Source organism: Paenibacillus intestini, assembly GCF_030803945.1.
GTDB classification, from domain to species: Bacteria; Bacillota; Bacilli; order Paenibacillales; family Paenibacillaceae; genus Paenibacillus; species Paenibacillus polysaccharolyticus.
Genome location: NZ_JAURUN010000002.1, coordinates 230,687 through 288,357, shown reverse-complemented (window position 1 = coordinate 288,357; position 57,671 = coordinate 230,687). Strand labels below are relative to the sequence as shown.

Annotated in this window: 57 protein-coding genes and 1 other annotated feature (1 of these 58 cut by a window edge); of the genes, 48 read left to right on the top strand and 9 right to left on the bottom strand. The window is 47.3% G+C overall.

The window, feature by feature from the left end; translation table 11 throughout:
* Window positions 1-66: 66 nt before the first annotated feature.
* The 14 genes from rny to J2T16_RS06425 all read left to right on the top strand — a co-directional run bounded on the left by rny (window position 67) and on the right by J2T16_RS06425 (window position 13,779).
* Window positions 67-1,608 carry a ribonuclease Y gene (gene rny, locus J2T16_RS06490; protein WP_090923808.1) on the top strand — a complete coding sequence of 514 codons (1,542 nt, stop codon included), beginning with the start codon at window positions 67-69 and terminating at the stop codon, window positions 1,606-1,608.
* A gap of 80 nt (window positions 1,609-1,688) precedes the next feature.
* Complete coding sequence (locus J2T16_RS06485) at window positions 1,689-2,483, top strand: TIGR00282 family metallophosphoesterase (RefSeq protein ID WP_499017986.1); 795 nt, start codon at window positions 1,689-1,691, stop codon at window positions 2,481-2,483.
* A gap of 117 nt (window positions 2,484-2,600) precedes the next feature.
* Window positions 2,601-2,861: a stage V sporulation protein S gene (locus tag J2T16_RS06480; protein ID WP_007430104.1), complete on the top strand. Its 261-nt coding sequence runs from the start codon at window positions 2,601-2,603 to the stop codon at window positions 2,859-2,861.
* A gap of 119 nt (window positions 2,862-2,980) precedes the next feature.
* Window positions 2,981-3,985: a dipeptidase gene (locus J2T16_RS06475; RefSeq protein ID WP_336122388.1), complete on the top strand. Its 1,005-nt coding sequence runs from the start codon at window positions 2,981-2,983 to the stop codon at window positions 3,983-3,985.
* Between the two features lie 176 nt (window positions 3,986-4,161).
* Entirely contained in the window at window positions 4,162-4,734 is a 573-nt protein-coding gene (pduL, locus tag J2T16_RS06470; RefSeq protein ID WP_499017985.1) for a phosphate propanoyltransferase, read from the top strand.
* A gap of 307 nt (window positions 4,735-5,041) precedes the next feature.
* Entirely contained in the window at window positions 5,042-6,598 is a 1,557-nt protein-coding gene (miaB, locus tag J2T16_RS06465) for a tRNA (N6-isopentenyl adenosine(37)-C2)-methylthiotransferase MiaB (RefSeq protein ID WP_499017984.1), read from the top strand.
* Between the two features lie 463 nt (window positions 6,599-7,061).
* On the top strand, window positions 7,062-7,475 hold the full coding sequence (locus tag J2T16_RS06460; RefSeq protein WP_090921137.1) for a YlbF/YmcA family competence regulator: 414 nt from the start codon (window positions 7,062-7,064) through the stop codon (window positions 7,473-7,475).
* A 131-nt stretch (window positions 7,476-7,606) separates the two neighbouring features.
* A complete protein-coding gene (locus J2T16_RS06455) occupies window positions 7,607-8,011 on the top strand; it encodes a PaaI family thioesterase (protein ID WP_090921104.1) in 405 nt (134 codons plus the stop codon).
* Between the two features lie 84 nt (window positions 8,012-8,095).
* A complete protein-coding gene (locus tag J2T16_RS06450; RefSeq protein ID WP_090921102.1) occupies window positions 8,096-8,905 on the top strand; it encodes an NUDIX hydrolase in 810 nt (269 codons plus the stop codon).
* Between the two features lie 48 nt (window positions 8,906-8,953).
* Window positions 8,954-9,511 (top strand): cysteine hydrolase family protein, encoded by a 558-nt coding sequence (locus J2T16_RS06445; RefSeq protein ID WP_336122390.1) that lies wholly within the window; start codon window positions 8,954-8,956, stop codon window positions 9,509-9,511.
* Window positions 9,512-9,603: 92 nt separating this feature from the next.
* Window positions 9,604-11,058: a nicotinate phosphoribosyltransferase gene (locus J2T16_RS06440; RefSeq protein ID WP_090921098.1), complete on the top strand. Its 1,455-nt coding sequence runs from the start codon at window positions 9,604-9,606 to the stop codon at window positions 11,056-11,058.
* 399 nt (window positions 11,059-11,457) lie between these two features.
* The gene (locus J2T16_RS06435) at window positions 11,458-12,102 is read left to right on the top strand and encodes a hypothetical protein (RefSeq protein WP_336122391.1); all 645 of its coding nucleotides are present in this window, start codon (window positions 11,458-11,460) and stop codon (window positions 12,100-12,102) included.
* Between the two features lie 13 nt (window positions 12,103-12,115).
* A complete protein-coding gene (locus J2T16_RS06430; RefSeq protein WP_336122392.1) occupies window positions 12,116-13,123 on the top strand; it encodes an oxidoreductase in 1,008 nt (335 codons plus the stop codon).
* Between the two features lie 95 nt (window positions 13,124-13,218).
* Window positions 13,219-13,779, top strand: coding sequence for a hypothetical protein (locus tag J2T16_RS06425; protein ID WP_336122393.1), 561 nt, complete (start codon window positions 13,219-13,221; stop codon window positions 13,777-13,779).
* 46 nt (window positions 13,780-13,825) lie between these two features.
* Here the strand turns inward: J2T16_RS06425 and J2T16_RS06420 are convergent, their stop codons facing one another.
* Entirely contained in the window at window positions 13,826-14,344 is a 519-nt protein-coding gene (locus J2T16_RS06420; protein WP_418792741.1) for a MogA/MoaB family molybdenum cofactor biosynthesis protein, read from the bottom strand.
* 169 nt (window positions 14,345-14,513) lie between these two features.
* On the opposite strand from J2T16_RS06420, the gene J2T16_RS06415 reads away from it, so the two are divergent.
* The 5 genes from J2T16_RS06415 (at window position 14,514) to J2T16_RS06395 (ending at window position 19,489) form a co-directional block, all read left to right on the top strand.
* Window positions 14,514-15,611 (top strand): CobW family GTP-binding protein, encoded by a 1,098-nt coding sequence (locus J2T16_RS06415; protein WP_499017983.1) that lies wholly within the window; start codon window positions 14,514-14,516, stop codon window positions 15,609-15,611.
* Window positions 15,612-15,683: 72 nt separating this feature from the next.
* Window positions 15,684-16,019: a four-helix bundle copper-binding protein gene (locus J2T16_RS06410; protein WP_336122395.1), complete on the top strand. Its 336-nt coding sequence runs from the start codon at window positions 15,684-15,686 to the stop codon at window positions 16,017-16,019.
* 81 nt (window positions 16,020-16,100) lie between these two features.
* Window positions 16,101-16,392: a binding site (T-box leader), on the top strand.
* Between the two features lie 67 nt (window positions 16,393-16,459).
* Window positions 16,460-18,172, top strand: coding sequence for an arginine--tRNA ligase (gene argS / locus J2T16_RS06405; RefSeq protein ID WP_221791110.1), 1,713 nt, complete (start codon window positions 16,460-16,462; stop codon window positions 18,170-18,172).
* Between the two features lie 141 nt (window positions 18,173-18,313).
* Window positions 18,314-18,859, top strand: a complete 546-nt coding sequence (locus tag J2T16_RS06400) for a hypothetical protein (protein WP_154958924.1) — start codon at window positions 18,314-18,316, stop codon at window positions 18,857-18,859.
* Between the two features lie 57 nt (window positions 18,860-18,916).
* A complete protein-coding gene (locus tag J2T16_RS06395) occupies window positions 18,917-19,489 on the top strand; it encodes a YdcF family protein (protein ID WP_221791108.1) in 573 nt (190 codons plus the stop codon).
* A gap of 194 nt (window positions 19,490-19,683) precedes the next feature.
* Here J2T16_RS06395 and J2T16_RS06390 read toward each other — a convergent pair whose 3' ends face one another.
* Together J2T16_RS06390 and J2T16_RS06385 are read right to left on the bottom strand one after the other, a co-directional pair.
* Window positions 19,684-21,777, bottom strand: a complete 2,094-nt coding sequence (locus J2T16_RS06390) for an ABC transporter ATP-binding protein (RefSeq protein WP_336122396.1) — start codon at window positions 21,775-21,777, stop codon at window positions 19,684-19,686.
* A 12-nt stretch (window positions 21,778-21,789) separates the two neighbouring features.
* Complete coding sequence (locus J2T16_RS06385; protein ID WP_090921082.1) at window positions 21,790-23,535, bottom strand: ABC transporter ATP-binding protein; 1,746 nt, start codon at window positions 23,533-23,535, stop codon at window positions 21,790-21,792.
* A 527-nt stretch (window positions 23,536-24,062) separates the two neighbouring features.
* Here J2T16_RS06385 and J2T16_RS06380 point away from each other — a divergent pair.
* Both J2T16_RS06380 and J2T16_RS06375 read left to right on the top strand, forming a co-directional pair.
* Window positions 24,063-24,359, top strand: coding sequence for a HesB/YadR/YfhF family protein (locus J2T16_RS06380; protein ID WP_154886324.1), 297 nt, complete (start codon window positions 24,063-24,065; stop codon window positions 24,357-24,359).
* A 62-nt stretch (window positions 24,360-24,421) separates the two neighbouring features.
* On the top strand, window positions 24,422-24,871 hold the full coding sequence (locus J2T16_RS06375; protein ID WP_221791105.1) for an NUDIX domain-containing protein: 450 nt from the start codon (window positions 24,422-24,424) through the stop codon (window positions 24,869-24,871).
* Window positions 24,872-24,972: 101 nt separating this feature from the next.
* Here J2T16_RS06375 and J2T16_RS06370 read toward each other — a convergent pair whose 3' ends face one another.
* The 3 genes from J2T16_RS06370 to J2T16_RS06360 form a co-directional block, all read right to left on the bottom strand.
* Window positions 24,973-25,485, bottom strand: a complete 513-nt coding sequence (locus J2T16_RS06370; RefSeq protein WP_090921076.1) for an ADP-heptose synthase — start codon at window positions 25,483-25,485, stop codon at window positions 24,973-24,975.
* 189 nt (window positions 25,486-25,674) lie between these two features.
* Complete coding sequence (locus J2T16_RS06365; protein ID WP_090921075.1) at window positions 25,675-26,118, bottom strand: DUF441 domain-containing protein; 444 nt, start codon at window positions 26,116-26,118, stop codon at window positions 25,675-25,677.
* Between the two features lie 5 nt (window positions 26,119-26,123).
* Entirely contained in the window at window positions 26,124-27,164 is a 1,041-nt protein-coding gene (locus tag J2T16_RS06360) for a YpdA family putative bacillithiol disulfide reductase (protein ID WP_499017982.1), read from the bottom strand.
* A 179-nt stretch (window positions 27,165-27,343) separates the two neighbouring features.
* On the opposite strand from J2T16_RS06360, the gene J2T16_RS06355 reads away from it, so the two are divergent.
* From J2T16_RS06355 to J2T16_RS06330, 6 genes are all read left to right on the top strand, one after another.
* The gene (locus tag J2T16_RS06355; RefSeq protein ID WP_154958921.1) at window positions 27,344-27,937 is read left to right on the top strand and encodes a DUF2087 domain-containing protein; all 594 of its coding nucleotides are present in this window, start codon (window positions 27,344-27,346) and stop codon (window positions 27,935-27,937) included.
* A 504-nt stretch (window positions 27,938-28,441) separates the two neighbouring features.
* Complete coding sequence (gene rsgA, locus J2T16_RS06350; RefSeq protein ID WP_499017981.1) at window positions 28,442-29,536, top strand: ribosome small subunit-dependent GTPase A; 1,095 nt, start codon at window positions 28,442-28,444, stop codon at window positions 29,534-29,536.
* 57 nt (window positions 29,537-29,593) lie between these two features.
* On the top strand, window positions 29,594-29,932 hold the full coding sequence (locus J2T16_RS06345; RefSeq protein WP_090921069.1) for a L,D-transpeptidase: 339 nt from the start codon (window positions 29,594-29,596) through the stop codon (window positions 29,930-29,932).
* 37 nt (window positions 29,933-29,969) lie between these two features.
* Window positions 29,970-30,491: a GNAT family N-acetyltransferase gene (locus J2T16_RS06340; protein WP_499017980.1), complete on the top strand. Its 522-nt coding sequence runs from the start codon at window positions 29,970-29,972 to the stop codon at window positions 30,489-30,491.
* 145 nt (window positions 30,492-30,636) lie between these two features.
* Window positions 30,637-32,118, top strand: coding sequence for an aldehyde dehydrogenase family protein (locus tag J2T16_RS06335; protein WP_499017979.1), 1,482 nt, complete (start codon window positions 30,637-30,639; stop codon window positions 32,116-32,118).
* Between the two features lie 246 nt (window positions 32,119-32,364).
* Window positions 32,365-32,517 carry a hypothetical protein gene (locus J2T16_RS06330; protein ID WP_167375738.1) on the top strand — a complete coding sequence of 51 codons (153 nt, stop codon included), beginning with the start codon at window positions 32,365-32,367 and terminating at the stop codon, window positions 32,515-32,517.
* Window positions 32,518-32,622: 105 nt separating this feature from the next.
* On the opposite strand, the gene J2T16_RS06325 is transcribed toward J2T16_RS06330, so the two are convergent.
* A complete protein-coding gene (locus J2T16_RS06325; protein ID WP_090921063.1) occupies window positions 32,623-32,862 on the bottom strand; it encodes a hypothetical protein in 240 nt (79 codons plus the stop codon).
* Between the two features lie 419 nt (window positions 32,863-33,281).
* Here J2T16_RS06325 and J2T16_RS06320 point away from each other — a divergent pair, with 419 nt between their 5' ends.
* The 11 genes from J2T16_RS06320 (at window position 33,282) to J2T16_RS06270 (ending at window position 48,103) form a co-directional block, all read left to right on the top strand.
* Window positions 33,282-33,602, top strand: coding sequence for a hypothetical protein (locus tag J2T16_RS06320; protein ID WP_090921061.1), 321 nt, complete (start codon window positions 33,282-33,284; stop codon window positions 33,600-33,602).
* A gap of 54 nt (window positions 33,603-33,656) precedes the next feature.
* Window positions 33,657-37,661, top strand: a complete 4,005-nt coding sequence (gene essC, locus J2T16_RS06315; RefSeq protein WP_499017978.1) for a type VII secretion protein EssC — start codon at window positions 33,657-33,659, stop codon at window positions 37,659-37,661.
* Window positions 37,662-37,677: 16 nt separating this feature from the next.
* Window positions 37,678-38,508 (top strand): hypothetical protein, encoded by an 831-nt coding sequence (locus J2T16_RS06310; RefSeq protein ID WP_090921057.1) that lies wholly within the window; start codon window positions 37,678-37,680, stop codon window positions 38,506-38,508.
* A gap of 6 nt (window positions 38,509-38,514) precedes the next feature.
* Window positions 38,515-39,063: a WXG100 family type VII secretion target gene (locus J2T16_RS06305; protein WP_154983861.1), complete on the top strand. Its 549-nt coding sequence runs from the start codon at window positions 38,515-38,517 to the stop codon at window positions 39,061-39,063.
* Window positions 39,064-39,245: 182 nt separating this feature from the next.
* Window positions 39,246-39,521: a WXG100 family type VII secretion target gene (locus J2T16_RS06300; RefSeq protein ID WP_090921054.1), complete on the top strand. Its 276-nt coding sequence runs from the start codon at window positions 39,246-39,248 to the stop codon at window positions 39,519-39,521.
* Between the two features lie 156 nt (window positions 39,522-39,677).
* Window positions 39,678-41,732 carry a protein kinase family protein gene (locus tag J2T16_RS06295; RefSeq protein WP_221791094.1) on the top strand — a complete coding sequence of 685 codons (2,055 nt, stop codon included), beginning with the start codon at window positions 39,678-39,680 and terminating at the stop codon, window positions 41,730-41,732.
* A 34-nt stretch (window positions 41,733-41,766) separates the two neighbouring features.
* Complete coding sequence (locus J2T16_RS06290) at window positions 41,767-42,519, top strand: vWA domain-containing protein (RefSeq protein WP_090921050.1); 753 nt, start codon at window positions 41,767-41,769, stop codon at window positions 42,517-42,519.
* Window positions 42,520-42,529: 10 nt separating this feature from the next.
* Window positions 42,530-43,372 (top strand): protein phosphatase 2C domain-containing protein, encoded by an 843-nt coding sequence (locus J2T16_RS06285; protein WP_090921048.1) that lies wholly within the window; start codon window positions 42,530-42,532, stop codon window positions 43,370-43,372.
* A 206-nt stretch (window positions 43,373-43,578) separates the two neighbouring features.
* Window positions 43,579-44,385, top strand: a complete 807-nt coding sequence (locus J2T16_RS06280) for an SDR family oxidoreductase (RefSeq protein ID WP_090921046.1) — start codon at window positions 43,579-43,581, stop codon at window positions 44,383-44,385.
* A gap of 229 nt (window positions 44,386-44,614) precedes the next feature.
* Entirely contained in the window at window positions 44,615-47,143 is a 2,529-nt protein-coding gene (hrpB, locus tag J2T16_RS06275; RefSeq protein WP_499017977.1) for an ATP-dependent helicase HrpB, read from the top strand.
* A 351-nt stretch (window positions 47,144-47,494) separates the two neighbouring features.
* Window positions 47,495-48,103 carry a general stress protein gene (locus J2T16_RS06270; protein WP_090921042.1) on the top strand — a complete coding sequence of 203 codons (609 nt, stop codon included), beginning with the start codon at window positions 47,495-47,497 and terminating at the stop codon, window positions 48,101-48,103.
* Window positions 48,104-48,244: 141 nt separating this feature from the next.
* Here the strand turns inward: J2T16_RS06270 and J2T16_RS06265 are convergent, their stop codons facing one another.
* A complete protein-coding gene (locus tag J2T16_RS06265; protein ID WP_090921040.1) occupies window positions 48,245-48,622 on the bottom strand; it encodes a YidH family protein in 378 nt (125 codons plus the stop codon).
* Between the two features lie 78 nt (window positions 48,623-48,700).
* On the opposite strand from J2T16_RS06265, the gene J2T16_RS06260 reads away from it, so the two are divergent.
* From J2T16_RS06260 to J2T16_RS06240, 5 genes are all read left to right on the top strand, one after another.
* Entirely contained in the window at window positions 48,701-49,846 is a 1,146-nt protein-coding gene (locus tag J2T16_RS06260) for an acyltransferase (protein ID WP_221791090.1), read from the top strand.
* A gap of 220 nt (window positions 49,847-50,066) precedes the next feature.
* Window positions 50,067-50,441 (top strand): replication termination protein, encoded by a 375-nt coding sequence (locus J2T16_RS06255; RefSeq protein ID WP_090921036.1) that lies wholly within the window; start codon window positions 50,067-50,069, stop codon window positions 50,439-50,441.
* Between the two features lie 2 nt (window positions 50,442-50,443).
* A complete protein-coding gene (locus tag J2T16_RS06250) occupies window positions 50,444-51,460 on the top strand; it encodes a Gfo/Idh/MocA family protein (protein ID WP_154983855.1) in 1,017 nt (338 codons plus the stop codon).
* A gap of 298 nt (window positions 51,461-51,758) precedes the next feature.
* Window positions 51,759-53,015 (top strand): MFS transporter, encoded by a 1,257-nt coding sequence (locus J2T16_RS06245; protein WP_186812276.1) that lies wholly within the window; start codon window positions 51,759-51,761, stop codon window positions 53,013-53,015.
* Between the two features lie 89 nt (window positions 53,016-53,104).
* Window positions 53,105-53,884, top strand: a complete 780-nt coding sequence (locus J2T16_RS06240; protein ID WP_260511137.1) for an ArsR/SmtB family transcription factor — start codon at window positions 53,105-53,107, stop codon at window positions 53,882-53,884.
* Between the two features lie 203 nt (window positions 53,885-54,087).
* Here the strand turns inward: J2T16_RS06240 and J2T16_RS06235 are convergent, their stop codons facing one another.
* Window positions 54,088-54,654 carry a TraR/DksA C4-type zinc finger protein gene (locus J2T16_RS06235; RefSeq protein ID WP_154983853.1) on the bottom strand — a complete coding sequence of 189 codons (567 nt, stop codon included), beginning with the start codon at window positions 54,652-54,654 and terminating at the stop codon, window positions 54,088-54,090.
* 201 nt (window positions 54,655-54,855) lie between these two features.
* On the opposite strand from J2T16_RS06235, the gene J2T16_RS06230 reads away from it, so the two are divergent.
* From J2T16_RS06230 to J2T16_RS06210, 5 genes are all read left to right on the top strand, one after another.
* Window positions 54,856-55,233 carry a DivIVA domain-containing protein gene (locus J2T16_RS06230; RefSeq protein ID WP_154886309.1) on the top strand — a complete coding sequence of 126 codons (378 nt, stop codon included), beginning with the start codon at window positions 54,856-54,858 and terminating at the stop codon, window positions 55,231-55,233.
* Window positions 55,234-55,274: 41 nt separating this feature from the next.
* Window positions 55,275-55,724 (top strand): Rrf2 family transcriptional regulator, encoded by a 450-nt coding sequence (locus tag J2T16_RS06225; RefSeq protein WP_154983852.1) that lies wholly within the window; start codon window positions 55,275-55,277, stop codon window positions 55,722-55,724.
* 17 nt (window positions 55,725-55,741) lie between these two features.
* On the top strand, window positions 55,742-56,239 hold the full coding sequence (locus tag J2T16_RS06220) for a metallophosphoesterase family protein (RefSeq protein ID WP_154983851.1): 498 nt from the start codon (window positions 55,742-55,744) through the stop codon (window positions 56,237-56,239).
* A gap of 276 nt (window positions 56,240-56,515) precedes the next feature.
* Window positions 56,516-57,436 carry a sugar phosphate isomerase/epimerase family protein gene (locus J2T16_RS06215; RefSeq protein ID WP_154983850.1) on the top strand — a complete coding sequence of 307 codons (921 nt, stop codon included), beginning with the start codon at window positions 56,516-56,518 and terminating at the stop codon, window positions 57,434-57,436.
* Window positions 57,433-57,671 carry the start of a Gfo/Idh/MocA family protein gene (locus J2T16_RS06210; RefSeq protein ID WP_221791083.1) on the top strand. 934 nt of this gene lie beyond the right edge of the window, so the window shows 239 of its 1,173 coding nt (coding positions 1-239); it begins with the start codon at window positions 57,433-57,435; the stop codon falls past the right edge of the window. Before J2T16_RS06215 ends, J2T16_RS06210 begins: the two co-directional genes overlap by 4 nt.

Here is a 57,671-nt window from a genome sequence, read left to right as displayed (position 1 = left end):
AAGGCATGAAAACAGAAAAGTTGACCCAAGGAGTGCCTTGGAGGAACCAACGAGGAGGTGAACAGTATGGATATTGCTATCACGATCATTCTCGTTGTGGCCGCGCTCGTTATTGGGTTCGGAGTCGGATATTTTATTCGCAAATCTCTTGCAGAGGCTAAAATCTCTAGTGCGGAACAAGCTGCCGTACAAATCGTGGAGAACGCGAAAAAAGAGGCAGAGGCACTGAAGAAAGAAACGGTGCTGGAAGCGAAGGATGAGATTCATCGCATTCGCGCCGAAGCTGAAAAGGACACTCGTGAACGTCGGAACGAAATTCAACGACAAGAGAGACGATTGTTGCAAAAAGAAGAGTCGCTGGATAAAAAATTGGAATCACTCGAACGTAAAGAAGAGCAAGTGGCTAACAAAGAGAAACGTATCGATGAAACACAGCAACAGATCGAAATGATCTACAAAAACCAGGTGACGGAGCTTGAACGAATCTCCAATCTCACGATGGAAGACGCACGCAGTATCATACTGTCCAACGTAGAACAGGAAGTTCGTCATGAGACGGCTCAAATGATCAAGGACATTGAACAGCAAGCGAAGGAAGAAGCGGACAAAAAGTCCCGCGAGATCATTACACTCGCCATCCAACGTTGTGCGGCTGACCATGTAGCGGAGACAACGGTATCCGTTGTAACGCTGCCTAATGAAGAAATGAAAGGCCGGATTATCGGTCGTGAAGGACGTAACATCCGTGCGCTTGAAACCCTTACCGGGATTGACCTCATTATCGATGATACGCCAGAAGCTGTTATTCTGTCGGGCTTTGACCCGATTCGCCGTGAGATTGCCCGGACGGCACTGGAAAAACTGGTGGCGGATGGACGGATTCACCCGGCACGTATTGAAGAAATGGTGGAGAAATCACGTAAAGAAGTGGATGAGCGTATCCGTGAATACGGTGAACAAGCTACCTTTGAAGTGGGCGTGCATGGTCTGCACCCAGATCTCATCAAAATTCTGGGCCGCCTGAAGTTCCGCACAAGTTACGGTCAGAACGTCCTGAAACATTCGATGGAAGTTGCTTATTTGGCAGGACTAATGGCTGGAGAACTTGGAGAAGACGTAACTTTGGCAAGACGTGCAGGTTTGTTGCATGACATCGGTAAAGCGCTGGATCACGAAGTGGAAGGATCACACGTTGAAATTGGCGTGGAGCTGGCGAAGAAATACAAGGAACACCCAGTGGTTATCAACAGTATCGCTTCCCATCACGGGGACTGCGAAGCAACTTCAGTTATTGCGATGCTGGTGGGTGCAGCTGATGCGCTGTCCGCAGCTCGTCCAGGTGCACGCCGCGAAACATTGGAGACATACATCAAACGACTAGAGAAGCTGGAAGAAATCTCGGAATCTTTCGAAGGTGTCGAGAAATCGTACGCCATCCAGGCTGGACGCGAAGTTCGCGTCATGGTGCAGCCTGAGAAGATCGATGATGCTGAAGCTTTCCGCCTCGCTCGTGACATCACGAAGATGATCGAGAATGAACTTGATTATCCAGGTCATATCAAAGTCACCGTGATCCGGGAAACCCGGGCGGTTGAATACGCTAAATAGAGTATTTTGGAAAAGTGGCCGCTTCAGTGGGCCACTTTTCCTGTTGATAAGCCATGCAGGAATTGAGGAGGCAATAAATCATGAAAGTTTTGTTTATTGGGGACATTGTAGGAAACGTAGGGCGTAAAGCGCTTAAGGAGAACTTACCATACCTGAAATCGAAATATAAACCCCATGTGATCATTGTCAATGGTGAGAATGCTGCAGCAGGACGCGGCATTACAGGTCCAATTGCCAATGAATTTTTTAACTGGGGCGTGCATGGCATTACGCTTGGCAACCATACTTGGGACAATAAGGATATTTTTGATTTTATAGATGATGAACCACGTATGATCAGACCAGCCAACTTTCCACCAGGTACACCTGGACGTGGGTATACCGTAGTTAAGGGGGAAGGGAAAGAACTTGCGATCGTGAACCTGCAAGGCAGAACCTTCTTGCCTGCGATTGATTGCCCGTTTCGCGCAGCGGATGAGATTGTGGACGAGCTACGGAGAGACTATAAATGTATTCTTGTGGATATGCACGCGGAAGCAACGTCGGAGAAGATTGCGATGGGCTGGCATCTCGATGGACGCGCATCCTTCGTTGTAGGTACGCATACCCATGTGCAAAGCAACGACGAACGTATTTTGCCTGGAGGTACGGCATATTTGACAGATGCGGGTATGGTAGGACCGCGTGACGGCATTCTGGGCATGGAGCGTGATGCGGTGCTACGTAAATTTTACACCCAGCTTCCAGTGAGATTTGTCGTAGATGACGGCAAATGGCATTTTCATGGCGTAATCGTGGATATTGACGAAGAAACTGGTGCGGCTACGCGGATTGAGAAAATACGTTTAATGGAAGATGAGTGGCGCATGGAATAAGGGTATTGTCCCATTTTGCCCGGAAACCCTGCTAAAAAGAAGGAATTTTTTTTCCTCCCGCGAATAACATCTAGTAAGTGGAAACAAACTTTCAACATTCCCAGGGAGGTACTTACCATGGATGTATTAAAAGTTTCAGCAAAGTCCAATCCTAACTCTGTAGCCGGCGCTCTTGCAGGAGTTCTTCGTGAACGTGGAAATGCTGAACTGCAGGCAATTGGAGCAGGAGCACTGAACCAAGCCATTAAAGCGGTAGCGATTGCCCGGGGATTTGTAGCACCAAGCGGAGTTGACCTGATTTGTATTCCAGCTTTTACAGACATTGTGATTGACGGTGAGGACCGAACGGCCATTAAGCTGATTGTGGAGCCCAGATAATACATGAGTTGAACGTACGCATGAGCCTGTTTACGAATAAAGTAGACAGGTTTTTTTGCGTTATTTTACAAAAGAATCGAGCGAAAATGGGTAATTATACTTTATGGGGAGGGTGGGCTATGTCGAGAACAGGCCAGCGTATCGCTGATTTTCATTGTGATGCATTGAGTAAACTGCTGATGAAACCTGAACTTTCTTTTGAGAAGGCTTCCGAACTGGATGTCAATCTGGAACGCATGCAAGAAGGTGGTGTTCAGCTGCAGGCATTAGCGATTTATTTACCCGAAGTGCTGGGCAGAGGCAAGTTTGAACATGTGATGGGACAGCTGGAGTTGTACCGCAAAAAGGTAGAGCATAGCGCACAGCGCTCTGGAGGGGTCAAGACACTGCTTTGGCGTGAACAGGTAGCAAACTTGCGAACGAAAGTGGAAACCGCTCCATGGGGCCTAATCACATTGGAGGGTGTCGATGGGCTGGAAGGAAACTTGTTTTATCTGGAATTGTGTTTTCAGATGGGGGTACGCGTCGTTGGTCTTACATGGAATCATGCGAATTGGGCTGCGGACGGCATTATGGAAAAGCGGGGGGCGGGTCTGACAGAGAAAGGCAAGGAACTGGTGCGTCTCTGTAATCAGATGGGGATGCTCTTGGATGTGTCTCATTTATCGGAAAAGGGGTTCTGGGAACTGGCCGATCTGAGCGAACGTCCTTTCATAGCCTCGCATTCTAACAGCTATAACGTATGTCCGCATATACGTAACTTGAAGGATGACCAGATTCAGGCCATAGTTGCGAGAGATGGACGTGTTGGCCTGACGTTTGTACCCTGGTTTGTCAAAGAAGCGGATGAAGTGCGAATAGAGGACTTGCTACCACACATCGAACAGATCTGTTCGCTAGGCGGGGCTCATCATCTGATGATGGGATCAGATTTTGACGGGATCTCAACCAAAATTCAGGATTTGGAGCATGCTGGATGTTATCCAAAGCTGACAGAAATACTGTTGAAGCATTATGACGAAGCACTAGTGCATGGTTGGTTATGGGGGAATGCAATACGTTATCTCGGGGAACACTTGCCAGAGGGTGGACTAGTGCATGCAAGTGAAAGAAAGAGGATGTAATAAATCTCACTTTTTTCAAAATAAGTGTCCCAAAATGGAAATGAATTAGCGAAAATAAGTGTATTTCATGAATTTTCATCAGTTTGTTTTCATTTCACAGTAAAAAGGAGTATAATACCACTTGGATTGTTAAGAGCCTGTCTACAGGCCATAGATAAACAAGGAGTGAATTTACGATGAGTAAAACAGTACCTGTGGGCGTATCCGCCCGTCACATTCATGTATCCCAAGAGCACGTTGACATTTTGTTCGGCAAAGGTTATGAACTGACTGAATTTAAACCTCTGTCCCAGCCCGGACAATACGCTGCCAATGAAACCGTAGCGGTCATTGGTTCCAAAGGACAGTTTGATAAAGTGCGTATCCTCGGACCTGTTCGTCCAGAAACACAATTGGAAATCTCCATGACGGATTCTTTTGCGATCGGTGTAAAAGCACCTGTGCGTGAATCTGGTAGCATCGAAGGTACACCTGGAATCACAATCAAAGGTCCAGCTGGCGAAGTAACGATTGACAAAGGTGTTATCGTTGCGGCTCGTCACATCCACTTCCATACGTCCGATGCAGCAAAATGGGGCATTGAGGACAAACAAATGTTGAAAGTTCGCTTGGGTGGGGGTCGTGGTCTGGTACTTGAAAATGTACTGGCTCGTGTATCCGATTCCTTTGCACTGGATATGCACATCGATACAGATGAAGCAAATGCAGCAGGCGCTCGCAATGGCGACACTGCTGAAATCATTGACTAATGATTACACACGGTCTATAGCGTTGAAGTACAACGTAGAGGCCGGATATAAGTAAAAATGACCTGAGTACACTGGCAGAGGCGGTTCATCTTGAACTGTGCGTCAATGTGCTCAGGTTTTTTTGTGCAAGGCAGATCAGGACGGTAGAATGGAGTGAGCAGGACCGTGTTTGCTTGTGGAACTACAGCCCAATTCATGTTATAATTTGCTGTAATGCTCTTTTGAAGCATGAGGAACCAAATGGTTGAATTTTGTGATGAAAAGAACGCTTTTTATGAATAGAGGCTGTAAGGAGTGACCGAAGGAAATGGCTAAAGACTCAAAAAAGGATTACTCCCAATATTTTGATTTCTCCGATGCCAAAGTAATTTCGCAAGATGAATTCAGCAAAAAGATTAGAATTCGCGGACGCGAGATTAATATCAAAGCGGAACCGAACCATCGCCAGGAGAAACAAAGGGGTAAGGAAGACATTCAGGTATTGTATGAGACGGCTGTTCCCGAAGAGTTGAAAACGATCGGAAAGGGCAAGCATTATATCGTATACACCTATGGATGTCAGATGAATGAACACGACTCCGAGACGATCAAAGGTTTGCTGGAGACGATGGGGTATCAAGCTACGGAAGATCGCAAAGCAGCGGATATTATTTTGCTTAACACGTGTGCGATTCGTGAAAATGCTGAAGACAAAGTATTTGGTGAACTGGGCCATCTGAAAACACTGAAGCTGGAAAACCCAGGTTTATTGCTTGGGGTATGCGGGTGTATGTCTCAAGAAGAAGGTGTTGTTAACCGGATCATGCAGAAGCATGGTTTTGTCGACATGATCTTTGGTACCCACAATGTACACCGTCTGCCGCACCTGATTCAGGAAGCGCTCTTTAGCAAAGAGATGGTTGTGGAAGTGTGGTCCAAGGAAGGCGACATCATTGAGAACCTGCCGAAGAAAAGGGAAGGCATGCGCGGCTGGGTAAACATTATGTATGGTTGCGACAAGTTCTGTACATATTGCATCGTGCCGTTTACCCGGGGGAAAGAACGTAGTCGTCGTCCAGAGGACGTTATTGCAGAAGTACGAGAACTGGCTAGACAGGGATTCAAGGAAATTACATTGCTAGGTCAGAATGTGAATGCATACGGTAAGGATTTTACGGATCTGAAATACACCTTTGGTGACTTGATGGACGATATTCGTAAAATAGATATTCCACGTGTGCGTTTTACAACGAGCCATCCGCGTGACTTTGATGATCACTTGATCGAGGTGCTTGCCAAAGGTGGTAATCTGGTGGAGCACATCCACTTACCGGTGCAATCAGGCAGCACGGAAGTGCTCAAACGGATGAGTCGTAAATATACGCGGGAACACTATTTGAATCTGGCGGCGAAGATCAAAACGGCCATTCCAGACGTCGTTCTGACAACGGATTTCATTGTTGGATTCCCTGGTGAAACGGACGAGCAGTTTGAGGATACACTTTCTCTGGTTCGTGAAGTTGGTTATGATTTTGCCTATACGTACATCTACTCTCCACGCGAAGGTACACCTGCAGCAGTGATGGAAGATAATGTGCCGATGGAAGTGAAAAAAGAACGTCTGAAACGCCTGAACGAAACGGTAAATGAGTACAGCCAGCGTAGCAACGAGCAGCAACGTGGCAAGATTGTTGAGGTGCTTGTCGAAGGCGAGAGTAAACGTAATTCAACTGTTCTGGCTGGACGAACACGCAGTAACAAGCTGGTGCATTTTGAAGGCTCTAAGGAGCTGATTGGTACCTTTGTACAAGTGGAAATTACCGATCCGATGACGTTTTATATTCGCGGCAACTTGCTTACGGAGCCGATAGCTGCGAATCAGTAGCGGAGGGGTAGGAATCGATTCTGAAGAAGCGAAGCGTTCGCCTTTATCGCCGGATTTTTCCCTTGGAGAAGGGGATCGAAAAAATCCGGAGATAACAGCGATCGAAAGAACGATCCGAACCCGAAGCGGCCACCCAAGCCTTACTTTTACAAAAACTCACCTAACAAGATGAGATTTTCAGGTTCAATATAAGATTTGGACATTGGCTTGAGGTAGCGGAGGGGTAGGAATCGATTCTGAAGAAACGAAGTGTTCGCCTTTATCTCCGGATTTTTCCCTTGGAGAAGGGGATCGAAAAAATCCGGAGATAACAGCGATCGAAAGAACGATCCGAACCCGAAGCGGCCACCCAAGCCTTAGTACAAACACTGATGTTTAACCACAGTCTCATCTTATATCATCTCATACGAATGGAGCGATCACAGTGGCGCAGGAAGAAGAAGTGCAGTACAACCATTACGGAATGCCAACCTACGATACGCGCAATCTGATCATACGCGACGACATTATGGGAAAGGCCAAAGAACTGGCAGATATGCTCGGAACGAGCGAAGAAGTAAGACAGTTTCAACAGGCAGAAGCCAAAATCCGAGATCATGAGCGCATTCAGCAATTGATCGCAACGATTAAGAAAAAACAAAAAGAAATCGTTGCTTTCGAAAGCTTCAACAACAGTGCCATGGTCAGCAAAATTGAACAGGAAATTGATGACTTGCAAAACGAACTGGACAGCATTCCGCTAGTAACCGAATTCCAGCAGAGTCAAAGTGACATCAATTATCTGCTTCAACTAGTCATCTCGGTGATTCGGGATACAGTATCCGAGAAAGTCAATGTCGAAGCTGGAACGGATTCACCTCCGACCAGCTGCGGTTAAATGAACGGAAGGGTGCGGACGCAGTCCGCGCCTTTTTTGACATCATAGAGAGCAATGAACTCCGAATGAAGCAACAAAAAAGACATCTAGAGTGAGTTAAACAACGTATGGAATAGAAGGAGAAATGAAACATGAGTATTTTGGACAAAATGGTGGAAGACGGCGATGGCCGATTCTGGGGATTTCTCGGGTGCCGGTACATCAAGGGCAACAAACAAGAAGTCCAAATTGCGCTGACCGCAGGAGAGAATCATACCAACTCGATGGGCATAATTCATGGTGGTGTGTTGACCTCATTGATGGATCAGGCGATGGGTATGGTCGCGACAGCTGCCATGGAGGTGGATAGTTGTGTCACGACTAACCTTAATGTACATTTTCTGGCGCCGATGAGTCAGGGCGAATTAATTGTAACGTCAACCGTGTTGCATCAAGCTGGGCGTAGCATCACGACCCAATCTGAGGTTCGCGATTCCTCAGGAACGCTGGGATGTATGGCTACAGCGACGTTCCGTGTGGCGAAATCGAGAGCCTGATAACGGAAACTGGAATCCACAGTTGACAAAAATTATTATTATGTCATAATGAGATTATCAAAATGAATATAGTCGGTGGTGCCCATGAGCGAAAACAACAAACACGTTAACACTGAATCAGCAAACGATGAACTGGAAGCACGTAATTATAGTTCCAAAAAATATCGTACCCCCGACGGGGTTCCTGCAGATATCGTCATGTTCACCTTGACGAAGCGGGAGCGCAAAACGGTAACGAAAACCCTCCCGATTCGGGAGTTGAAGGTTATGTTAATTAAACGCAAGGGCTGGCCTTTTGCCGGAAGATGGGCATTGCCTGGTGGATTTTGCCAAGAAAATGAGTCCATTTACGGTGCGGCGAAGCGCGAACTGATGGAGGAGACCGGTGTAGACGGCGGACATCTCGAATATCTAAACGTCTATAGTCAGCCCGGACGTGATCCCAGAGGTTGGATTATCTCTCATGCCTTCTTTGCACTTGTAGAGGAATGGATGCTTGAACACAGGCAGGCAGCAGATGATGCGGAAGATGTAGGGTTGTTTACGATCCAGGAGGCACTGGAAGAACTGGAACTTGCCTTTGATCACAGAACGATCATCGAAGATGCATACAGACGAATTCAGCAACAGATGCTGGAGACAACGATTGCGAGACAGTTTCTGCCGCGTGATTTTACGTTAAGTGAATTATATCAGGTCATCCAGAGTGTTGTACCCGATTTCGAAGAGCCTAATTTTATTCGTAAAATAACATCTACACGCAGCCGTAAAGGGATTGTCGAGGAAGTGCGTGACGATGAGGGCAATCTGGTCAGCTCCAATCAGTACTCCCAGCGTCCGGCACAGCTGTATCGATTCACTGAACTAGTGCCGCGTTTATCGATCTATACGTAAAAAGCTTGTGATGCATTCAACCATATTCAAACCAAGGGAGTGTGGACGATGAAAGCATTGATTGTTATTGATTTTACACAAGATTTTGTTACGGGAGCATTGCCTGTGGGGCAGCCGGCCGTAGAGATTCAGGAAACGGTAGCGGCGATTACCAAGGCGTATCTCGATAATAAAGATGAAGTGATTATGGCAGTAGATTTACATGAAAAAAATGACCCTTATCATCCGGAAACCGTACTTTTCCCGCCTCATAACATCCGTGATACTGAGGGAAGAAAGCTATATGGTCGTCTTGCCGAAGTAATGGAGAAGCATGCGAATGAAATTCGGTGGATGGATAAAACGAGATATAGCGCGTTCTGCGGAACAGACCTGGAGCTGAAGCTGCGCGAACGAGGCATAACGGATATTGCGTTAATCGGGGTATGTACAGATATATGTGTATTACATACCGCTGTGGATGCCTATAACAAAGGATTCCATATTACGATCTATGAGGACGCTGTAGCCAGTTTTAACCCTGCAGGGCATGAATGGGCACTTGGGCACTTTCGTTCCAGTATGGGGGCACAGGTGGTTAAGGCAAGTGAAACGATTTTGGACTGATTCGCCACCGAACATTGCGGTGTAATCAGCTTTAAGCTCGTATTTTCAGGAATGATCTGAGAAACGAGCGGAAGTCAGAGAGGATGAGACAAATGCAGACAACAAGCCTGGCTTTACATACGGATAAATATCAGATCAACATGATGTATGCGCACTGGGTGAATGGTACACACAAACGGAAGGCGGTATTTGAAGCCTACTTCCGTAAGCTTCCTTTTGGCAACGGTTATGCCGTATTTGCCGGATTGGAGCGCATTGTGAATTATATTAGCCAGCTACGTTTCACCATGGAAGATATCAAGTTTTTATCCAAACAACCAGAGAATTATGATCCGGTCTTTTTGGAGGAATTGCTTCAGTTCTCTTTCCAGGGAACGATTCATTCCATGAAGGAGGGTGCAATTGTTTTTCCTGACGAACCGCTCATTCGGGTTGAAGGCTGTATTCTGGAAACGCAGTTGGTGGAAACGGCCATACTTAACTTCATGAATTATCAGACACTGATTGCAACGAAAGCATCTCGTATTAAGCAGGTGGCACAGCAAGATACATTGCTTGAGTTCGGAACACGCCGTGCACAAGAAGCAGATGCCGCAATTTGGGGGGCTCGTGCTTCATATGTAGCCGGTTTCCATGCGACATCCAATATGCTGGCTGGTGAACAGTTTGGCATTCCGACAGCAGGCACACACGCACATTCCTGGGTGCAGAGCTTTATGACGGAACAGGAGGCATTTGATGCGTATGCAAGAGTGCTACCGGATCAGGTGACGCTTCTCGTGGATACGTTTGATACGCTGAATAGCGGCGTGCCTCATGCGATCAAAACAGCCAAGTGGCTGGAGAGTCAAGGCAAAAAGATGAATGCTATTCGTCTGGATAGCGGCGACCTTGCCTATCTTTCGATTCAGGCCCGTCAGATGTTGGATGAAGCCGGACTGGACTATGTGAAAATCGTAGCTTCGAATGATCTCGATGAAAATACGATCTTTAACTTGAAAGCTCAAGGTGCACGGATCGACACATGGGGTGTCGGCACACAGTTGATTACAGCATCAGATCAGCCTTCTTTGGGTGGAGTCTACAAGCTGGTAGAGCGTGAGGTTAACGGCGAAATGTTGCCAACGCTTAAAATATCGGCCAATCCCGAGAAGGTGTCTACACCGGGTAAAAAAGAAGTCTTCCGCATCATTGATCCGAAGCATGGCAAAGCTATTGCGGATTATATCTGCTATCCAGATGAGGAGCAGCCGCTTCAGGGAGGACCGCTCAAGCTGTTCAACCCGCTACATCCTTATCTGAAAAAAACGGTGACCCGTTATGAAGCAGTTAACATGCTGGAGCCGATTTTTGTGAATGGACGTAAAGTGTATGACCTGCCTACGCTCGATGAAATACGCGCGTATCATAAGGAGCAGTTGAACCTTTTCTGGCCGGAGTACCAACGGAAGCTGAACCCGGAGATTTACCGCGTGAACATCAGCCCGGCCGCATGGAATATGAAGCAAAAGTTGATTGCTGAGCATGTGAAATCAACGGAAGAGTAATGTTTCATAGCTGTATGTGAGAATCAGGAAGGCATAACCGGTAGGTATTACTGGCTTATGCCTTTTTGATATGATGAAACGATGGTAATTTTAATTAACAGGTGTGAAGTTTCATAGAAGAATGCCGGAGGAAGATATACACTCTCTGAATAAGCAATAATTGTGAAGCGACTTTGGTATAGCCATCTCATGCATTGCATCACCTATTCCAAGGTTTATCCCAAGTAAGATCATATCATTATTTCTCGGGAAAGCGCAGGAAACGCCAAATGCCGCCACATTTCGAAAGTTACTTCGTCAGGAGGGGGATGCCTTAGGAGAACAGTTGACCAGGAATGAAAACCAAGACTGTTTCAAACCGATGTCAGCAGGGGATGAAAGGTAGAGGAGGGCTGGCTGATGAGATATATGTTTGGACTACTATGGGTTGCATTTATAGCTTATGCACTGTTTATGGCGCCGGGGAACTCCCCCGCGAATGATCCGATATTCAAAGAATTACTCACATTGCAGAGCAGGGAGCCATGGCTACTGACGGTGTTCTCATGGTTGGGCATTTTTCCGGCTGTGTATGCATGTATTCTACTTCGAAAATCAATGACAGCATCGAAGAGGCAGCGGATGCCAGCATGGCCGTTTGTCTTGTTTTCTTTTGGGCTTGGAGCATTTGCATTATTGCCCTATTTTGCGTTGATTTCACCTTTCCCAACAGACGTACATGATCCGGAGTCATCTGTTAAACAGTCGAAACGAGGTGTCTCGCGAGTGGCCTCGCATAAGCTGACCCATCTGATTCTGTTGTTGCTTACACTAGGGTCGGCACTTTATGCGTTGATCGAAGGCAATTCCGAACGCTTCGTGGACGCATTTTATCAATCCTCGTTTGTACATATCATGACGATTGATTTCATAGTACTGACGTTACTGTCTACGTATGCTATCTGTCGCGATGCCAGAGTGAACGGACGAACAACAAACTGGGCGTGGGCAGGATTACTGCCGCTTGCAGGACCATTATTATATCTGCTCTTGGAACGAAAATAAGGAGATGAGACCGATGAAAGAACAATTTCAGGCTTATGTGATACGTAAGGATGATCAGAAAGGGGTTACAGCCAAACTTGAGCAGTTGAAAAAAGAAGACCTTCCTAACGGGGATGTGACCGTACAGGTACACTATTCCAGTGTGAATTATAAGGACGGATTAGCATCTCTTGAAAAAGGAGGTGTCATACGGAATTATCCCATGGTACCTGGAATCGATATGGCCGGGACGGTAGATGAATCTGTGAGTGGACGTTTTGCACCTGGGGATCGGGTCATTAGTACGGGATTTGAACCCGGGGTCTCCCATTACGGGGGATATAGTGAATATGCTCGTCTTCGTAGTGAGTGGTTAGTGCCTCTCCCGCAAGGGCTGAGTGAAAAAGAAGCGATGGCTATTGGAACGGCAGGGTTTACTGCTGGACTCTCGGTAGACGCCTTGTTACAAGCGGGGGTAACGCCGGAAATAGGGAAAATACTAGTTACCGGCGCTACGGGGGGCGTTGGCAGTATGGCGATAGCTATCCTTGCGAAGCTTGGTTTTGAAGTGACGGCAAGCACAGGTAAAAAGCAGCAAGAAGAGGAACTGCTTCGCAATTTGGGGGCTTCCGAAGTCATTTCACGTGAAGAAGCGGATGCCCCAATCAAGGGAGCCATGGGCAAACAGCAATGGGCGGGCATCGTTGATCCAACTGCGGGGCCAGCACTGGCGGAGCGATTGAAACAGGTACAGTATGGTGGAGCTGTTGCTGTATCCGGGTTGACTGGGGGCAACGGATTTGAATCAACTGTTTTTCCATTTATTTTGCGTGGCATCCAGTTGATTGGTATTGATTCAGTGTATTGTCCCATGGAACGTCGAGAACGTATCTGGAACAAGCTGGGCGGTGAATGGAAGCCAGACCGTGCACTTGCGCTTGGGGTTCAGGAGATTACGCTAGATCAGTTGCCGCATACATTAGAGAACATATTACTGGGCGGTGCAGTTGGGCGTACCGTTGTACGTGTCTCCTCTGAATAATGTGCTTACTTGGAATAAAATGTGTATCTCCTAGACATGCTAATCCTACCTGAGAGAGTCACAGGTACCGTGACTCATGGAAAGGAAGGATAGACATGCTGTTAAAGGAGAAAAATCCGAACCTGATGGGGCGGAATGTAAAACGATTTTTGATGTTAAGTGGCTTGGTAATCCTTAGCCTAATATCTCTCGCAGCTTGCACATCTTCATCTATTGAGCAGGAACGGAAGCTCTATACAGGGGAAGCAACAACGGAAGGGAATTTCAGAGCCAAGCAACAAGGTCACGGCTTAAACGGTACGTTAGCAAGAGAAATGACAACCGGTTTTGCTGCCAAACATATTAAGCTGATGAACAATATGTTCGAGGATGATGCTGATGGTGGCATGTCATATATGTATTTATTGAATGGTAGCGCAAGACATATCGTGAAAGTACACATTTATCGTGATGCGAAAATCCGTGCAGCAAGAATGGAAGAAATGTATGGGGAACCTAAAGAAAATGCCGTTCTGGAGAATGTAATGGGCAGAACAATGATTCGTAGCAAAGGGCATGTATCGTTGGTTTATACGGCTTCCGGCGGAGAGAAGGATGTGTATGCACAGGACGTCCTACAAGTATTTGAAGATGTGCTGCAACAAATAAAAGAGTAGTGACTTACAAACTGTCCAAGTGGAAAAAACAAACCCGTCTGATGATTCAGACGGGTTTATATATTTCGCGCATGACATGGCGCAGTTCAGGCAAAATAATGCGTTCCATGGCAAGTTTGACGGCCCCGCGAGAGCCTGGCATTGAAAATACAGCTGTACGTCCGATAGTTCCGGCAACAGCCCGACTGAGAATAGCTGCTGAACCAATATCTTCGGTATAACTTAAGTAACGGAAGATTTCACCAAAACCGGGCAGTTCTTTGTCCAGAAGAGAAGATACAGCCTCGTATGTAGTATCCCTTGGAGCAATACCGGTACCTCCGCTTAACAGTACGGCTTCGATATCATCCCGTACAACAGCGTCTTGCAGAATCGTCTGAATCCGTTCTGTCTCGTCAGGTGTAATGATATACTCCACAACCTGATAGCCAGCTTGGTGCAACAACTCATGCATAAGTTGACCGCTCGCATCGGTTTCTTTGGTACGTGTGTCCGAAACGGTAACAACCATACAGGCCACCGTTTGTGGAGCTTCCTGACGGTGCTGTTCAACTGAATTGGTCATTGAAATCCTCCTCAAATAAACATGTCCTCATAGCATAGACTATTCATGTTAATCAGGCAATGAAGTTTTCTTCAACAGAACAGGCGTATTGCACAACAATTGGAGGATAGTGTACACTCGCTTAATAGAGTCAGACTAAGGATAGAGATGGGCAGAGAGGTGTGTAATGATGAGTATCATCAATGAAAAAAAACCAAGTATTCCTGTATATATTTTGTCCGGTTTTTTGGGCAGTGGTAAAACGACATTGCTTGTAAAGCTCATAGAACACTGGAAACAGCAACAACTGCGCCCAGCCGTGGTGATGAATGAACTGGGTGAAGTGAATCTGGATGGTCAGATCGTAGATGAGGAAGTGCCCATGACGGAAATGTTGGGCGGATGCATCTGCTGTACTGTACGAGGAGATCTCGGGCTGCAGCTGGCGGACCTCGTTCAAGAAGAGTCACCCGATGTTATCGTAATCGAGGCAACGGGTGCAGCGAATCCGATGGAAATTTTGGATGCGGTGACGGAAACATCTCTTTATATGCGTTTGGAGCTGAAAAGTTTGATCACCGTAGTGGATGCAGCTCATCTGTCAGGCCTGTATCAGGAGCAAAAGGGAAAAACCTTCAAATTAATGCAAGAACAAATTCGTTGTGCTTCGGTGTTACTTTTGAATAAAACCGACCGGGTTCAAGAGCAGCAACTGCAGGACTTGGAAGAGCTTTTGAATAAATGGAATGGCTTTGCCCCCGTGATTCCAACGGTCAAATGTGAAGTGTCTATGGAGCAATTGCTTCATAGTGGTGCCGACGTTCACATTCATCAATCCAATATAGCAGGCGATGCAGCGAAAAATGCAGCAGAGACTCATGTGCATACAGATGCTTGCCGTACTCATGGATGCAATCATGGACATGATCACACGGATCAACGTGACAGCAACCATTCAAGCGACCATGGCGAGCATTCTGTCAAGCCACATACATCACATGAACATGTTATGGTATACACACATTATTTCAGTCAACCTGTGAATAGCGAAGCATTCGAACGATTTGTGGCTAGCTTGCCGCGTGACGTATATCGGGCAAAGGGAATCCTTTCGTTTAGCGATACCGCAAGCCGCTTCTGGTTTCAGTATGCCTATCGTGAATCAGATTACATGAAGATCACACCTCAAGGAGATGTGCCGAATGTAGCTGTGTTTATCGGGGAGCATTTTGATCAAACTGCCATCCGTGAACAATTACTGGAATTGGAAGCGGTAAAACAAGACTAGGATAATGGTTCAAAGTTCCTCCCTGGTGGGTATTAAGAAGCATAGCAAACTTTGCCTGGGAGGTAACTTTAAATGACACAACAACAATACCAACAATGTATCGATGCTTGCCTGGAGTGTATGAATGCTTGCAACGTATGTTACATATCGAGTCTGAAAGAATATGATTTAGCGATGCTTCGTGACTGTATTCGTATGAACCGGGAATGTGCTGATATCTGTGCATTTGCAGCGCAAGCCATGACACGTGGAAGTGATTTCATCGGTGAAATCTGTGAATTGTGTGTCAAAGCATGTGAAGCCTGTGCAGCGGAATGTGGTAAACATGCACATGATCATTGTCAGGATTGCGCTGAAGCTTGCCGTAGATGTGCCGAAGCTTGCCGTTTAATGGTCGCAGTTGCTTAAACTATCTATGTAATCAATTTAAAATAACAGGGTTGCTAATCCATACCAGGATATGTATAATGATCTGAAATGATCGAAACAGCAATATCCGTGATCGGGAGAGTAGCCCAGATTCAGGCCATGACAGCGAGCCGGGACAGGTGTAAGCCGGTATGTGATGAACTGTGTGAAGCGCACCCGTGAGATGGTTATCCGAAGCCATGTATAGGCTCCATTTGGAGTTCGTTGTATATGGATTTGAGGGTAATCCGGCATGCAACCGTTATTTGCACCGAGCGGATCGGTTACACCTTCTTGCAGCATGCTGTAATACAGGTTACCGTTCACTTAGAGTGGTACCGCGGGAACTGTAAACACAGCTCTCGTCTCTTATTTGAAGAGACGAGAGCTTTTTTGCGTTTATTTTAAGGCATATATCATGCAGAGAAGGAGTGTTAGATGTGTTATTGAAGCAGGCTGCAACTCAGATTGCCCCGTTAACCGGGCTCACACCAGAAGAAGTATTGAGATTATTGGAAGTCCCGCCGCAGGAGGAGATGGGGGATGCTGCATTTCCCTGTTTTACGTTAGCCAAGTCGCTAAGAAAGGCACCGGTCGTTATTGCTGGAGAAATTGCCGTTGCATTACAGACCGAGGGTATGGATGCTACAGCAGCAGGTCCTTATGTGAACATTCGTTTTGACCGGAATGTCTTGGCGCCCCAATTGCTCGAAGAAGTGGGTAGCGAGACATTTGGTAAACTGCAGCTCGGGCAAGGAGCGCGTGTTGTCATTGATATGTCCTCACCTAACATCGCGAAACCTTTTGGCATTGGGCATTTGCGTTCCACTGTCATTGGTGCAGCGTTGTATCGTTTATATAACGAAGCGGGTTATACCTCGATAAGTGTGAATCACCTAGGGGACTGGGGGACGCAGTTTGGCAAGCAAATCACGGCATATAAGCGGTGGGGAAACGAAGAGATGTTACAAGCAGATCCAATTCGTAATTCTCTTGAACTATATGTTCGTTTTCATGATGAAGCAGAGAAAGATCCTTCTCTAGAGACCGAAGCACGGGAATGGTTCCGTAAGCTGGAGCAGGGGGATGAAGAAGCGAAGCGTCTATGGACTTTCTTCGTAAACGTGAGTATGCAGGAGTTTAACCGGATGTATGAACGCTTGAATGTGGATTTTGACCGTACGCTCGGTGAGAGCTTTTATAATGACAAGATGGGTGCCGTTGTGGAGGAACTTCGAGGCAAAGGACTGCTGGAGGAAAGTGACGGTGCGCTCGTTGTTCGGCTGGATGAAGAGAATATGCCACCATGTCTGATCATTAAAAAAGATGGAACGACGATCTACCCAACCCGGGATTTGGCAACAGCAATCTATCGTCATGATGTGATGCAGGCAGATAAGTTGTTGTACGTCGTTGGTGGAGAGCAGAGCCTTCACTTCCGTCAAGTATTTACGGTATTGTCAAAGATGGAGTATGACTGGGCAGATCATTGTGAGCATATTCCGTTTGGTCTAATGCGTTTCGAGGGGCGGAAGATGTCTACACGCCGGGGGAAGGTTGTTTTTTTACAGGAAGTACTGGATGAAGCTGTCGCTCGTGCCTTGCAAATTATTCAGGAAAAAAATCCGAATCTGGAGCAGGCTGAGCAGGTAGCCGAAGCCGTTGGTGTAGGGGCGATTATCTTTGGTGATCTGCGCAACAATCGCATGAATAACATTGATTTTTCGCTGGAGGATGCGGTAAGTTTTGAAGGAGAGACTGGCCCTTATGTGCAATATACTCATGCACGAATTCAAAGTGTGCTTGCCAAAGCCGCTAATGTGTCACGTGATGAACAGGAAATGGATTCGGACACGGATCAGATGAATAACCCTCCTGTAGCAATTGTCGGCGATACCTCTTGGGTGTTGCTGAAATTGCTGAGTGACTATCCGGCTTATCTGGAAAAAGCAGTGCTTCGCAACGAACCATCCGTGATTGCTAAATACACGATAGACGTTGCTCAAGCCTTTAATCGGTTTTATCATGCTGAACGAATTGCGGATGCACCGTCAGGTGTCAAGGCTTTTCGGGTGAAACTGGCCGAGCACACCGCGAAACGTCTGGCGTACAACTTGTCTTTATTGGGCGTACGCGCTCCCGAGCAGATGTGATCTAAGTTCAGATTACGAAAACAGGAGGGAATCCGAAGTTATGCGCTGGCTTTTCCGGCAACTTGAATGTTGTTTGCAGTTTCGTTACGATAGAGACATAATAAACAGCCAAGGTGCACGGATAGAAAGGAGCGCTCGCATATGCATAACACGGATTTCCAGAATGATTTCATGCTGGACAGCGAACACTCCAAGGAATTGTTTGCCTATTACGGCTTGGCCGTATATTATGGACAGGCGCTGGAACAGCAACTGGTTAATCTTATTTTGTTAACTAAAATGTCACAAGGCAAGGTGGTAACTGAGGAGGAACTAGAGGAGCTGTACGAGCGGAAGATGAGTAGTTCACTGGGGCAACTTATTCATGAAGCACGGCATCATTTTACGTTTTCCGAAGAAGAAATAAGCAGTCTGAATGAATTATGGCAGCAACGAAATCGGATTGTGCATCATTATTTCAAAGAGCGCATTCATGAAACCTTCAGTCCGGAAGGTCGGACACGTATGATTAAGGAATTGCAAGATTTTAAAGAACGTGCACAGGAACTGGAGCTCGTACTCCAGCAATATATAGGTGCCTGGATGGCAGCATTGGGACTAAAGGATGAGTCTGCGGCAGCATGGGTTGCTCTGGAACGAATGCATGCGGCGAGATTTCAGGAACGTGGGCCAGATGAGGAATTATGAGTGACAAACATTCAATCAAAACGTAGCTGTAAAGGTATCACAAAACGGAGTGTAGTTATGGGGTTGGCATCGTTGCTCTTATTTATTCTCATCTGGGCAGTGGTCACAGCCGCAAGTATTCTCTCGTATATGCATGAAAGCTCACCAAGAACATCTGATGCAGCGATTGTGTTGGGTGCAGCGGTGCAAGGAGATATTCCCTCGCCGGTATTCCGTGAACGAATTGAACAAGCCATAAGGTTATATAGAGCAGGCACAGTTCGTAACCTCATTTTTACTGGGGGCTCCAGTCAAGAAGGTATTCCTGCTGAAGCTTTGGTCGGACGCCAGTATGCTCTTACGCAAGGCGTGAAACCGGAGCACATTCAGGTGGAGGACAAGTCGGTAATCACCCAAGAGAATCTTATATATGCGCTGGAAATAGGTAAGAGGGAAGGTTATCGTACCTACACTATTGTCAGCGACCCTCTGCATATGAAACGTTCCATGAAAATGGCAGCCGAACTTGGCATGGACGCCGTACCATCTCCTACACAAACGACCGCGTATCACAGCTGGAGTACGCAAATCCCGTTCCTTGTCCGAGAAATAATTATGTATATGGGATATACAGTTAGAGGCTGGACTTAGAGGGCGAACTTAAAAGTGAAGAGACGGTCTTTTATTATAAGGTGAAGATATTGTCGTAGAGCAATAATAAAACCCGTTCTGTCAGTAACCTGAAGGCTACTGTATAGAACGGGTTTTATGTGTTGTTTTAATGCTGGCCGGATGTCCTTGTTGACGAAATATGTTCTGCTAAATGATAGCGAAAGAGAAGAAAGTTACACATTTCCTCCGGCGAGTGATGGCGAAGATGTACTAAAAGCATCAGCTGAACGAGTCGAGCCATCGGCGATGGCTTCGCCTTGAGCCCCTTGTTGCAATTGATACATCTGATAGTACCGGCCTTTCAGCTCCATCAACTCATCATGCGCCCCTTGCTCTACAATTTTTCCGCGATGCAGCACGAGAATCTGATCTGCAGAGCGAATGGTTGACAGACGATGGGCGATGATGAAAGTAGTACGTCCTTTTTTGAGGACTTCCAGCGCGTTCTGGATCAAAGCTTCCGTCTCTGTATCAATGTTGGCGGTGGCTTCGTCCAGAATCAGGATCGCGGGATCGAAGGCGAGTGCGCGTGCAAAAGAAATCAACTGCCGCTGTCCGGCAGACAGTGTGCTCCCTTTCTCAACTACCGGCTCGTCAAAGCCTTGCGGCAGATGCGCCAGAATACGTTCTGCACCTACATCACGCAGTGCCTTTTCAATGCGTGCCCGGGAGATCTTTTCATCACCCAGACTGACATTGGAAGCAATCGTGCCTGTGAAGAGATAAGGGTCTTGCAGTACGATCCCCATATGTTCCCGAATCCACTGCTTCGGCAATTCCTTAACGTTCTGTCCGTCAATCGTGATTTTGCCTTTTTGCGGATCATAGAACCGGAACAGCAAGTTAATGATCGAACTTTTACCGGAACCGGTGTGACCGACCAAGGCCACCGTCTGGCCTTGTGATGCTTTGAACGAGATATTGTTCAGCACATAATCTTTTTTATAAGCGAACGACACATCGTCAAAGACGACATTACCTTTGTACCTCGGCATCGAGCCGTCTGTAACGGGTTCTCCTTTTTCATCCATCAGCTCAAATACACGGCCGGCAGAGACAAGAGAGGAGTCAAGGTTCGCAAGCTGGTTCACCATACCGATGATCGGCTGGAACAACCGCCCGAGAACATCAACAAAGGCATACAGTACACCCAGTGAAATAATACTTGTACCTGTGATCGCACCTGCTCCAAAGTACCACAGAACTACGGCAAAGGCGATATTCCGCAACACATTCACCAGGTTATGAGAGGTAAAGGCATTCAGATTGAGCATTTTGTTCTGATGTTTCATATAGTCTTCATTCAGTTCTTCGAATTCCTGGCGAGTTTGCTTCTGGCGACGGAACACACGAATGATGGACATGCCCTGAATGGACTCGTTAATGATTGCATTAATCTCACTCAGTCGCGAGCGAATGATTGTATTGTATCGGGTGGCGAATTTGCGATAGAGCACAATCCATGCAATGAGCATCGGTACAACGAATAGTGAAATCAAACCCAGACGTACATCGAGCAGGAAGAGAGCGATATAAACTCCTGTTATCGTAATAATGCCTGAGAAAAAGTTGGACAGTACCGCCACAAACAGATCTTTTACGGCTTCGGTATCATTAGTGACCCGAGAAACGACCTTACCTGCGGGCAGGTTATCAAAAAAGTTCACGGGCAACCGCTGAATGTGCGCATACACATCGTTCCGCAGCCGTTGAATGACCTTGTTGGCAGAGGATTGCAGCCAGAAGGTTTTACCAAACTCCATAATAACCGAAATGACAAGGAAGATCAGATAATACACAATTAATTGATAGATGCTTGGCATCTCGGGTTTGTAAAAGGCAAATAGTTCACCGGCAGACAGCGGCACAGCCGCGTATTGCCCAGTAACTTCACCTGCACGAGTTATGGTTAAGGTTCCGTTCGCATAGGAACGATCGCCGTCAGGAGCATTGACCGGCTCGCCGACGAAATAAAAGCTTTTGCCGGCTTGCAGTACGCGTACCTCGGCTCCTTTGGTTTCGTCTGGTGCAAACAAACCTTCACGTTTATAATTTTTCCCTTGATAAACGGCGGCGTCTTCCGAAGCTGCCGTCTCATAAAATGGCTGCTCAATGGCGAGCAGGTGATTATCAATCATGGATTTGGCGATAAAGGGTCCGGCGAGTTCAGCCGCAACTCCAATCGTCAGCATGATTAAGGCAGCGATGAATGTGCCTTTGGCTTTCAAGGCGTAATCCAGCAACCTTTTACCTGTATTGGACTTCAAATGAGTTACCTCCTACGTGGACAGATTGGACTCGACCTGTTGCCGTTCATATTGTTCACGGTACCAGCCATTCTTGGCGAGTAGTTCCTGATGAGTGCCTTCTTCCGTAATTTTACCGTGCTCCAGCACGATGATCCGATCTGCGTGTTCGATAGCTGACAAGCGATGTGTCGAGATCAGTGTTGTTTTGCCAGCGCGTTTGTTGCGAATATTTTCAATGATTTTAGCTTCTGTGCGAGCGTCAACAGCAGACAGGGCATCGTCAAGAATAAGGATATCCGGATCAGCGATAAAAGCCCTAGCCAGAGATACCCGCTGTTTCTGTCCACCAGACAAAGCGATACCTTTTTCACCTACAAGTGTATCGAGACCGTCAGACAACGTTCCGAGATCGCCGTCAAAAGCAGCGGTACGAATCGCTTCCATAATGACATCATCAGACGCGTTTGGCTTACCGAATTGAATGTTCTGACGAACGGATTTGGAGAACAATACTTGTTCCTGTGGTACGTATCCGATCCAGCTGTGCAGATCATCCTTCGCAATATCCTCGATGGAATGTCCTGAAATGCTGAGCGTACCTGATCCAGCAGGGTATTCGTGCAGCAATTGTTTGAGCAGGGTGGATTTACCACTCCCCGTGCGTCCTACTACGCCAAGTGTCTGTCCGCGTTGAATGGTAACATTGATATGACTCAGGTTATCCACGGTAGAGGTTGGATAGCGGAATGTCACATCATTCATGACGATTTCATCCGGTTGCGTAATATGAACAGGATGTTCTTTGTCCTGAACAGCAGGCTCTACGGATAACGTTTCGTTCACCCGATCCAGAGAAGCACTGCCCCGTTGCATGAGGTTAATTAATTCACCGATGGCAAACATCGGCCAGATCATCATCCCCAGATACATGTTGAACGATACGAGGTCTCCCAGGGTGATTTCATTGTGGAATACAAGATAAATGCCGTAGGCCAGTGCAATGACGTAACTCAGACCTACAAATAGTCGAATGGTTGGTTCAAATAAAGCATCCATCCGGGCAACCGCTAAGTTTTTGCGATATACATCTTCCGTGACATCAGCAAATCGTTTCTCGTCCAGACGTTCCTGAACGTACGCGCGTACAACACGGATGCCTGCAATGGACTCTAACACCTGATCGTTCATATCACCAAAGGCATCCTGTGCCAACGTATAACGTTGATGCACTGCTTTACCATAGATCATCATAGCGATGGCGATAAAAGGCAGGGGCAGAATTGCAGCCAAGGTCAGCTTCCAGCTGACGAGGAACCCCATGGCGAACAGTACAGTTAAGAGAAATGCTGTGGAGTCTGTTAACGTGAGCATACCGAAACCTGCGGTTGTAGCAATAGAACGAAGGTCATTGGTGGCGCGAGCCATGAGATCTCCGGTTCTGTTTTTTTCGAAAAAGGGTGGTGTCATTCGCAGCAAGTGATCCATGAAGCGGGAGCGTAGCAACCGTTCTACGAGATTGGCTCCGCCGAATAATTTGTGCATCCATATGTACGTAATCAGATAGATAATGATGACCGTCCCAAGAATAAGTGCGATGTAAAACGTTAATGAGGTGCTTGTGATAGAGCCGCGTACGATCTCGTCGATGGCGTTCCCCAGAAGGCGCGGAGGCAGCAATTCAGCAATCCCCACAAGAATGAGCAAAATGACACCAACCAGGTATCTTTTGCGTTCCAGCCTGAAGAACCAGGCCAGGTTTTTAAGTACAGAGAACAAGTGTTATCCCTTCCTTTCGATGTGCAAGAAGTGCAAAGTTTCGTTCAAAATGACAGCTAAAGCTTGGTAAGGCTCATTCAAGCGCAGTTCAATCCAATAAAAAGCCCACAAAAAAAGACACACCGCACGCAGGCGGTATGTCTTATATCTTCATACGGCAGCATGACTCCAAGAGCAGAGCCGCCGCCGTACATAAGGTATTGTGAGCGAGCTTGACAGGGGTCTGATAAACAAGAGACACCTGAAGCGCTGTCTTATGAACGGAAAAGTGATTTCGGGGATACTCCGGTATTTAATTGTGTGTGAATGTGAACCAACTTATGTGTGTTAAACACCGTAATCACCCTTTCTTGTTAATGGAAATAAATGCAATGTAGACCTCGTATGTTTGCATCTTACCACCCGTTTTTACAATCTGTCAAACATTTTTCACAAGATCGTATGCCTGTGTATGATTTGCAGGGTTTGTGTTCAAGCCGCTCTAGCGATATGATGTAACATATATATACAAAAGGAGCTGACATCATATGAGTACCATACATGTATCCGACCAAGCTGCCCGCTGGTACAAAGAAGAATTGAACTTGAATGAAGGAGACAGCATTCGCTTTTTTGCTCGTTACAGCTCTGGCGGTGGTCTTCATCCGGGATTTTCTTTGGGAATTGCCGTTGAAAAACCGAGACATCCTGCGGATCAAACGGAAGTTTCCGGCATTCAATTTTTTATGGAAGATCACGATTACTGGTATCTGAAAGGGCATCAGTTGCATGTAGATGTTGTAGAGGATGGTCAGGATATTGAATATCGTTATACCGAAGTGTAATAAAACATTAGTCCATAAATGGAACGCGAGCACCGTCTTTTTTTAAAAAGGAGGGATGAGGAGTGGATCTACCGACACGGGATATTGGGCAATATATTGCGAAACGTGCAAATATTGTAGTCAAAGCAGCCATAATGGCTGCGAATGATCAAGGTGAGCTACTGCTCATCCAGCATGCCGAACAAGGGCATTGGCGAATACCTGTTGGAGAGATGCGTCCTGGAGAGACGATTGAAGGGGCAGCACTTCGTGAACTTTGGGAAGAAACCGGTTGGACAACGGAGTCGATGAGCTTTGAATCATTATACTCTGGACCGGAATTGCGGCAAGTGCATGCGAACGGGGATGAGGAGTATTATGTTATCGCCTTGTTTAAGGCGCGAATTATTCTTGATCATCTTGTGGAAGCGCGAGTAAACAGCGATGCGGGATTAAAGTTTTTTGAGCCGAATGCACTGCCGCCGATGAACAGTATTAGCCAAACGCTACTGGAACAGTCTGGCTTAAAGTAATACGTGCCACTAAAAGTACATGAACTCGAAAAAGACCTCGACTGCCACTATACAGTGAAAGTTGAGGTCTTTTGCATTTTTTCGTATATGTGTTCTCGGGATTATACCTGATCCAGCGGCTCATCATCCATTGCAAAATCGAAATCATCGATATCAAACACCTGCACAGGTGATTCGGACTCAATGATACGGGCGATTAACTCCACTTGATCGGTCAGGATTGGAATCCCCAGACGCTGAGAAGTAAGAATCAGTTCTGTCTCTATCGGATCAAAATATTCTCCATATTGAGCGGTATCCATGGCGTTAACAATCGTAATGGAGGCTTGATCACCAAATAGAATGGCGGGGCTTTTTGCCCATGGTACCGCCAGGGCGCGCTCAATCTTTTTCTTATTTAACGGCTCTTCAAAGTAGGAGATTAATTCATTGATCTTGGTTTTAACATGCTGATCATCTGTAGCATTATCCATCATGGGGTCAGCACTGCTCTGAAATTCATATAGTTCAAGGATGGTGGTGTAAGGAACGATATATTCCACAGGCGCCGGCGGCGCAAGCAATTGACCGTAAATAGCCACCATCACGGCTTCGGTAACAAAGGGACGTGACATGGTTCCTGAATCCTCCTGAGGACGATAAACGTCGTGAAGTGCTGAATGAGTTCATCTGACAAGGTGAGAAAGATGCCCATTCCCTGTTGCAAAATTCATGTATCGGTTTGCATGAATAGAAGTATAGCACAGAGCGGTGGGAAATACAGCCAGTTTGCAAAAGCATACACGATTACCGTACCGTACGGTTCAGGATTTACCTAAAAGCAGGGACAGGATGCCCGCTGCAATCAAAGGCCCGACAGGTACACCTTTGAACAAGGCAACGCCAAGAACTGTACCGATCAAGAGGCCTGCCACAACTGTTGGCTGTGTGCTCATCAGCGATGCGCCGCGACCGCCCAGATAAGCCACAAGCAAACCAACGCCAATGGCGAGTAGTGACTTCCAGTGCAGAAACGATTCACCTATGGTCTGCAAGCTCATTTTACCGCTGGCGAGAGGAGCCATGACACCGATTGTCAGAATAATAATACCCAGTGTGAGCCCGTATTTTTCAAGCCAGGGAAAGGCTTGATTGACATTGAGTACACGAAGCAGTAACAGGAATACCATCGCTACAGTTACAGGTGTGTTACTGCTGATGATGCCAAGCGCTGCGAACACGAGCAACAGGAGAGAGGTCATATCCATGGATTTCATTGCTCCTCAGACTGAGCATGATTTTTGCTGCCACGATGTTCTGAATTGTCAATGGTATGTTCTGTTTTGCTAATGATATGTTCAGCAATGTACCGTCCATGCCAGCGGCCTGACTCAATGAATACTTCATTGGCATTGCGTCCAGAAGCGATAACACCGCCCACATAAACGCCTGGTACACTACTTTCCATCGTTTGTGGATCGTACAGTGGCTTATCCATATCCTCAGACATCTCTGCTCCAATGGAAGCAAGCAATTGGCGGTCAGGTCGAAAGCCGGTCATGGCGAGCACGAAGTCATTCTCAAGCTCGCTTTCCGAACCATCTGTATGCACAATTCGAATGGAATCATCCAGGATTTCATTGACACGGGAACCAAGATGAAGCGTAATGCGGTTTTTCTGTACCATACTTTCAAATAACGGGCGAACCCAAGGTTTAATATGCTCGGACAGACCTGTACCGCGGTATACCATATCAATATGAGCGCCAACCCGGACAAGCTCCATGGCGGCGTCAACCGCTGAGTTACTTCCACCAATGATAGCCACGCGTGTATTGGTATATGGGTGTGCCTCGCGGAAGTAATGCGTGACATTATCCTTGTCTTCACCTGGAATGCCAAGGTAATTCGGGTGATCGAAATAGCCGGTAGCCACAACGACATGCCGCCCTTGATGTACGATGGTTTCTCCACGCCGATTAACCGTATGTACCTCGAAGGTGCCGTCTTCCTTACGCTGGATCTCACGGGCTTCCTCATAATTATGAATACGCAGGCCGAAATGTTCGGCTACTTTGCGATAATAGGCAAGTGCTTCATAACGAAACGGCTTGTCATTGGCCGAACTGAACGGCACGTTCCCGATCTCCAGCAACTCCGCCGTACTGAAAAATTGCATGTGAGTTGGGTAGAGATAGATGGATTGTACGATATTGTGTTTCTCAATAATGACAGCGGACAATCCTACCCGCTCGCATTCAATGGCAGCGGACAGACCGCATGGGCCTCCGCCAATAATAATGACATCTTCCATGTTCTTAATCCTCCTTCATTACAAGCAATATAATCCTACCGTAAATAACACTTCAATGCCAGTTCTGCGAGGCAACACAATGTGTTGAAAAATCAAAAAATAAATTGAATTGACTTCCAGATGAATAAAGACTAGTATCAAATTAGATATTTATCTAATTGAATGTGAGGTGTATGTTGATGCAGCTTGAGAAAATTGTGGCCTATCACAAAGCCTTGGCTGATCCTACCCGCCTTCGGATGCTTTTGCTGCTTTCCGAAGGAGAACTGCATGGTCAAGCGCTGGCGGAGCGCCTTAACTTGTCTCAGCCGACGGTGACTCATCATGCTGCCAAGCTGAGAGAAGCTGCGCTTATTCAAGAGCGACGGGAGAAAAATACGGTTTATTTTACCCTGAACCCTTCGTTCATTCGCGAACATGCCCAGGCTTCAGTTGATTTTATTTTCAAAAGAAAGGAGCAGTCTGATATGACAGATGTGAACGAAACACTGAAAGCGTCTATCATGAGAAACTTTTTTTCAAAGGATGGCCGGCTTCGCCAAATTCCTGCGCAGTACAAGAAAAAGCTGGTTGTGCTTGAATATCTGGTGGAGCAATTAGAGTCTGGACGCAAGTACAGCGAGAAAGAAATCAACTCGTTTATTCAGGAATATCATGAGGATTTTGCAACCCTTCGCCGGGAGTTTATCATGCATCAGTTCATGTACCGCGAAGACGGAGTGTATGAACTAAACCCTCGAGAAATGTGGACGAGATGGGATCAAGTGAAATAAAGAGAGAATAGCTCCAAAAAACAATGGGCTTGACAAATGCACAACAGACTGTGTAACATGATGGCATATTCTACAAGGGAGGCGATGTTCATGACAAATCTAACGGCAGTATACGTGGAGTTGAATAGGAACAGCGTCTCCGGAACGGATCAAGGTACATCGATTTTGCTATAGCTGGATAGAAGTATCCAACTTTGGCGAGCGATGATAAGACCTTCATACAAAGTCACGGGTGACGTACCCGTGGCTTTTTTGTGTTCTGATATGGGGAGTTCCAGGGCTGGGATAACGGACGGAGTACAGGATGACCGTTATTCAACATGCTGTGGAGGCAACCTCATATTCGGATAACTATGGATTGCCGCGGGTGTGAACAACCTCGTGGTTTTTTTGTTTGGATCTGTAATCGGAGATGCAGGATGGTGTCGTGAAAAAAAATGAATTTAAACACACTTCAACTGAATCATAAACAATCTGGGAGGAATTTTTATTTTAAATCAACGTATGGAAAATAAGGGCATTGAAAATTATGGCTGGTCTGAGGCATGGGAGAAACGATGGTCTGAGGAACAGTTGGGCTTGGAATCCAGACGGCCTGCCCGAATTATTGCAGATCATGGACATATGCAGCGTCTGATCACAGCGGACGGAGAATGTTGGGGCAAAGTGTCGGGAAAACTCCGTCATGACAACTTGGAGACAGGACTTGCACCTGCTGTTGGTGATTGGGTAGCTGTGGCAGGAGAACAGGGCGAGGAAGTGATTATTCATCATGTATTGCCACGTCAGAGTCGTGTATCCAGGCAAGCCGCTGGCCCGGTAACGAAAGAACAATTGATTGCAGCGAACGTAGACTCCCTTCTGATCGTTGCGGCGCTTAATCATGATTTTAACCTCAGAAGACTTGAAAGATATGTGTTAATGGCTTGGAACGGGGGAGTAAGACCGGTTATCGTCCTGAGTAAAAGTGATCTGTGTGATGATGTACAGGGACGAATCCGTGAAGTGGAGGGGATTGCACCAGGCGTGGAGGTACTGGCGATTTCGGCAATCGAAGGACAAGGGAAGGAAATGCTGGAAACTTATCTGAAACCAGGTGCAACTGTAGCGCTCACTGGCTCCTCCGGAAGTGGTAAGTCCACACTGGTCAACTGGATGATGGGCAAGGATGTTCAGATTACGCAATCCGTGCGTGAAGGGGACAGCCGTGGCAGACATACAACGACACATCGGGAGATGTTTGTATTACCACAGGGAGCTGTCTTGATCGATACGCCGGGCATGCGTGAACTTCATCTCTGGGACGAAGGAGAAGAAGGTCTTTCACAGGCATTTGGAGAGATTGAAGAGCTGTCTGGCGCGTGCAGATTTATGGATTGCAGTCATACGAAGGAAGAGGGCTGTGCAGTTAAAGAGGCCATTGCAAACGGTGAGTTGGATGAGAAGAGGCTGAATAACTTCCTCAAGATGCAGAAAGAAATGCAGTATCAGCGGCGCAAGGAGGAGGTGGCTTCGCGCAAAAGGACAGCTTCAAGCAAACCGGTAAAAACACGCAAGGCCAAGCATGCCCATCGGGCCAAAGATTGGGAACAGGACTGATATGAGGCGGGGCATCCGTATTTGTCTTGCATAGGATAAGGCAGGAGGGATGTCGTGATGCCGAATTACAGAATCATCGTGGACTTGTCCGACCATATGTTATATCTGCTAGATGGAGATCAAGTTGTGAAAGGTTATCCGGTAGCCACAGGTAAAATGCTGACCAGCACTCCAAGCGGAGAGTTCACCATTGTCAACAAACAAGAGAATCCTGGAGGGCCTTTCGGTGTGCTCTGGATGGGCCTGTCCAAACCCCATTATGGTATTCATGGAACCAACGAACCATCGTCGATTGGCAAGTCCGTATCACATGGCTGCATTCGGATGTACAATTCAGACGTGCTGGATTTATCCTCAAAGGTATCCGTGGGAACCCGAGTTACGATCCGGCCATAGGCCGGATATTCTTTTTTTTTGAAAAGGGGGCGAAGCTATGCATATAAGGTTAGCACGTGAAGGGGATGCGAGGGGGATCGCATACGTACATACAGAGAGTTGGAAAACGACATACCGCGGAATTGTGCCAGATCACGTTTTGCATCTTTTGACTACAGAATCACGATTAGCTCAGTGGGACCAGCAGTTACGCGCTAGCGAAAATGATCAGATTTTGATCGTCGCCGAGGATGAAGAGGGGGAAATTGTCGGTTTTGCCTGTGGAGGTAAGGAACGCGAAGGTCAACTACCCTATGATGGCGAGCTGTACGCCATTTATCTGCTCCAGTCTCATCAAAATTCTGGAATAGGCAGACAACTTGTGAAGCAGGTGGTTCAGCACCTCCAGACATGCAAGATTGATAATATGATGATTTGGGCTTTGGAGCAAAACCCGGCGTGTCGTTTTTATGAAAAAATGGGTGGTATACCTGTTCATACACAGTCGATTCGTATCGGGGATGAAGATCTGGAGGAAGTCGCGTATGGCTGGCCTGATCTGGCTTCTTTTGAGGCATAGTGCACACGTTGCTTTATTCATATTGTGACAAAGCCCGATCCGCTTTCAGGTTGCATTATCCGTTTGCTTAACTTCGAACAAGGTTAATGAATGAGACATCGTTTTTTTTATGTACATTCTAATCTGAAGATCGGAGGCTTGTGTAATGACTTTAGTAGATAACCAACATAAATCGGCGACATGGACTAAACAGTTCATTTCAGGTAAATGGGTGGAAGGCTCAGGCGAGAAAACGATTGAAAACATGAATCCGTATACGGGTGAAGTGATCGCGACCTGGCGTTCTTCCAGTCCAGAGGATATAGATCAGGCTTATAAGTCTGCGCAAAAGAGTTCGGTGGAATGGAAAGCAACGTTGCCTTCCGTTAAGGAAGGGGTGCTTCGTAAAGTCTCATCTTTAATGGAAGAACGAAAAAATGAGATTATACAGCTACTCATTACGGAATCCGGTAGCACACGCATCAAAGCTGAAGCAGAATTTGCCGCAGCGAAACGTATTGTGGATGAATCGGCTTCATTTCCTTTTCGAATGAAAGGCGAACTGCTTCCGTCCAATACGCCGGGCAAAGAAAATCGGGTAGTCCGTGAGCCCAAAGGGGTTATCGGCGTTATTGGACCATGGAATTTTCCGCTACATCTATGTTTGCGTTCCGTCGCACCCGCAATCGCACTCGGCAACGGTGTGGTGATTAAACCCGCTTCGGATACACCGATTACAGCAGGATGGCTGATTGCGGATCTGTTTGAACAAGCGGGTCTGCCAGAGGGGGTATTAAATGTAGTCGCCGGAAGTGGCAGCGAGATTGGGGATTATTTTGTCACACATCCCATTCCTAAAGTCATTTCATTCACGGGTTCTACAGAAGTGGGTAAGGGCATTGGTAAACTCGCCGGTGAGCATCTCAAAGAAACTGCACTGGAACTCGGCGGCAACAATGCGATGATCGTTCTGGATGATGCGGATGTTGAGCATGCGGCTCAGGCTGCTGTATTCGGAAAGTTCCTGCATCAGGGTCAGATTTGCATGGCGCTAAACCGTATTATCGTACACGAAGATATTTACGATCGGTTTGTTCAATCCTTTGTTAACAAAACGAAAAACATACATGCCGGTGATCCGGCTGACGAGAAAACACTGGTAGGTCCCCTAATCCGAAAGAAAGAAGTGGAACGGCTTCTAGAGCTCGTACAGCAGGCTAAAGAGGAAGGCGCGCAATTAGTGCTTGGCGGAACACATCAGGAAAGTGTGCTTATGCCAACCGTGCTTGCAGATGTCCAACGCGAGCAGGAGATTGTACAGCAGGAGCTGTTCGGACCAGTAGCTATCATTATGAAAGCTACAGATGAGCAGGATGCTATTGGGCTGGCTAATGATACTCCTTATGGTCTGAGTGGCTCTGTATTTACGGCCAATCTGGAGCGGGGGTACCGGGTGGCAGGGCAGATTGAATCGGGTATGGTACATGTCAACGATCAATCGGTGAATGATGAAGCACATGTCATGTTTGGCGGAGAGAAATCGTCAGGCATAGGTCGTTTTGGCGGAGACTGGGCGATTGATAAATTCACACGTACACGCTGGATCAGTCTACAACATCAATTTCGGGAGTATCCGGGCGTGAACTAAGTCGAATATGCATGAATAGAGAGAGGCAGTCCGTGGTTTATCCGAGTCGGTTCGCGATGAAGCGACAGGAGGTGCATGAAGCCCGTCTGAGTGATATTGGGACGGGCTTTTGCATCATTTTACAACGGATGCAAATAACACTCTCAATCGAATGAAAAAGCTGTTTGGGCAACTTCTGATCTGGTTATTTATGGATACACGGGACGAAGTACTCCGTAAAAATCATGGCAAAGGGGCTTGGAACTTATGTCCATTGACCGCTTTATTTTAAGGAAAATAAATACCTGTCAGGAAGAACATACACGAGAAAATTTGGTTAGATTGTTTGTCATTCGAATACGAAAAGCTGAGTTTGCAGAAGAACATGATGCGGCTTACGTGTTGGAAAAGCTGAAATAAGAGGGTGCGGATATGCCCAAAACCACGTCAAAAAGGAAGCTTGTCCTTTATAGGGAAGCTTCCTTTTTCATGGTAACGCATAAACGAAGGTTACTGGACTCTTCTTCAATATAACGATAGAGCAAGAGAGTCATTTTCGCTGCGGCTGTGAAGAATAGCTTCGCCGCCAACAATTTCAATACTAATCAAAGAGTGCAGACATTTTTGCAAAGCGCGTTTACCATTACTGATCTTATGCTCAAGAGCACTGCTAAGCAATCTTAATGTTTTTTGCACAGGTTGTTTGTTTTCTTGATTAAAATATACAGGGATTGATTTGTCTTGAAAAGTTATTAGAGTTCTCACTTGAAATCACCTCACGAGAGTTATTTCATACAGGTAATATTAAATACCAATGCTTAAAATTACCTTAAAATCAGCTTATGAAAACATAAAGGTGGATAAAGTTTGAAAAGTGTTCACAATTCAATTGTGGACGAAGGAATAAAAGTCCCGAATCTCTTCTTTCTTTTTCTATTAAATGGAAATCACAGCGATAGTTTCGCATCGTTGCAATTTTTTTACCAAACAATGACACAAAAGTTCTGAGTCAAATGGACGATATTTTAATATAAACGTGGGTCATATGTAACAAAATTACAGCGAATACGTTGCAAACAAGGGTTTTATATAAGAAAATAGGATGGAATACCGTTTCACTCGCATTTTTTTGATTTAATCTGACATTAGGACAATTTACATATGAGACCTTGGGAGGGCTTCACATGATTCTAACCGTGTATTCCGGCCGGGAGGAAGGCGAATGGTTCGACATTGAGGTTCCGGATGAATGCACCATTGAACACCTGAAGACGTTGCTCGGTGTACGAATATTCGGACAGGCGCCGGGGGATGGCATTCAGTATATTTTGGAAGCTAAATTTCCTGAGGGACTATGGTTTACTCCCCAGAACGCCCAGCAGCTAATGGAGACGGGGCTACGTCAGGGAAGCTGTGTGCGTGTACAGCGGGCTTTTTCAACGACTTCTGAAGAGGCACCCATCTACGGGAGACGCTCATTATTTCAGCAGGAGAGCAACGAATGACGCTCTGTGGCGTATCATTCATTAATTGAACGACTAAAAGGAGGTCTTTTCTTCGTGAATGTGTTATATCAGCGTTCTCCGAGAATGACACCGGTTTTGAAGGAAGAGAGCCTCGAAATTCTAAGGCCGCCTGCAGAACCGAACAAACCTACATTTTCCATGATTTCAATTGTGGTTCCCGTGATGATGACGATGGTCAGCATCGGTTTCTACGTGTACATTAATATGACTGGCAAAATGAATAACAGCAATTATATGATGTTTCAAATGATGACGGTTATGATGATGCTTACATCGTACACCATTCCGTTCTTTGTATATCTCAGCAATAAAAAATCATATCGCAAAAAGATCGAGGAACGTAAAGCGATGTATCTTGCACAGCTGGATAAACATCGTGAAGAATTGAAGGAAGCACAGGCGGAGCAAGTGAAAAGCCTGCATGAAATCCATGGTGATCCATCCGTTTGTCTGCAAATTGTCAAGAACCGAAACAGTTCGCTTTGGGAGCGTTCCCCGGAAGATGACGATTTTTTACAGGTACGTATCGGTACGGGAGAGATTCCGTTTCGCATCAAACTTCAGGTACCGCGTATCGATGGATATGAAAAGGATGAGTTGATTGAGGCCGCTCATGGACTCGCTGCGGAATTTCAGACCGTGCCCGATGCCACGATAACCCTGCCTCTATTCGAATCCAAGGTCATGGGTCTGGTGGGGGATCGGGAAGAAGTGATGGCTTCGCTACGTGTTATCGTCTCACAGCTTACGGTGAGGCACTCACCGGATGAACTGAAACTTGCTGCATTTTATGAAGAAAAGGATACCAAGGAGTGGGAATGGCTCCGCTGGTTGCCTCATATTTGGGATGAGGATCAAGGGCAGCGATATATGGCCGACAGGCACAGCAGTGCGCATCAATTGGCGGACAGCTTGTTTTCCGTGTTGAACCGCCGTCGTAATAACAAGGAAGATCGCTACAAAAAAGCGGTGCAAACTCCTTGTTATGTTATTATTCTGTCGGATACGCAACTGATCGAAGAAGAACCTCTACTTCCACTACTGCTGGAGGCTGCGCAAGAGATTGATGTATGCACGATTGTGCTGGCGAACCGCAAACAATCCCTGCCTATGCACTGCCAGTTAATTATGGAGGCTTCCAGAGGCAAAGGAGTGTACATCAAAAAGACGGAAGATGCGGATGTCGTCTCGCAGACATATAAACCGGATGTGATCTCCAAGGAGACGGCAGAGGCGTTATCCCGTTATATGTCACCGATTCGTCTGAAGCGTTCCTCCGCTTCGGAGATCCCGCAAGTGTTGCCACTATTCGATATGCTCAGCACTTCACGTGTGGAGGATCTGGATGTTGTCTCCCGCTGGGGGCAAACCAGATATCCGGACACACTGCCTGTACCTATGGGGGTAAGAGCTGGTGGTAAAAAAATAGCTATTAATCTGCACGATAAAATCGAGCGGCAAGGGCATGGTCCCCATGGTTTGATTGCGGGTACAACAGGCTCAGGTAAAAGTGAGGTTATTCAGTCTATTGTTGCTTCGCTGGCAGCCGAGTTCCATCCACATGATCTTGCTTTCATGCTGATCGACTATAAGGGCGGAGGTATGTCTAATACCTTTGTCGATCTACCGCATGTTGTAGGTACCATTACGAATCTGGATGGTAATCTCATTGAACGTGCCAATGTTTCTCTTCGCGCTGAACTGGTGAGAAGACAGAAGATTTTAAATGATGCGGGCAACCTGCAACATATTGATGAGTACTACAAAATTTTGCGTTCAAGACACGAACAACCACTGCCGCATCTTGTAATTATCATAGATGAGTTTGCTCAACTGAAACGTGACCAGCCGGAATTTATGGATGAGTTGATCAGTATTGCGGCGATCGGCCGGACACTGGGTGTTCACTTAATTCTCGCAACCCAAAAACCTGCGGGAGTCGTGGATGATAAAATTTGGAGTAACTCTCGTTTCCGTATCTGTCTTCGTGTACAGAGCGAGGGAGATAGCAGAGATATGATAAAAATTCCAAATGCTGCTTGGATTACGAAGCCTGGCCGAGGTTATTTTCAGGTCGGCAGTGACGAAGTCTTTGAAGAAATGCAATTTGCCTGGAGCGGCGCACCTTATAATCAGCAGGAGGATTCAACAACGGTACTGCCTGTAATGGAAGTACGCCTGAATGGCAAACGTGAACCACTGCTGACGGGAGAGCGAAGAGCTGTTCTCAAGGGAGAGGATGTGCCGAAACAGCTGCAAGTGTTCATTGATTATGTGGCAAAGGCTGCTACAGAAGCCGGCATAGAACGTTTGCCTGGACCTTGGTTGCCTCCGCTGCCAGAGATACTGGAACTGGACGGTCTTCACGACTGGAAGCAGAAGGAGAAAAGAGAATCTCTGCTTGATGACGGGGCGAGTGGTCTCAAACCTTTGGTGGGTATGCTGGATGATCTTCCGAATCAGCGTCAGTTGCCGCTGGCATTGCCCATGGATCAGGGGCACCTTGTCGTATATGGCATGCCTGGACTTGGCAAAACGACTTTTGTTCAAACGTTATTAATGTCTCTTGCCCGTACGGAGCGCACAGAGCCGTGGAACGGATACATTATTGATATGGGACGTATGATGAAAGACTTCGCTGGGCTTCCGCAGATCGGTGGCGTGATGATGGCCGAGGAGGAAGACCGGATCAAGCGTTTGTTCCGTTACATTCTGAAAATCTCGGCGCAGCGCAAAGATATGATCTCGGAGGCCGGGGTTAAAACGATTTCGGCTTATCGTCGTACGGCTCATGCTACAGTTCCACAGATTATTGTGGTTATTGACGGATATATGTCTTTCCGTAATGCTTACCCGGATGAGAATGAATCGCTCGAGACCATTTTGCGAGAAGGCGGAAGTTTAGGTATTACCTTTGTGCTGACCGCGAATCGGGTCACTGATATTTTCGAAAAATTCAGAAGTAATATTCAAAATGCTGTTTCATTTGAGCTCTCTGATCCAAGTGATTATTATTATGCTGTAGGGCGGCCTTCCAAGGCGCCAAGCCAGCTGCCTCCTGGCCGAGGTCTAGTGAAGGGACAAGTCCCACCACTGATGTTCCAGGCTGCTCTGCCATCTTCAGGAGCGGACGAGGGTGAACGATCTGCCGCTTTACGCAGAGCAATTACGGAGATTCGTCAAGGCTGGACAGGTGAGGAAACGCCACAAATTGCGCCATTACCGGAAGAAATCAAGCTTAAAGATTTGCTTGTTCGTACAGGTACCTTCGGCAACGTAGGGGGAACTTCAACGGTAAATGTACCTGTAGGTCTGCTCACGGATGATTTGGAGCCGTTTGAACTTAACCTGCGTGAAGGGCCGCACTTTATGGTGACCAGTCCGATGGAAGGCGGTAAAACGACTTTCTTGCAAACCTGGATGTTATCACTGGCCTACCATGCTTCACCTGAGGATGTGCAAATATACACAGTAGATATGAGGTATGGGTCAGGTGGATTAGGTGAAATCAGCAGTTTGCCCCATGTCCGTGGACACGTATCGAGGGAAGAATTGCTTGCGCCTGTCATTCAGGAGTTGTACGATGAAGTTCTAAAACGTGGTGAGATTACCGGAGGACCTGAAATCGTACTTGTCGTGGATGATGCGGACACCTTGTCCAAACAGCTCACTGATTTTAATATCAAAGATCAACTCGGTGTTATTGTTCGTCAGGGCAGAGACAGAGGCATTCATGTGATTCTCTCAGGCGTTCCGGCGGATTTTCCGACGTTCGGTTCGGATTGGGTAAGTGATGTAAAAGCATCCCAAAGCGGATTGCTGTTCGGGACTTTGGACCCTAATGATCTCTCGTTCTTCCGTATACCTTATTCGGAATCCGGGGGTACCGCAGGTGGGCTGAAGGTACTGCCACCGGGTCAAGGTTATTATATAAAACGCAAATATTCCAGGGTTAAAGGTGCAGTTCCATGCGATAGCAGCTGGAAAATGAATAATTGGATTTCAGAAATTCGTGACCGATGGCATGTTGTAGTTTGAGGGGAGGTGGCTCATAATGTTGACGGTTCATGATTCTAAGCAAAAGGTAGTCACGTTACAGATTAAGGAACTATTTTTCCTGGCTGGTATTCTCGGTTCAGATCGATTGCTCGGCGTGGAAGACCCTTTCCGAGGTTATATGGCAGAAGATATTGCCATGGAATGGGAGCGTGTCAAAACCTCTTTGCTAGACAAAGGCTACTTGATTCAGGATCAAGATACCAATGAGCTGATCATGACACCAACCGTTTTTTCCAGAGTAGCCATTGCCGGATTATCCGACAGAGCGTGCTGGCTCCGTTATACGATTGACGGGAAGTCGCAGGAAAGTTATATACACTGCACGGATGAACGGGTCGTTGAAGTAGCCCGCGCTACGGATGTCCCCGATTCGTTCCGTCTAAGTGACTTGGGTAATGTTCGTGAAGCCATTGATGTTCTGATTGAGCGGATGAGGTGGAGCGGCCATTCTCCAGTGGATAAACCGGCACTGATGTGTTCCAAGAAAAAGTTTTATGATGTCATGAACGGATTGAAGGGGTATGAAGTACAAACCGTGGCTGATGAGCTCTCACAGGAAACGAATGATCCTGAAGGTTCACTGGCATTAGCACGTTGTCTGGTAGGCAAGCAATCTGACGGAGAGCTCAGATTGCTTGTATGGGGACAGGAGGGCTGGCAGTCACAATCGGCGGCATTTACCGCGAGTGCAGCCTCCAACTGGTTATTCCGAATGAGCACGGCGGCTTCGGATGACTGGCTCGTTGCAGCGCTCACAACAAAAGAACAGTTTCACGAAATGCTGCTGGACTGGCTTAAACAGCCTGCAGGGGAAGAGGAAAGGTGATGGTAAATGCGCATTCGTGTGGAACCGGATGTGCTTCGGGCACTGAGCAGGCAGATTCAGTATGCAGCGGAGCAAATACAGCAAAAAATGACAGTGTTGGATCAGGCGATACATTCGCTGGATTGGGATATCGAGTCCCGTGCAGCGGTGATGAGCGAATGGAATCGTAGTAAACGGCTGGGTGAGGAAGCCCTTCGTCGTTTGATGGACTTAAGTGTACAGCTCGGGCGCAAGGCATTGTTATTTCAACAAGCAGACATGGAATATCGTTCCGTGCTGAGTCATGTCAATGTGGCCTATGGCAATGCGGTCAATATGCTGAATGTTCTTCAGAGTAGCCGCGGTGGCGATATCCTGCCTGCGCATGCTGCTGATGTAGCTGTTGTATCCGACCCGCTTTCCGCTATGGCGGCTGTGTATCGGATACAGGATAGTGCTCCACCTGATGGTTCTCCGGCAACCCTTGTTCAGGCTACACAGCCTGAGCCTGTTTCATGGAGATTCAGAGACCCCTCTTTTCGAGAAAGAAGAGGAACTGAACCTGTAGTTTCATAGCGGCCTACCAAATGTAGTACAACTGCACGTTAAATAAATTGTAAATAGTCTGTTAGTTGAAGTTTCATATGCTAAAAATGGGGTAAATAGGATTAGGTCCTTCGGCTTTTGTCCGAATGATCCTTGTATAGTACAATTTGAACAAACAAATTTAATTGCACACATCAAGGAGGAATTTAACAATGGCAGGACGTATTTTAGTTACCCCAGAACAACTGGATCAGGTTTCAAACCAATTCAAACAAAGTGGAGAGCAAAGTCAACAAATCGTATCTTCATTGACTCAATCCATCACAAGCATGGAAGGACAATGGGAAGGTATGACGAAGCAACGCTTCTTCCAAGAGTTCCAGGAAGCTAGCAAACAAATGCAATCCTTCGTTCAAACGTTGAATAGCATTAGTGTAGAACTTTCAGCAATCGCGACTAAATTCCGCACAGCAGACCAATCTCGTTAATCTGCTCTTACATAGGTCCAGACGATTTGATTATATGCATCGTCCTGGTCATATGCGGGCATCAAGTTAAAGATTGCAAGATTAAGGCAAAAACCGGGTGGATTACACCCGGTTTTTGCCGCAACTATGACACAAAAAACAGAGAGAGGGATGAGCATGTCTTTTCAACCGAATCCCGGCGATGAAGTGGTGATTAATGATATTGCCTATACGATTGGTCAGCATCCGGCTGCACCGGGGCTTGCTTATGCCCAAGCGGGAAGGCAAGGTATAGTTTATCAATTGATTCCCCGGACGGGTACCATTCATGGGGCCAAAGCACTAAAAGTATTTTTTCCAAAATTCCGTATCCCGGCTATGGTCTATCAGTCCGAGCATATGGAGCCATATAGTGAACTGCCAGGCTTGCGGGTATGCAAGCGTGAAGTGCTCACTCCGGAAAGAAACGGAGCGCTTATTGGAGAACATCCCGATCTGTTATATGCAGTACTGATGCCTTGGGTACAGGGTCTGACCTGGTTCGATGTGATCAGTGATCAAAAGCAGCTGACAGCGGAGGAAAGTCTGCAGCTGGCTAGAGCACTTGCAGGTACAGGTTCTGCAATGGAGCAACGTGGACTCGCACATTGTGATATGTCTGCTCCGAATGTAATGATTCCGTTTTTTTCCGAAGTGCAGAACTCGGCCCTGACTTCTGCAGTTGAACTGGTTGATGTGGAGCAGATGTACGGCTCCAAGATGGATCGACCAGATGCATTGCTTGCTGGTTCACCTGGTTACGCAGCCCATCGAACGGTGCACAGCGGCTTGTGGAGTTCTTATGCAGATCGATTTGCCGGAGCTGTTATTATCGCCGAGATGTTATGCTGGTCCGACCCCGCCATAGTAGAGAAAGCTTGGGGAGAGAGTTATTTTGATCAACATGAGATGCAGACTTCGAGCGAGCGTTATTTCGCGATGCGCGGTTCCCTTGAGAATCGCTGGGGCTCCAAATTATCAGATCTGTTTATCCGGGCATGGGAAAGTCATGATCTGAGCAGTTGTCCAACGTTTGGGGAATGGTACATTGCCCTTGCGTCTGTGGACACCGAGCAGGCTGAAGCCTTTCTGGCTGCTCTGGAAGCGCCGCAAGAGGATGTAACAGAATCTTCAGAAACTGATGTGGTTGCCACGCCAAAAGACTCTGAAACATCAACGAGTGTGAAACAAGATGCTAAAGCTGGAGATACATCGAATTCAAAACAATCTCCGGACCAGGAGGCCGTTGTAAACCGGCTGTTTTTACAAGCTAGAGCGCTGGAGGATGAAGACAAACCAGCAGCGGCCCTTGAGGTTTATCGGTCACTGTATCACTTCATTCCGGATAACAGTGCGATGCAGCTGGAAGTAGAGGCCGCGATCAAGGAACTGGATGCCAAAATCAACTCAAACACGGAGAGTACTGAGCCGGTAGTGATTCCATTCTACCGTTCCAGAAAATTCATGATCTCCTCGGCAGTGCTCATTGTACTGCTTGCCGGGGGTGTACCCACAGTTAAAATCCTTGCCGATCAGGCCGAGGTTAAACAGCAGGAGGCTGCTCGTATAGCCGCAGCAAAAGCGGCAGAAGATGCGGAAGCCGCCAAGCTCAAACAGGCAGAAGCCGAAAAGCAAAAGGCTGCAGAAGCGGCAAAGCAGGAAGCTGATGCAAAGAAAAAGCTTGTTGAGGCTAAACAAAAGGAAGCGGAAACGAAGAAACAAGAGGAAGAACGTAAAGCCTTGCAGGCTAAATACGAGAAGCAGGCTAAATATGAAGCTTATCTGGCGAAGCAGGAGCAACAGAAAAAAGAAGCAGCACGTAAAGCACTGCAAGCAAAATACGACCAGCAAGCGAAGTATGAAGCTTATATAGCGTGGAAAAAAGAAAATGACGCCAGAATTGCAAAGGAGAAGGCTGCTGCCGAAGCCAAACGTAAGCAAGAGTTGGCTCAGAAAGAAGCTCTTAAGAAAAGACGGGCTCAAAATGTCGTGACACTGATTGCAAGCTATAACAAGGCGTACAATGCACAAATAGGAAGAAAAACGGACAGCGCTCTTTCGTATGCTCGCGATTTCAAAAACCTATATAATACGGACGCTTCGTATTTTAAAGGTGTAGGTAAAGTGGCGGCACGAATGAGTGCGATCAACAAATTTTTGAGTAATTCCAAGTACTCACTGCCAGACTTATAAATTTATATTAAATAATAGAGGTGACACACTCTAGATGAACTACACAATTCAAGCATCGCAACGTACACCTGCACTTATTATTTATTTAATTGATATTAGCGCCTCCATGAATATGGTTCTGGACAATCGTCGCCGGATTGACATCGTTTATGATGCTTTATCTTTGGCGATCCGGCAGATGGTATTTCGTTCAACCAAAGGAAATCGGCTGACGCCGCGGTACCGAATTGCTATTTTGGCCTACAGTGACGATGTATATGATGTATTAAACGGGATTAAAGGAATCGATGAGGTTGCGGCTGTAGGTTCTTTGCCTGATTTGACACCTCGACGTTTCTCAGACTCCGCAAAAGCATTTTTGCAGGCAGAGAAAATTTTGCAAGCAGAAATACCTAACATGCAGGACTGCCCTGCACCACTCGTATGTCATATGACCGATGGTGTTGCGACTGGAGAAGACCCGGAGCCGATCGCCAAGCGCATTATGGGCATGAGTGTGCCGGATGGCAATGTTTTGGTTGAAAATATATTTATAAGTGATCATCTGCTGGAAGCTCCGATTGCAGAGCCTAGACGCTGGAAGGGGATCTCACCAGAGACAAACCTGCAAGACGAGCATGGGGAGAAGTTGCGTAATATGTCATCCGTGCTGCCTGAAAGCTATCGCGAAATGTTGGTGGAGGCAGATTATTTGCTAGCACCAGGCGCACTCATGATGTTGCCTGGTACTTGTGCAGAACTGGTATCCATTGGATTCCAGATGTCTGCTGCAACACCTGTAAGATAGGAGGGGAATCATGCGAGCAATGCGTATGGCAACATTGTCTGCCAGTGATCGAGGGGGACATGCGAAGCAGCAACAGGATAATTTTCGCTATGTAAGCATTCAGACTGGGGAACAGCCGTTAACTCGTTACCAAGGCAAGCTGAAATGCAGATACGGATATGGACGTGCAGCCGAAACCGTGAACCAGGGTGACGCAGGGCAAGACTTTGTTGCGATTCGCATGCAAGGTAATGTCTGTCATTTTGTATTGTGTGATGGAGTTGGCATGAGTTATCTGGGTGATTTTGCTGCGCGTTTTCTCGGTAGTGCGCTACTGGAATGGCTGGAAACGACGTCATCATTAACCGCTGAAGGGGTCGAACAGTTTCTGCAAAGTCTAACGGGTTCCGCATCTGAACAGTTAGAACAACTACAGCCCTTGGATACCTCGCCTCTTCTGCTACGGGAGGTATTGATGGAAAAGCGAAGCCAAGGAAGTCAGGCGATGTATGTATGCGGACGCATTGAACTCACATCTGGAAGACGAAAGAGCCGAGTATGGCTGGCATGGCAAGGAGATTCCAGAATCCGGCTCTGGCGTAATGGACAGGAGCAGTCGGAACAATTCCAAACACATTGCAAGACCAATGAGCGTTGGTCTACACGAGAAGGCTCCATAGGGGGGAGACCCCATGTTTTCGAAATGAAAGGTTCAGGAAGTGAATCATTTCGCCTTCAACTGTATACAGACGGACTGAATGATCTCGACGCCATTGGTACATACATCCCGGATGAACATATTCAAGTGTTGCTGGATGCCGCCCATACCGGCGGACTTGAGGATGATGCCGCTTTCATCGAACTGGAGTGGTGAACACGCCCTGTAACGAGGATCGTTTTCTGAGATAGATCTGCGTGTGGCTGGTGCAGATCGTCAGTGTATGTAACTGCCTGAAAATGAAAAAAGTTACGAGTGTTGATTTAAAAGCTGCTGGTTTTGGGTAATCTTGTGAAGAATTGATTGAAATAAAATCAGATTAAATCTTTACATAATTTCCAAGACGAAGGAGTGGTTGGGCTATGACACAACACAGCAGCAGATCACCATTTCAAGGTAAGGTGGCTATCATTACAGGAGCTGGCTCGGGAATCGGCAAGGCCACGGCACTCAAGCTGGCGAATGAAGGAGCGCATGTAGCGTTGTTCGATCTGGTGAATGATCGGATTTCAAAGACAGAAGCGGAGATTAATGCGAACCATGAAGGGGCTGCACGAGCATTCGATGTGGACATTTCCGATCCGGCACGGGTTGAAAAGGCTGTACTGGAAACGGTGGAATTGTTTGGAGGACTGGATATCGTTTTTGCTAATGCGGGCATTAACGGGGTGTCTGCTCCAATCGAGGAAATTCAGGTACAGGACTGGCAACAGATTATTACGACGAACTTGAACGGTACATTTTTCACTGTAAAATATGCTCTCCCACATCTGAAAAAACGCGGCGGCGGTAGCATTATTATTACGAGCTCGATCAATGGGAATCAGCGTTTCTCCAGCTTCGGTATGTCGGCGTACAGTACGTCAAAGGCAGGACAGGTTGCTTTTGCCAAGATGGCGGCTTTGGAGCTGGCGAAATTCAAGATCAGAGTCAACGTAATCTGTCCAGGTGCGATTGCTACCAATATTGATCAAAGTACGATCAAAACAGATGACCTGCAGGACATTATCATCCCGATGGAATTCCCGGAAGGACAGCAGCCACTCGCGGATGGACCAGGACAGCCCGAGCACGTTGCGGATCTGGTTAGCTTCCTCGCTTCCGGCGCATCCAAACATATTACTGGAGCCGAGATTGTGATCGATGGTGCGGAGTCTCTGCTGAGCTGATCAGGTAAACGATGGGGAAGTAACTGGATAAGACAGTAACCGTTATTCGTAGATGATTAGCCCACAAGCTGAATGTTAGATAATTGAATGAGTTTGGGTAATATCCATAAGTTATGGATGTCATATAGTCGTTCCTTCGGGACGGCTTTTTTTGTTATAATGCTAACATTCGAATACTGAGCTTATAGAATGATATCGAAACGGTAAGATATGCATTAGGAGCGATGATATGTACACTGATTTACCAATACAAGCGATTATTCCTGAGTTGCAGCAGCTGTTTTGTGAGCAGGACACAGGTGTTTTGATTGCTGAACCGGGCGCCGGAAAAACAACGGTTGTGCCGCTGGCAATGCTTGAACAGCCTTGGCTGGATGGCAAAAAAATTATTATGCTGGAGCCGCGGAGACTCGCTGCTCGTTCAGCCGCGTCGAGAATGGCAGCAACGCTGGGTGAAAAGGCAGGACAAACGGTCGGATACCGCGTACGAATGGATACCCGGGTAAGCCCAGCTACACGAATCGAAGTGGTCACTGAGGGTGTATTAACGCGTATGCTACAGCAGGATCAAGGACTTGAAGATACGGCAATGATCATTTTTGACGAGTTTCATGAACGACATCTTCACGGGGATCTGGGGCTTGCTTTGGCGCTGGAATCGCGGGCCATGTTGCGGCCGGATCTGAAGCTGCTGGTCATGTCGGCAACGCTTGACCCGGAACCGGTCTGTCGTATGCTGGGCGAAGATACACAAGTTGTGCATTGTAAAGGCCGTACGTTTCCGGTGGAAACGAAATATGCCGGGAAACCTGCCGCAGTTGAAATCGAGAGTTGGACGGCTCGTACCATTATTCGGGCATTGAGTGAAGAACAAGGGGACGTTTTGGTTTTTCTTCCCGGAGCGAGAGAGATTCATCGTACGGAAAGGGAACTGTTGCAAGCATCTCTTCCTCCGCAGGTCCTTGTACATACGCTGTATGGCAGTATGTCTGCCGAGAAGCAGGATGAAGCAATCCGGCCTGCGGCGGGTGGCTGGCGCAAGGTTGTGCTGTCCACTTCCATTGCGGAGTCGAGTCTGACTCTTCCGGGTGTAAAAGTGGTCGTGGATGCAGGACTCAGCCGGGCGTCGGCTTTCTCGCCAAGGACGGGTATGAGCCGGCTTGTCACACAGCCGGTCTCCAAGGCGTCCGCTGACCAGCGACGCGGACGTGCGGGGCGTATTGCCCCGGGGGTGTGTTACCGGCTATGGAGCGAGGAGGCTCATGGCGCGTTGCCTGAAGCAACACGCCCGGAGATCACCTCCGCGGATCTTGCGCCGCTGGCGTTGGAGCTTGCCGCGTGGGGTGTCCAGTCCCCAGCTGAGCTTAGCTGGCTGGACACCCCGCCTGATGCGGCTTACGCTCAGGCACAGGCGCTGATGCGCCAGCTGGGCGGCCTGGACGACGCAGGCCGCCTCACGCCCTTTGGGCGGCGGATGAACACGCTTGGTGTTCATCCGCGGCTGGCCAGCATGTTGCTCCGCGCGGCGGAGCTTGGGCTGGCCAGCTACGCCAGCACGCTGGCGGCGCTGCTGCAGGAGCCGGCAGGCCTCCGCAGTAGCAGCGCAAGTGCTGGCGGCGCGGGCACGGACTTGCGCCCGCACGTGGAAGCGCTGCTGGCCGCAGGCAGCAGCGGGGGGCCGCCAGCGGCGGCGGCTGGCGCAGACGGCGCTGCCGTGCGGCGCATGTTGCAGGAGAGCCGCCAGCTATGCTCGGCGCTCGGCAACGCGGCGGCCGATCTGGTGCGGCCGGATGAGGACAGCTGCGGGTTGCTGCTGTCCTTTGCGTATCCGGACCGGATCGGGCAGCGCCGCGAGGACGGCCGCTATCTGCTGAGCAGCGGCCGCGGAGTACGGCTCGCGGGGGCAGAGTCGCTGAGCCGTTCCGCCTATCTGGTCGCAGCCGAGGCCGACGACCAGGGCGCAGATGCGCGTATCCTGCTGGCTGCGCCAGTGCAGGAGCAGACGATGCTGCGTGCCGCGCAGCATCTATTGCACGAGGAGGTGCTGGTGGCTTGGGATCGCACGACTAGAAGTGTGCGGGCACATAAGCGGCAGCGCATCGGAGCAATAATGATCAAGGAAAGCATGATTGCACAGCCACCGGAAGATCAGGTGCTGGAAGCACTATTGTCGGGGATACGACTGGAAGGGTTGGACATCCTGCCGTGGAGTAAAACATCGCGCCAACTTGCGGAGCGCATGCGTTTTCTGCATCTGCACATGCCAGACTGGCCTGATCTGATCGAGAATCATCTGACGGATGAGTTGCAGGAACAGCTTGCACCGTATCTGGCAGGAATGCGCTCGGCCGCTGATCTGAAGAAACTGTCCATGCATGATGTACTTTTAGGCGGACTTAGCTGGGCGCAGCGGCAACAGCTAGATGAAGAGGCGCCTACCCACATTCAGGTTCCGAGTGGTTCTCGGATTCCTGTGGATTACAGCAATCCGGAAGATCCAATCCTGGCTGTTCGATTACAAGAGATGTTTGGACAGCAAGAGACCCCTCACATCGGGGGCGGTCGCGTTCCGGTCACGCTGCATCTATTATCTCCGGCGCAACGTCCTGTGCAGGTTACAAGAGATTTGGCTAATTTCTGGCGTGAGACCTATTTTGAAGTGAAGAAAGATTTAAAAGGGCGATATCCGAAACATTACTGGCCGGATAATCCGCTTGAAGCGATCGCAACGAATCGTGCGAAACCGCGAACAACCTGATAATCAGGTTGTTCATAATCTACAGAAGTCAAACTGAACATGTCTATACCTACAGTCTGATGACAGAATAACCCTACGGAACGCTGTATTTTCGCTTTGTCTTGTATGCCCCTCTCGTCGCGAAGCATATGCATCAGACGCAGATTTCATTTTGAGCGGGAACATCCCCGCAGTATCGCTGTTTCAGTTTTTTTCTATGGATGATCTCGTCATTTTTTGTCTCCAAAGGTATTCGGTCTTTTGGCTCAAATTAGTATTTATGCATATGATCATTAGCCCAGAGACGTTTGAAAGAGAGAATGACGGGTAATAACATAGCGAACCACTCAAATCCATGAGGAGGTATTCACTATGAAGAAGAAAATCGTAGGTGTGTTTAATACAGAGCGTGAGGCATCCGATGCTATTGAAAGTTTAAAAGCCGAAGGATTTACATCGGATGAGATATCTGTCGTAACGCAGGACAGAGATGAGCTGAAGGCTATTCGGGAAGAGACAGGCACAAAAGCGCCAGAGGGTGTAGCAGCAGGTGCAGCCACAGGTGGTGTGCTTGGAGGTGTAGCAGGTTTGCTTGCTGGCATTGGTGCACTGGCTATTCCGGGGATCGGCCCGATTCTGGCTGCAGGACCTATTGCCGCAGCATTTACAGGTGCAGCTGTAGGTGCAGGAGCCGGAGGATTGGTTGGCGGACTTGTAGGACTGGGTATTCCAGAAGAGGATGCGAGACAATATGAGGAGTATGTGCAGCATGGTAAAATTTTGTTGCTCGTAGACTCATCGGATCGGGATAGCGCGGTATACGATGTGTTTAACCTTAACCGTCAGACTCATTCCAACATCGATCCTGTGCATGGTGAAGATGTGAATACTGCTGATGCCCGTCCAGATCTTGATATGGAAGAACGCCGGATGGAAGCGCAGACCAAAGCTGCTCGTTTCGGCAACAACACCTTTTTGTAAAGACTGAACGCCACAGAACACATGCGGGCTCATTTGGGTTAGAGACTTGAAATAGCAATGATGCATGTGAACGATAAAACAGACTGAAGCCGGTCTCCGCTGAGGAGAGCGGTTTTTGTCCTCATACGGGATTCGGCTATGTCAGGCAGGGAATAACAATACATACAGCAACACCGCAAGCGCGAGGCCAATCACAAGCAACAGGAGACTGAGAAAGGTGATAAGTCCGGTAGTGGCTTGGAAGGTCTGCTCATTAATCTGTGTGCGTTTACGGTGGTAAGCAATGGCTGAACAACCAATGACGGCAATGCCGCCAAAGAGAGAAGTGATTCCCGTGATGATGGCAGCAAGATGGGCAATGCGGTCATAGGTGGTTGAATGAAAACCGAAACCGGCGGCAAGGAAACCGATCCCGGCCATTGCAATGCCTGTGCGCACCCAGGCGAGAAATGTACGTTCGTTAGCCAAGTGTTGTTGAACCGTTTTGGATTCAGGGATTCTGGATGATTTGTCAGACATTCGTTTTACATACCTCCAATGGATGGTTATCGTTTTTTATTTGATATTGCAAGAATTAAGAAAGGTAGGTTGAGTGATTTGCCTCGCAAAGAACGAATTACTGAAATCGAAACATTACGAGGCCTGGCCTTTGCAGCGGTTGTACTACAGCATTCAATTGCTCATTATTCGTTGGTTCCGCAGGCTGGACTTCAGGACGGCGTCGTGCTGGCCTTGCTACTGATGTTAGCGAAGTTTGCTGTGCCACTTTTTATATTTATAACCGGGATGGTGCTGTTCTACAACACAGGTGATAAGCTCCATTACGGCCAGTTTATGCGAAAAAGAGTCATGGATGTCATCTTGCCTTATGTGGTCTGGTCTCTTATTTATTTTATACTTGCCCCGCGTAACTGGGCAACATTCGGCTGGCAGGACATTCCGGACCTCGCTCTGAAGCTCGTGACGGGTAAGACGGCTTCACATTTCTGGTACATCATTATGCTCATTCAGTTTTACGTGTTTTTCCCGTTATTTTTGCGTGGTATTCGGTACGTGGTTCATCGTTACCAAGCCAAGGGGCGAATGCTCGCACTGCTGGGTTCAGGCGTCTTATTTCTGGTTCTATCCGATCAATTAAGGAATATTGCCGGATGGATGGAGCGGATGCAAATCCCCGTGCTGACAGATGCTTTTACAACCTATGCAGACCGTAATTTCATCTATTTCTTTTTTTATTTTGTACTTGGTGCTGCGGCAGGACTTTCGGTACAGCGCTGGAAAGAATGGATTAATCGGTTGCGCTGGGTCTACTGGTTGGTGTTTATAATCTTGGGTCTACGGTTTATGTATCTATTAATGCTGGAGTTTCAGAAACCCGAAGGAATTCAAATCCGATTTTATACCGTCAGCCTGATCAGGCCGGATATGATTTTGTTCCTGATTGCTTCCATCATGGTCATGTACCAATTAGCCAGTAAGCTTCATCACCATCGCGTTCTTTACTGGCTAGGATGGATTGGCAGTATGTCATATGGAGGATATTTGATGCACATGCTGGTACTGCGTTACAGTTACATTCCAGACGAATGGTTGTACGTGGCGTGGGGCTGGAATCCTGCGATACGCACGATTGTCACTTGGATTGTAGCACTGACCGTATCTTGTGTGCTGACTTGGCTGATCTCGCGTTTTAAATGGGGAAAATGGATCGTAGGCGTTGTACCGAAACACCCAAGCCAATAAAACACCTGCTTCGGACCAAAGATGATTATTTCATCATATGAAAAATTCATAACAATAAAAGCTGTGCTTTTCTTACATCAGCCCTCCTATATCCAATCTCTTGATCCTGCTTACTCACCATAACAACACGTTACAAGAGTGGAATCAGGATCAAGATGGCAGGATCAGAACATATGTTTTATAATGAGAGATAGACAGGTTCTGACAGGAGGGAAAGCTCATGGCTTTTATGATTGCACAGCGGGCATTTATCAAAGTTTATCTGATCACGATGGTGGAGCAACATAGAGGTTATGGTTACGAGATGCTGGAAGCGATGAAGCAGGAATTCAAAGATTACGGATATGTACCACCCCAAAGTGAAGTATATCGGGCATTACATGAGCTGGTGCAACAGGGAATCTTTTATCGAACCAAAAAATTAAAGGGAAACGACCCCAAAGTTGATTTCCAGGAAATTGTTCTTTATCACTTCACTGATGATGGGGCGGCCAAAGCAGAGTTGTACAAGAAACAGGTGAAAGCCGATCTGGATCGTTGTCTTGGCATTTTGCACAAGGCAGAAGCGGATAATTACGGTACGAAAGGAAGATGAGCATGAACAGACCTCTGCAGTGGGGTGTACTGGGTACTTCAACGATTGCCAAAAATGCTATTATTCCTGCAATTCAGCAGTCCGAACGTGGTGAAGTACTGGCGATTGCCAGCCGCTCCAAGGAAAAGGCTGAAGCTCTGGCCGAAGAGATGGACATTGTCAGATCCTATGGCAGTTATGAGGAACTTATTGCTGATCCGGATATCCAGGCCGTCTATATCCCGTTGCCAAATCATCTGCATCGAGAGTGGACGATTAAAGCTGCCGAGGCAGGAAAGCATGTGCTTTGTGAAAAACCTGCCGCGCTGAATGCCAAAGAATCCATAGAGATGATTAAGACATGTGAACGTCATGGGGTGTTGTTCTCAGAAGCTATCATGTATCGATATCATCCGAAGCACAGACGGGTGCAGGAGATTATCGAGAGTGGCGAGATTGGAACGGTCAGAGCGATTCATGGTAATTTTACATGTAATACCGCAGATGACAAAGACAATGTGAGATTCAAAAAACACATGGGTGGCGGTTCTATTTTTGACCTCGGTGTATATCCCATTTCTGCTGCTCGGATGTATCTGGGACAAGAGCCGGAAGCCGTTACGGTTCATGCCTTATTCTCAGAGGAACATGATGGTGTGGATATGATGGCTTCAGGGCTGATTGAGTTTCCGAACGCAGTGGCTCTGACCTTTGATTGTGGCATGTGGGCGTCAGGACGGGCTGAGATGGAGATTCTCGGAACGGAAGGACGTATTGAGCTGCCTAAAGTGTTCGGCTGGGAGAATAGTGATATTCCGCCTCAGATCATCATTCATACGGATTCCGTCAGCCGGGAGGAACGAGTTTCGGTATCCAACTCCTATGTGCTTCAGGTCGAAACATTTGCAATGGCAGCTCTTGAGGGAGAGGCGTTGCCATTCGGTCCGGACAACACCATTTTGAACATGCGTGTGATTGATGCCTGTTTGGAATCTGCGCGCAAGCGTCAGCGGGTGCTGGTGGATCGTAGTCCGATTTAAGCAACTGCTACAGCTGTAGTGCAATGACCTCCGGACTTTAACCTTTATTTAGGCTGTACATTTAAAATCAGGCATGATACAGGACTCCATCGATGACGATGAGAGTCTTTTTTGTGTGGTTATGCAAAGGCCAATCAGGATGGATAGTCAAGCCTGATATGTGTATAGATATTTAACGTTAAAAACATCCTTAAGGAACACGTTAAAAATATTTTCACGTTTGTATTGATTTTTGCATAAACTTCGTTAAAATAATATTAACATGAAAAATATTTTAACGTTGAGGAGTGGAACAGTGATGAACGAGGGTGCTGTGGCGGGGAAACAAGGTTTGGGAGAATTAATTCGAATCAGGCCATATATGCAATTTATGTTGAGTAAGATGGTGTCCCGCTTTGGGGATTCCATCGATTCGATTGCATATAGCTGGATGGTGTATATTTTAACCGGCTCCAAGGTACTGATGGGCACACTTCTAGCCGTTAACTTTTTACCGAATATTCTGTTTGGGCTGTTCGCTGGGGCATTGGTGGATCGATTATCTCCGAAAAAAGTCATCGTCATGACGAATACCGGACGCGGAGTGATGGTTGGACTCACAGCACTTTTATTCGCCCTGGGGCAACTTGAGGTGTGGCACTTATTTGTATTTACGGTTCTGAACTCCTTGCTGGAATGTTTCACGTCACCTGCCGAGGTGTCCAGCGTTCCCAGGTTATTGCCTCAGTCCATGTTGCTTTCAGGTAACGCGATGACCTCATCAGCCACTCGATTGGCTGAACTGGCGGGGCTAGCCGCGGCAGGCGCTTTAATTGCAACCGTAGGTATTGCGTGGACTATCTGGATTGACGCCGCGTTGTTTGCACTAAGCGCAATCTTGATGAGCCGGGTGGACTATCCAGAATGGATGTCACCGCGAGCAGTGTCATCTGGCGCCAAGAGTCTGATCTCCGAGATGGCGGAAGCTTTTCATTTTCTACGTAAACATGCCTTGTTATTCGTCTCTTCCGTGTTATTCGCTTGGGTTAACTTCTGCCTGATGCCATTTAATGTGCTACGTACACCTTACGTGATGGAAACACTGCAAGCAGGTGCTTGGGGATTAAGTCTGCTTAGTGGGCTTTTAGTTGGAGGGATCGTGCTTGGGGGTCTGTGGATGTCACAACAAGGGACGCGTTACCGTAAAAGCGTGCTGGTTATCTCCGGCATTGTTATGCTTGGTTGCGGATACGCCATGACTGCACTTCCGGCTTATATGACGTCATTCCAGCTTCCAACGGCAGGTGTGTTCTGTCTGCTTATGGGTTTAGGTATACCGCTTGCTACAACGCCGCTCGTTTCATATCTGATGGAAGTGACGCCTTCACATATGCTCGGAAGAGTGTCTGCGCTGCAAAGTATGCTGGTCCTAAGTGTTTCACCACTCGGTAGCCTTCTGTCCGGTGTTCTGGCCGACTGGTTTTCGATGCCGATCCTGTTCATTGTATTTGGCGTATTACTGGGGTTGTCTGCGATATTACTTCTTACCAGCAAAAGTTTTCGGCGGGAGATGTAAGTGTACGTCCTTTTGACCGAAGTCCTGTCTGAACGGTATAATATAGGGAACGAAGGGCAGGCAGGTACCCCGGAAATGAGGACTCGGATATGCAGCAACATAAAGTGCTCTCAACAATTGAAGAGATCAAAATATATTCTGATCCATACCGGATACAGATTATGAATATGTTTAACCGTCAGGGCAGACCTTCTACCGTGAAGGAAATTGCAGATCTGATGGGAGAAGTGCCTGCGAAGGTGCATTATCATGTGAAAAAACTGGAGAAAATCGGTCTTCTAACCATGGTATCCACTCGGGAAATCAACGGCATTATCGCAAAATATTACGAGCCCTTCTCGGGTGAAATCCACCTTCGTCACAAGGATGAAGAGGATGAAAATTCACCGCTGAAGCAGGTTTTTCGCTCCGAAACGCTAAAGTTGCTGAACGAAATGTTCGAACAGAGCCGACAGCGCTTTATGAATCATGCGGAGCATGATCGTCAGGAGAAACGTTTTATCTCAGACATGACGCTGTACGCTACGGCGGATGAAGTAGAGGAGCTATATCAGCAGATTGTGGAGCTGTGCAGACCGTATTTAACCAAGGATGAACAGAAATCAGACCATCAGGTTTTTCAGCTGTTCACGGCGCTGTCCAAAGAGGCACAGGTTGCGTCGCATTCTGATTCTGGAATTAAGAAGAAAAAGGCAGTTTCGGCTGGGCAGAAAAAAGAAAAAGAAAAAGAGTCTGCTTCCAATGCATCTACAAGGCCATCCTCAAAGGCATCGAAAACATCTGAAACATCAAGTACGGCGAAAAAATCGAAACCTGCTGCCAAACGGAAAGCCTCAGAACCTAAGGCCTTTGATTCTACAGATGAATAGCTGATCAAGATCGAAATGAAATATGTTAGTTCTTTCTAGTGTAAGGCGCAGGACGGACCAAATGTAGACGTATGATAGTCGATTCATTCATTTTAGGAAGAGAGAACAATCGGGTAGCATGGAGTTACAGCAAAAAAGCCGCCAATGGCGGCTTTTTATTATCATAATGCGATAGGGCTGATTCCATCCGAGTCGAAGTTACTTTACATGTTCTCGTCGTAATCCTTCACATCTCGTTTGGCGGCCATCGCGGGGGAATTGGATGTACCATAGTCCTCAACAGCTTCCCATGCTTCTGCATGGTCAAACTTGCCCGCGTTACGTTGTCTCACTTCCCCGGCACCACTCGGTGGCATCGTCATGACCTCTTCCTCAACAGGGCGATCATTACTTACGTTCCGGTTTGGAGTATCATCGATGCAATAGGCGGTATAAGGTATAGCTTGCAAACGTTCAAAAGGGATCTCTTTGCCACATGTAACACAGGTTCCATATGTACCCTCATTCATACGTTCGAGGGCTTCATTGACCTGATTAAACTCTTCGGTTAGTGTATCGTCGATTGCGAGGTCACGGCTACGTTCAAACGTTTCTGTTCCCGCATCTGCCGGGTGATTATCGTAAGAGGAGAGTTCGCCTGTAGAATCTTTTAACGACTCTGCTGGTGCGCCATCCTCCATACTGGATTCAAAATGACGTTGCAGATCCTCACGCTGCTCCAGCAGGGCTTGCTGCAATTCTTTACGTTGATCTTGGGTTAATGTACTCATAAGGACATGCTCCTTTCCCGCTTGAGGGGGTGTAGTGACTTCTTACCCGAAAAGCAAGTGAGGCAATCATTTTGCACGGGAGAGGGCGGTTTCGTTTTATATCTGATGCATTATGTGTTATAAAAAATAGAGAGAGAAATTGCCGTGTGTTCTTTTCGAATGAATGGAACCGCTGCTCGGCTATAATGGAGGGTTGTCAAGATGGATGAACATATGAAACGAAGATTGGACAAACAGAGACAATTGTTCAAACAACTGGGTGTACAGCTGGATGCTTTATCAATTCATGAGAAACAGTTCAATTATAAACTTCGTGGTTATGACCCGGACGAGGTAGATGCGTACCTGGATCTGGTGATTAAGGATTACGAGCGCTTTTATGCTAATATTGCGGATTTAATGGATAAATGGCAGGAACAACAGTTGACCATTCGTGACCTCAAAAATTCGGTCAAACCTGTCGAAGACCCGAATAAGATTGATCGCAAACAACTGGATGACATCGTGAAGCAACTGGAGTATACTGTGCGACAACTCAAAGTCAGAGCACGTCCTGAAAAGGATCTGTTTATGGAATAAGGCTGGAACATCCGGGATTATATTAAAAAAGGTGGTTAATCATGAGTACTCATTTTTCGGTCAGTGTGCATTGTTTGTTGTTACTGTCTCTCAGCGCGCCTGAACGAATCACGTCTGCTGAAATTGCGGGCAGCGTAAATACCAATCCTGTCGTTGTCAGACGTATACTGGGAGGGCTGAAAAAGGCAGGATTAGTCAATTCTTCACCAGGCACTCGAGGGTTTTATTTGGCAAAGCCAGCGAGTGAAATTACACTTGCCATGGTTTATGAGGCAGCCAAGGATGAAGGACCATTGTTCCCGATTCATGGCAATTGTAATCCCAATTGTGAAGTAGGCCTTCAAATCGATGGACTGCTGACCAATCTGTATCAGATTGCTGAATCTAAAGTGGAGCAGTTCTTTGCAACGATCACGCTTGAAGATATGGAGCGTACCAGTACCGAGCGGATTCAGGCTTCACAATTAGAGGGGAACCAGAAGTCGAACTAAGGGAAGGCGGTAATCACATGAAGATCATTGTTATCTCCGACACGCATCTACCAAAGAAAGCAAAAACATTACCAACACCATTGGTTGACGCATTGACTAGTGCAGATCTCATTCTTCATGCAGGGGACTGGTCAGACTGGAGTGTGTATGAATTACTAAGCCATTACGCTCCGGTCGAAGGTGTAGCTGGTAACACGGACCCATCCGAGATTGGAGAGAAGCTGGGTTTCTCGCGAATTGTTGAAGCGGAAGGATTACGGCTTGGACTTGTGCATGGTCATCGTGGATCAAACGGAACAGAGCAGAACGCCATTCAGACCTTTGCTGGAGAGCAACTGGATGCGGTAGTCTATGGGCATTCCCATATTCCGGTGATGCATACCGTAGATGGTTTACTTGTATTTAATCCGGGTTCACCCACGGACCGCCGGTTTCAGAAGCGATTTTCGTTTGGAATCATGACGGCAGAAGATGGGAAATTGCAGGCCGAACATGTTTTTTTTGATCGTGAATAGATCGTGTTTGTATGGACAAGTTGGCTTGGATAACGATAGAACAACATTCCATATAAAAGGTGTCTCTGAACAGAAGTCATTTCTGATTTAGAGACGCTTTTTTGTTTTTGGAGGATGATTTTGACTTGAAACGTTATCTCTGAATGGGGAATATGTGCGGTTTGTTATCTGTCATTCATCTGTTTGCGTTATGCTCTATGGCAGTGATCGAGAGAGTGATACAATGCGTTTACGACATAAAATGAATGCGTTTACATAAAGGGGAGGTTCAAGAACATGAAACTGTCCATATTCACTGTTGCTGTCCCTGACCTGGATGCTAACGAGCTTGCTTCCGCAGCGGCGGCAGCGGGCATCGCTGGAATCGAGTGGAGATATCGCGGCATACCGGAGGATGCGTCGGCTGAACAACCTTCGTTCTGGCGGAACAATCGGTGCTCCATCGATCCGGACAGATGGCAGGAACAAGTTCCTGTTTTTCGGGAAGCAGCTGAAGCCCATGACAGAAAGTCTATCGCACTTGTGCCATATCTCAATTGTGGAGACATGGTTGCAACCGAGCAAGCATTCCAGGCCGCATCTACACTTGGCGCTTCGATGATGCGTGTGGGTGTTCCGGGTTATGACCGGAGTACAGCTTATCCCGAGTTATACGGGAAGGCCGTTCGTTATCTAAACGAAGTTCAGGATATAGCGAAACAGTATAACATCAAGGCCGTCATTGAAACGCATCATCAAACGATTGCGCCAACGGCTTCTCTAGCCTATCGTCTTGTACAATCTCTTGACCCGGAGCATGTCGGGGTACTCTATGATCCGGGCAACATGGTGCACGAAGGGTATGAAAACCATCGCATGGGACTTGAACTGCTTGGTCCGTATCTCGCCCATGTGCATGTGAAAAATGCAGGGTGGTACAAGAAGGAAGTCGCGAATATATCTGATCAGAAGGCGTTGACTCCGAGAAGTGACTCTGAACAATCGCTAAGCACGTTGTGGGAATGCCACTGGGCTCCGCTGACGGAAGGTATGGTGGACTGGGTGCAGATGGTACGTGATCTGAGAGCAGTTGGCTATGACGGTTATTATGGCATCGAAGATTTTAGCGGAACTTTGGATTCCAGAGCGATGTTACAGCATTTTGCAGACGTTTTTGCTGAAATTGAGCGTCGCGTAAACGAGGAGGAGCAAGCATGAGTATCGTTCGAGTAGCGGTCATTGGAATTGGAAATATGGGGGCATCACATGCCAGAACATTGGTGGCTGGAGAAGTACCGGGTGCAGAATTAGTAGCTGTATGTGATGTGAGAAAAGAGATGGAGAGCTGGGTAACGAGTAACCTTCCGTCTACCGTAACGTATTGGCAGGATGCTGAGCAGATGATGTCTTCGGGAACAATTGATGCCGTCATTGTTGCCACGCCACACTACGA

Excerpts from the sequence above, each read along its gene's own strand:
- rny (WP_090923808.1), top strand. The coding sequence starts at position 67 with ATGGATATTGCTATCACGATCATTCTCGTTGTGGCCGCGCTCGTTATT.
- J2T16_RS06485 (WP_499017986.1), top strand. The coding sequence starts at position 1,689 with ATGAAAGTTTTGTTTATTGGGGACATTGTAGGAAACGTAGGGCGTAAA.
- J2T16_RS06480 (WP_007430104.1), top strand. The coding sequence starts at position 2,601 with ATGGATGTATTAAAAGTTTCAGCAAAGTCCAATCCTAACTCTGTAGCC.
- J2T16_RS06475 (WP_336122388.1), top strand. The coding sequence starts at position 2,981 with ATGTCGAGAACAGGCCAGCGTATCGCTGATTTTCATTGTGATGCATTG.
- pduL (WP_499017985.1), top strand. The coding sequence starts at position 4,162 with ATGAGTAAAACAGTACCTGTGGGCGTATCCGCCCGTCACATTCATGTA.
- miaB (WP_499017984.1), top strand. The coding sequence starts at position 5,042 with ATGGCTAAAGACTCAAAAAAGGATTACTCCCAATATTTTGATTTCTCC.
- J2T16_RS06460 (WP_090921137.1), top strand. The coding sequence starts at position 7,062 with ATGCCAACCTACGATACGCGCAATCTGATCATACGCGACGACATTATG.
- J2T16_RS06455 (WP_090921104.1), top strand. The coding sequence starts at position 7,607 with ATGAGTATTTTGGACAAAATGGTGGAAGACGGCGATGGCCGATTCTGG.
- J2T16_RS06450 (WP_090921102.1), top strand. The coding sequence starts at position 8,096 with ATGAGCGAAAACAACAAACACGTTAACACTGAATCAGCAAACGATGAA.
- J2T16_RS06445 (WP_336122390.1), top strand. The coding sequence starts at position 8,954 with ATGAAAGCATTGATTGTTATTGATTTTACACAAGATTTTGTTACGGGA.
- J2T16_RS06440 (WP_090921098.1), top strand. The coding sequence starts at position 9,604 with ATGCAGACAACAAGCCTGGCTTTACATACGGATAAATATCAGATCAAC.
- J2T16_RS06435 (WP_336122391.1), top strand. The coding sequence starts at position 11,458 with ATGAGATATATGTTTGGACTACTATGGGTTGCATTTATAGCTTATGCA.
- J2T16_RS06430 (WP_336122392.1), top strand. The coding sequence starts at position 12,116 with ATGAAAGAACAATTTCAGGCTTATGTGATACGTAAGGATGATCAGAAA.
- J2T16_RS06425 (WP_336122393.1), top strand. The coding sequence starts at position 13,219 with ATGCTGTTAAAGGAGAAAAATCCGAACCTGATGGGGCGGAATGTAAAA.
- J2T16_RS06420 (WP_418792741.1), bottom strand. The coding sequence starts at position 14,344 with ATGACCAATTCAGTTGAACAGCACCGTCAGGAAGCTCCACAAACGGTG.
- J2T16_RS06415 (WP_499017983.1), top strand. The coding sequence starts at position 14,514 with ATGAGTATCATCAATGAAAAAAAACCAAGTATTCCTGTATATATTTTG.
- J2T16_RS06410 (WP_336122395.1), top strand. The coding sequence starts at position 15,684 with ATGACACAACAACAATACCAACAATGTATCGATGCTTGCCTGGAGTGT.
- J2T16_RS06400 (WP_154958924.1), top strand. The coding sequence starts at position 18,314 with ATGCATAACACGGATTTCCAGAATGATTTCATGCTGGACAGCGAACAC.
- J2T16_RS06395 (WP_221791108.1), top strand. The coding sequence starts at position 18,917 with ATGGGGTTGGCATCGTTGCTCTTATTTATTCTCATCTGGGCAGTGGTC.
- J2T16_RS06380 (WP_154886324.1), top strand. The coding sequence starts at position 24,063 with ATGAGTACCATACATGTATCCGACCAAGCTGCCCGCTGGTACAAAGAA.
- J2T16_RS06370 (WP_090921076.1), bottom strand. The coding sequence starts at position 25,485 with ATGTCACGTCCCTTTGTTACCGAAGCCGTGATGGTGGCTATTTACGGT.
- J2T16_RS06365 (WP_090921075.1), bottom strand. The coding sequence starts at position 26,118 with ATGGATATGACCTCTCTCCTGTTGCTCGTGTTCGCAGCGCTTGGCATC.
- J2T16_RS06360 (WP_499017982.1), bottom strand. The coding sequence starts at position 27,164 with ATGGAAGATGTCATTATTATTGGCGGAGGCCCATGCGGTCTGTCCGCT.
- J2T16_RS06355 (WP_154958921.1), top strand. The coding sequence starts at position 27,344 with ATGCAGCTTGAGAAAATTGTGGCCTATCACAAAGCCTTGGCTGATCCT.
- rsgA (WP_499017981.1), top strand. The coding sequence starts at position 28,442 with ATGGAAAATAAGGGCATTGAAAATTATGGCTGGTCTGAGGCATGGGAG.
- J2T16_RS06345 (WP_090921069.1), top strand. The coding sequence starts at position 29,594 with ATGCCGAATTACAGAATCATCGTGGACTTGTCCGACCATATGTTATAT.
- J2T16_RS06340 (WP_499017980.1), top strand. The coding sequence starts at position 29,970 with ATGCATATAAGGTTAGCACGTGAAGGGGATGCGAGGGGGATCGCATAC.
- J2T16_RS06335 (WP_499017979.1), top strand. The coding sequence starts at position 30,637 with ATGACTTTAGTAGATAACCAACATAAATCGGCGACATGGACTAAACAG.
- J2T16_RS06330 (WP_167375738.1), top strand. The coding sequence starts at position 32,365 with ATGTCCATTGACCGCTTTATTTTAAGGAAAATAAATACCTGTCAGGAA.
- J2T16_RS06320 (WP_090921061.1), top strand. The coding sequence starts at position 33,282 with ATGATTCTAACCGTGTATTCCGGCCGGGAGGAAGGCGAATGGTTCGAC.
- J2T16_RS06310 (WP_090921057.1), top strand. The coding sequence starts at position 37,678 with ATGTTGACGGTTCATGATTCTAAGCAAAAGGTAGTCACGTTACAGATT.
- J2T16_RS06305 (WP_154983861.1), top strand. The coding sequence starts at position 38,515 with ATGCGCATTCGTGTGGAACCGGATGTGCTTCGGGCACTGAGCAGGCAG.
- J2T16_RS06300 (WP_090921054.1), top strand. The coding sequence starts at position 39,246 with ATGGCAGGACGTATTTTAGTTACCCCAGAACAACTGGATCAGGTTTCA.
- J2T16_RS06295 (WP_221791094.1), top strand. The coding sequence starts at position 39,678 with ATGTCTTTTCAACCGAATCCCGGCGATGAAGTGGTGATTAATGATATT.
- J2T16_RS06290 (WP_090921050.1), top strand. The coding sequence starts at position 41,767 with ATGAACTACACAATTCAAGCATCGCAACGTACACCTGCACTTATTATT.
- J2T16_RS06285 (WP_090921048.1), top strand. The coding sequence starts at position 42,530 with ATGCGAGCAATGCGTATGGCAACATTGTCTGCCAGTGATCGAGGGGGA.
- J2T16_RS06280 (WP_090921046.1), top strand. The coding sequence starts at position 43,579 with ATGACACAACACAGCAGCAGATCACCATTTCAAGGTAAGGTGGCTATC.
- hrpB (WP_499017977.1), top strand. The coding sequence starts at position 44,615 with ATGTACACTGATTTACCAATACAAGCGATTATTCCTGAGTTGCAGCAG.
- J2T16_RS06270 (WP_090921042.1), top strand. The coding sequence starts at position 47,495 with ATGAAGAAGAAAATCGTAGGTGTGTTTAATACAGAGCGTGAGGCATCC.
- J2T16_RS06265 (WP_090921040.1), bottom strand. The coding sequence starts at position 48,622 with ATGTCTGACAAATCATCCAGAATCCCTGAATCCAAAACGGTTCAACAA.
- J2T16_RS06255 (WP_090921036.1), top strand. The coding sequence starts at position 50,067 with ATGGCTTTTATGATTGCACAGCGGGCATTTATCAAAGTTTATCTGATC.
- J2T16_RS06250 (WP_154983855.1), top strand. The coding sequence starts at position 50,444 with ATGAACAGACCTCTGCAGTGGGGTGTACTGGGTACTTCAACGATTGCC.
- J2T16_RS06245 (WP_186812276.1), top strand. The coding sequence starts at position 51,759 with ATGAACGAGGGTGCTGTGGCGGGGAAACAAGGTTTGGGAGAATTAATT.
- J2T16_RS06240 (WP_260511137.1), top strand. The coding sequence starts at position 53,105 with ATGCAGCAACATAAAGTGCTCTCAACAATTGAAGAGATCAAAATATAT.
- J2T16_RS06235 (WP_154983853.1), bottom strand. The coding sequence starts at position 54,654 with ATGAGTACATTAACCCAAGATCAACGTAAAGAATTGCAGCAAGCCCTG.
- J2T16_RS06230 (WP_154886309.1), top strand. The coding sequence starts at position 54,856 with ATGGATGAACATATGAAACGAAGATTGGACAAACAGAGACAATTGTTC.
- J2T16_RS06225 (WP_154983852.1), top strand. The coding sequence starts at position 55,275 with ATGAGTACTCATTTTTCGGTCAGTGTGCATTGTTTGTTGTTACTGTCT.
- J2T16_RS06220 (WP_154983851.1), top strand. The coding sequence starts at position 55,742 with ATGAAGATCATTGTTATCTCCGACACGCATCTACCAAAGAAAGCAAAA.
- J2T16_RS06215 (WP_154983850.1), top strand. The coding sequence starts at position 56,516 with ATGAAACTGTCCATATTCACTGTTGCTGTCCCTGACCTGGATGCTAAC.